Genomic DNA, 57,671 nt, shown 5'->3' with positions numbered 1-57,671 from the left:
GCCACAGCAAATACGGCATATCGCCTGGCTTATTACCCGTAAGCTTTACCGCCAAACTCGGCGAAGACCAAACCAATCGGTACCAAAGCCGCCGATACCCTGGCTCTTACCCACTTGCGGCATTTACGATTGTTGTTTGGCATAAATCTGGCTTGGCATTTTGATTGAAAAATCACCACATCGGGCAAATCCCACAACATGAACTTGGACATAAGCGCGCTTTATCGCCTGCACTGCAAGGAGCTGTTGCATCACCTGCTGCGCATAGTCAAATGCCAGGAAACTTCTGAAGATCTGGTGCAAGAAAGTTATCTGATCTTGGCCCGCACCGCCAATGCCACGGCAATCGAAAACCCGCGCAGCTTTTTATATCGCACCGCTAGTAATTTGGCTCTTGATCATCTGCGCCACAATAAAATCGTCGAACGCCATCAGGAAGCCGCTCTGCTCGTGGAGGAACTGCAACAGTCCGGCGCGGAAAGCGAAATTGCCAGCCAGCAATGCCGGACATTGTTGTACCAAGCCATCGCCGAACTGCCGCCGCGTTGCCGGGATGCGTTTATCCTGCATAAAATTCGCGGCCTAAGTTACCGGGAAGTGGCGGGCGTGCTGGATATTTCCGAAAGTGCGGTGGAAAAACACATTGTCAAAGGCTTGGTGCATTGTCGAAAGCAGCGGGCGCAACTGGCAATCGCGTTTCTGCCAACCCCGAACCACCGGCAAACGGACTACTACAGAGCAGCCAGCTAAAGGCTGACAAGCCTTACGCCGGGCGCGTTTACAAATCAGGTCCGCCCAAGTTAAAAAGATGGTAACTATTCAGCGACCCTACACCTTTGTGGCCTGCTTAATTGGATGAAAAGCTATCAGCACTGAATAGTTACAAAAGATGATTTATTTCCTGCTATCCATGGTCGCCAAATGCACACTATCAAGGACTTTTTCACCATAGTCGGCGGACTGCTGTTGCTTTTTCTAAACGCACACACCGCATTTGCCAAACCGCCGCATGCGCTGCCGATGATCGAACTGCAAGTCCCGGCCATTGGTGTCAGCCAGCAGCACCATCTGGCGCAGACCGCCGCCGGCGAGTTAATCCTCAGCTGGGTGGAAACCGATGGAGGGAGCAGCACCGCTAAATTTGCCGTACTGGAAAAACAGGGCTGGAGCATGCCCTTAACGGTGGCCAAGGTCGAGGGTAAATTGGCCGACCCGCCGGTGATAATTGGACTAAGCGACGGCAGCCTGGCCGCGGCCTGGATGCCGTATGTCAAGGACTCCCCGGACCGCTACGCGGCAGACATCTACCTGGCCAGATCGATAGACGGCGGTTTAAGCTGGAGCACACCGCTAAAACCTTACGGCGATGATGCGCGTATCTACGACGCACAAATGTCTTTGGCCGCGCTACCCGATGCACGGCTGGCGCTGGTCTGGACCGACATGCGCAACGCCAGCCACGATCCGGCGGCCGATAAGAGAACCAACCGCTATCAATTGATGGCGAGCGTAATCGATAAAAACTGGCGCGCCGGCCCGGAGCTGGTACTGGATGACGATGTCTGCTCCTGCTGCCGCAGCTATACCGACGCGCAGGGCGAGCAATTGGTCACGGTCTACCGTGATCATGCCGCCGGCGAAATTCGCGACATCAGCGCGGTGCGCTGGCAAGCCGGCGGCAATCCGCAAATCACTAATGTACATGCGGATGGTTGGGTGATAGGCGGCTGCCCCAGTAACGGACCATCCATCGATCTAACGTCAACCGCTGGCGTGGCGGCCTGGTTCACGGCCGCCGATGGTAAAGGCCGGGTGAAGGTGGCATTTTCCGACGACAAAGGCGCACAGTTTAACCAACCCATCGAGCTGGATGCCGACGCCAGCGGCTATGCCAATGCCTTACTGCTGGACGACGGTTCGGCTTTGGTCAGCTGGCGCGGCCGCAATGGACCCGAAGATGAGTTACGGGTTACGAAAGTGACAACTGACGGCAGAGTCAGCCGGGAAACTACGGTATATCGCGGCAGCTTCCCGAAATGGCCCAGCAAATATCCGGCGATGGCCCGGGTCGGCAAGCAAGCTTTTGTCGCCTGGACCGATCCAACGCAAAAGAAAGTGCGGCTAGTTTCTTTAACTATCGACTAAGACGGAATATGCGGGTACGACCAAATCCCGTAACCAGCGAAAGGGAGGCGGCTCAAGACTGGGGCATATGCCGCAATGGCTGATTAAAATAGGTCATATCCCGCAGCTCATTTGTTTTTAAGCGCCGCCAAACCCATTGCTGCCGACGGCTTAGTCGCGCTAACGTGCGGTGTCTAATGACAACAGGTCTGGCTTGGCTTGGTTATTGCTGAAACGCATCGTTATTTGCCCCGGCCACGAACGTCTTCAATGTCCAAAGAATCACCAGGATTTCTGCACACGCTGTTTCTGCAACACGCACATGAAATGGGGGCTTTTGTACGCGGCCGTTGGCCACGAGAACCCGATGTAAACGATATTGTGCAGGAAGCTTTTCTGCGCCTATCGCAATATCCGGAGCCGCAAACCATTCAAAACCCCAGGGCGTTTTTATTTCAGACCGCCGCCAATCTAACGGTTGATCGCCATCGCCGCCGCGAAACTCGCGAACGTTTCGATGAACCCGACGCAGATATCGAGCAGGTTGCCGACCAGCGCCTGTCGCCGGAGCATTATTGGCAAACCCATCAACAATTGGAGAAATTCTCCGCCTGGCTGGACGAGTTGCCGGAATTGCGCCGCCATGCCTTTGTTTTGTATCGGATAGAAGGCTGTTCGCATGCCGAAATTGCTAAGCGCTTGGGCATTTCGGTACGTTGTTCCGAGCGGTATGTGATGCTGGCGATGCAGCATATCAGCAGCAAACTCAGCGCCGAACCCGGCCAGGATTGGCGGTAATTGCCATCTGCCCAGTCTATGACAAAGTCCGGTAAACTGTGCCTTTGATAAACACATTTCAGTCACTCAGCGTGTCCGACATCGAATCCATCAGCCAAACCATGCGCGACCAGGCAACCGCCTGGCTGCTGCGTTTGCGTGATACCCCCGCAAACGCGCAAATCCAACGTGCGTTCGCAGACTGGCTGGCAGCCGATCCCGCGCATCAAACGGCGTATCGGCAGGTGCAAGCCCAATGGGACTGGATGGAACCCTTTAAGCAGCAAAGCTTTCCGGCGCGCGACGCGGCATTGCGTTATCGGCCGACTGCTCGCCAGTCATCCGGGCGTAAATGGCTGATTTACGGCGCGGCAGCAACCGTGTTATTGGGCGTTGGTTTTGCGATATTCTCGCCGCAAGGCTGGTACGGCTTTCCCCATAGTTACAACACGGGTAAGGGTCAAAGGCAGGTCGTGGCCTTATCCGACGGTAGCGAGCTGGAATTGAATACCGATACGGAAGTGCGGGTGCATTTCAATCGTGCCCAACGCCATGTCGATCTGATTCGCGGCGAAGCGTTCTTTAAAGTGACTCACAATGCCGACAGGCCGTTTAGCGTGCGGGCCGGCAATCTCAGCGTGCGCGACATCGGCACAGCTTTTGATGTTTACAAGCAAGCCGACCGGATTAGTGTGGCGGTGCAAGAAGGCATGGTGGAAATAGCCGGCCAGGGCGAAAGCCGCGAGCTAAAAGCCGGGCAGCAATTGGCGTATAGCGACGATGAACGTTTTGTGCCGGCCACGGTAAACGATATTGCCGCAGCAACGGCCTGGCGCCAAGGGCAGTTGATTTTTAACGGCCGGCGGCTGGTCGAGGTTTTGGCGGAAATCGGCCGCTATCACGACGTACAAATCCGCCTGCCCGATCCGAAACTGGCCGAGCTACACGTCAACGGCAGTTTCCGCACCGAGCAACTGGACGGGATGTTGAATGGGGTTACCGCTTTATTGCCGGTCAACGTCAAGCGTATCGGCGAGCGGGAAATCGTCTTGGAAGCGGCGAGCACGCGCTAGCGTAAGTGCGAATTTATTCGCACGGTCAAATTCGTACCTACTTTGCCTTGCGCCGGGATTTCCGCGATTGCCGCCAGAAAAAAATTCAATGGCTGGCGGCTTTTTCAAAGCTCTGCGTCTATGCCCATGAACCCTACAATAATGGAGACATGGAGCATGACACTGACCATCAAACCCCTCGCCGCTGCCATCGCGCTGGTCTCGGTGCAAGCCTACGCCGAGGACGGCAAGCACCATTTCGATATTCCAGCCCAATCCTTGGCGGCAGCCCTGCAACAGTTATCCGCGCAATCGGGCACCGCGATGTTATATGCGGAACAATCTACTAACGGCAAGACCAGTCCGGCGCTGGTTGGTGAATACACGATAGAAGAAGCCGTTCGTAAGCTGTTAAACGGTAGCGGCCTAACGCATAGCATCAACGCAGATGGCACGATGACGCTAAAACCAGCCGGCAACGACAGTAGTGCAACCATGCTCGGCGCTGTCACGGTAATCGGTAAGACTGCTTATGATGCTACAGACCCTTATAACTTGGATTACAACCGCCCCAACGCCACGACCGCCACCAAGACCGATACGCCGCTCATGGAGACGCCGATTTCTGTTCAGGTCGTGCCTAAAGCGGTGCTGGCGGATAAACAGTCGATGACCCTGCCCGATGCAGTGAACGGCCATGTCAGCGGAGTATTGGGCCGCACCGGCGGCGGTTATCTGTACGACAATTTTGTCATTCGCGGTCTGGCCGGTTCCGGGTTCGGCGATGCCTACCGCAACGGCTTGTTCAATCGCCAGGATATTTACGATATTGCCAATATCGAACAAATCGAAATCCTCAAGGGGCCGGCGGCGGTACTGTATGGCCGCATCGAGCCCGGCGGCTTGGTGAACTACGTGACCAAGAAACCGCGCGATACACCCTATTATTCGCTGCAACAGCAGTTCGGCTCCTACGACCAATACCGCACCTTGATCGACGCCACTGGGCCGCTTGATGACAACAAGACGCTACTTTACCGAGTAAACGGCTCTTACACCGATAATCAATCGTTCCGGGAATTTGTCGGCAACGAGCGGTTTTTCGTGGCGCCTATTGTCACTTGGCGGCCCAACGAAAAATTCGAGACCAATCTCGAGCTGGAATATAAACACGATCGCTTGAACGCCGATTACGGGATTCCCGCCGTTAACGGACGCCCGGCGCCGATCCCGATCACCCGCACGTTGAAGGACGGCCCGCAGCGGCAATTGATGGAAAGCACCCTGATCGGTTACGACTGGACTTACCGTTTCAACGACGACTGGAAAATCACCCAACGCTATCAGTTTAAGGATTGGTCGCTGAGCGGTCCGACGCTCTACAATTATTTAGGCTTGCAGGACGACCAGCGCAGCCTGAATCGTATCGCCACCACCGGCGTGCAAGATGTGATGACCCATTCCGGCAACATCGATTTGAACGGGAAATTCGAACTCCTGGGCAGCAAGCACAATCTGTTGATTGGTGTAGATGGCTTCCACGCCACAACTGAATCGCATGACGCGGATAGTCCGGCACCTGCCATCGATATCTATAACCCTATTTACGGACAAGTCGATTTTGCGGCGTTGACGAACGAAAATGCGTTTTTCTATCGCAAGGAATCCTGGGTAGGCGCCTATGTCCAAGACCAGATCACGTTGTTCGACAAACTGCATATCTTACTGGGCGGCCGCTACGATAACGTAACGACAGGGTCTAATTTCACGCCGGCGTCCTTGGCCGCGGCCAAAGCGGGACGCGTGGAGCAAAAAGACGATGCGTTTAGTCCCCGAGCCGGCGTGCTTTACCAAGTACAAGATTGGCTGTCGGTTTACGGCAGTTACACCGAGTCTTTTAGTTCTAACAACGGCGTCAGCGCCAGCGGAGCAAGCTTCGACCCGCAGGAGGGCCAGCAACACGAAGTCGGCATCAAAACGCAATCGCAAGACAAGCGGTTTTCTTCGACCTTGGCATTTTTCCATTTAACCAAAAGCAATCTGCTTACCGACGACCCGAACCAAGCTGACCCGAATTTCCAGATTCTGGCCGGAAAGATCAGGAGCAAAGGCATAGAACTGGACTTGGCGGGGCAAGTCACCGATCAGCTCCATCTGCTGGCGACTTATGCGTATACCCAGGTCAATTATGTCGAGGAATTCAGCGGTCTGCGAGGCAATCGCCTGGAGAATGTGCCCAGGCATCAAGGTAGTTTGTGGGGTACTTGGCAATTTAATGAAGCGTTTAAGGCGGGTTTGGGGGTGGTGGCTATCGGCAAGCGGCCGGGCGACTCAAACAATACCTTCATCCTGCCCGGTTATGCGCGATTGGATGCGATGGCGGCGTATACGCACCGCATAGGGCAGCACAAACTGACCGCCCAGTTGAACATCAATAATCTGTTAGACAAAGAGTATTATGCGAATACCGACGGCGGCAGCCTTGGCGCCATCCCCGGCTATCCGATCAATGTACTGGGTTCGTTGAAATACGAGTTCTAAAACGCGAGTCGCTTAGGTTTGGGTTAGGCACTAGCGTAACCTATACGTTGGCTTCGATTTGTCGGGTTATGCTCTAGCGCGCTAACCCGGCTTGCGGTTCATCATTCCCACGCCGACGATAGATTCAAAAGTCACCGCATCGCCCCAAAAAAACATCATGGCCCGCCGTTTTCCTGCAATCCAGGATACTCGGGATAAATATAATCCTTGCCCATCCGCGCATTGACGTCGACCATCAGGGCATACTTTTTTTGGGCAATGTGGCACTGACATTCAAAAAACCAAGCGCATCGGCACCATCTCCGACACCCGAAAGCCCTGTCGCCGGTAAAAGTGCTGAGCATGCAGGTTATCAGGATCGGTTAACAAGCTAAGTCGACGGCAACCATTTTGCCGGGCAAACTCCACCGCGTGCTCCAGCAACAGGCTACCCACGCCTTGGCCGCGGACGTCACTTAACACAACCATGTCCTCCAGCCAGGCCACCCGCTCGCCCAGCGCGGTGGAGACTGTGTAAAGCAGATTAACCATACCCACAATTTGGCTGTCATGTCGCGCGACAAAGATATGACCGATGTTCGGGTCGGTAATGATGCTCGTCAATCCCCGATTCTGCGCCTCATAATCCGGACGAAACTCCGCTTCTTGACTGAATAGTTCGCTTAGCAGATGGCAAAGCGGCGGGATATCGGCAACGCTGGCCAGGCTTATTTCCATTTTTGTCTCTCGTGTCCTATCTAGGGGGTTAAAGCAATGCGGCCATCTCCGTGACAAATCTCACAGCTTGGTTGCGTCACAATAGTAGCTTCGGCGCCATGACCACGAGTTTTAGCTCATCGCTAACACCACTTAATCCTTGACAGCTTCGACCTGAATAAGCACCTTGACCTCATCGCCCACCGCCGGCACATATTTGTCGATGCCAAACTCCGAGCGTTTTATCGTGCCAACCGCATCGGCGCCGCAGGTGTACTTTAATCTGATGACATTCATTCCACAGTAAAAGCGTTCGACATTCAAGTGTACGGGCTTGCTGATGCCATGCAAGGTCAAGATGCCGTCAGCACCGACCAGTTTCTCACCTTGAAAACTGAGTTTGTCGGATTTGAAGGTCATCGCCGGATATTGCGCACTATCGAAAAAATCCTTGCCGCGCAAATGTTCTTCTAACTCTGCCAAACCGGTACTGATCGACGCTGTGTTGACGCTGATGTCTATGCTGCCTTTACCCGCTACGGCATCCAATATCACTTTGCCGCTGGTTTCGTTAAAACGGCCGCGTTGCGTGGAAAAACCCAAATGGCTGATTTCGAAGCTGGGAAAGGTGTGATGGCTATCGATGGTATAACTATCGGCGGCCAGCACGCTAAAACTCAACAGACTGACGGCGCTTGCGGTACTCAGTTTTCTAATCATGATCATCTCCTTTGGGTTAAAAAGCGAGCGGCACTGCATTATTGCAGAGACTTTGTGATAATAGATCAGCTTTAACTCTATCACTCTGGCCAACTGCCGCTCTCATGCAACGAATCTATTACTATTACGCGGCCTTGATCGGCTTTTTCGGCCTGTTTTTGTTAATGATGGCTTGGCATACGCTATTGTCGCCATCAAACAAGCTGCCAACCGCATTGCTGTTGCTAATCTCAGTCGGACCGCTATTGCTGCCGTTTAAAGGTTTACTGAACCGCGACCTAAAAAGCTGTACCTGGATGAGTTATTTGAGCCTGCCGTATTTTGCGCATGGCGTCGCCGAAGCCTATGTTAATCAAATAGAACGGCCTTATGCGCTGTTGGAAGTGCTGTTCAGTCTGCTGCTGTGCTTCGGTGCCGGTCTGTATGTCTACAAAGCGGAAAAAGCCTGAGCATAATCGGCATGCAAGTCCCCTTACAATTCGAGTTTCAGAACGATCAGACCTTTGCCAGTTTTTTTCCAGGCAATAACGCCGAAATCGTCGCTCAGTTGCAGGCCTTAGCTACAAACGGCCAGGAGCAGCAGATTTTTATCTGGGGCGATGCCGGTAGCGGTAAGAGCCATTTATTGCAGGCCTGTTGTCAGCAAGCCAAGCTGGTGGGTAAAGATCCGTTTTATCTGGCTTTTGACGCCGACAACTTGCCGGCGCCGACCTTGTTGGAAGGCCTGGAAGACCTGGAGCTGGTCTGTTTCGACAATATTCAAACGCTTGCCGACCATATCGACTGGGAACACGCGCTGTTCGCTTTTTATAATACCCATCGGCAGAACAATCATAAATTGCTGCTGGCCGCCGATTGCCCGCCGAAGTTTTTAGGTTTCGATTTACCCGACCTGAAAACCCGGATGGCGTGGGGACTGACCTTAAAAATTCAGCCCTTGCGCGATGATCAGTTAATCGAGGCACTGACTTATAAAGCCCATTTTTTAGGCTTTGATATTCCGCCGGCAGTAGGGCGGTTTCTGTTGAATCATTATGTTCACGATTTAGCAGCGCTATGGCTGCTCCTAGACAAAATCGACCGCGCCACCCTGGCCGCGCAACGCAAATTAACCATTCCGTTTTTAAAGCAGATTCTGGCTGACGAAACATGAACAACAAGGTATTGATCGTGGGTGCCGGCGCCATCGGCGGGTTTTATGGCGGCCTGCTGGCCAAGGCCGACGCCGATGTCTCAGTGGTATGCCGCTCCGATTATGATGTCGTCCAACAGCAGGGTTACCGAATAGAAAGCCATGCCTTGGGTAGTTGGCAATTTACGCCCAGCCAGGTATTGCGCGATGCCGCCGACTACAATGATCAAGCTGATTACCTAATTTTATGCAGCAAGGTAACCCCGGACATTGATCGGGTTGCGCTAATTCGCGATGCGGTAGCACCGCACACGGCGATTGTGCTGATTCAAAATGGCGTCGAGATAGAACAAGAGCTGCAACAAGCTTTTCCTGACAATCTGTTGATCAGCGGCTTGGCGTTTATCTGCTGCAACCGGAACGCGCCCGCTGAGATTAGCCACCTGGCTTACGGCAAGTTGATCCTGGGTAATCTGTCAGATAGCCACGACCCTAAAACACTGTATTTGCGCGATTTGTTCCTGCGAGCCGGCATCGAATGCGAGATCAGTGATGACATAATTGCCAGCCGCTGGCAAAAGTGCGTCTGGAATGCGCCGTTCAATCCGCTATCGGTGCTGTCTGGTGGGCTGGCAACTCAGGCGATATTGCAGAATCAGGAAAATTTTGTTCGCCGGGTCATGCAGGAAGTCTGTAGTATTGCCGACGCTTGCAGTCATCCGCTACCGGCCGATATTGTCGAGAATCATATTGCTCTGACCCGTGATATGCCACCCTACAAAACCAGCATGCTGCTGGATTTCGAACGTGGACACACAATGGAAACCGAGGCCATTCTCGGCAACGCAGTGCGCGCCGCCAAGCGGCAAGGTGTAGACTGTCCTTGCCTGCAATCACTTTACGTACTGATGCAACTCCGGGAATTGCAAATCCGTTCCAATAGCCTACTTAACTAATTCACACAATTGACATTCTGCTTTTTGTTATTTTTCGGTTAGAATGTGAAGATTTTCATTGACCTTGTCTTTGAAGAAGCCGTGTGAATTTCGCCTCAGACCCTTGCAAAGCGAAGACCGGCCGCATATTTCGCTAGACTAGCAGCTATGTGATCCACAACCAACCGTGGCAATGGTGCTGGGGTTTAAAAGTTTTTATGTCCATTTTTAGAGTATAACCATGACTGATCTATCGCTTTACAGAAACATCGGCATCTTCGCTCACGTCGATGCCGGTAAAACCACTACCACCGAGCGGATTTTGAAGCTGACCGGAAAAATCCACAAAATCGGCGAAGTGCACGATGGCGCGGCGACTACAGACTTCATGGTGCAGGAGCAAGAACGCGGCATCACCATTCAATCGGCCGCGACCACCTGTTTTTGGCCGGGCAGTACCAACCAATTTCAACCGCACCGTTTCAATATCATCGACACCCCTGGGCACGTTGACTTTACTATCGAAGTTTATCGTTCCTTGAAAGTGCTGGACGGTGGCGTGGGTGTATTCTGCGGTTCCGGCGGTGTTGAGCCACAATCCGAAACCAACTGGCGTTATGCGAACGACTCCAAAGTCTCTCGAGTCATCTACGTCAACAAACTGGACAGAATGGGTGCCGACTTCTACCGCGTCGTAAAGCAGGTCGAACAAGTATTGGGCGCAAAACCGGTTGTGATGACCTTACCTATCGGCGAAGAAGAAAATTTTGTCGGCGTGGTCGATTTGCTGACTCGCAAAGCCTGGGTGTGGGATAACTCCGGCGACCCATTGAAATACGAAATTAAAGACGTCCCTGCGGATATGGCAGAGCAAGTCGAAGAATGGCGCGCGAAATTGATCGACCAAGTGGCTGATCAAGACGACGACATCATGGAAAAATATCTGGAAGGTGAAGAGCCTACCATCGAAGAAATCAAACATTGCATCCGCAAAGGCACCATCGCGATGGATTTCTTCCCGACGTTCTGCGGCTCGTCGTTCAAAAACAAAGGTGTGCAGTTGGTACTAGACGGCGTGATCGAGTATTTGCCGAACCCAACCGAAGTTAATCCACAACCTGAAACCGACCTGGAAGGCGTGCCTACTGGCGAACACGCGATTGTTGACGCGGACCGCCCATTGCGCGCACTGGTTTTCAAAATCATGGACGACCGTTTCGGCGCCTTGAACTTCGTGCGTATCTACTCTGGCCGTATCAAAAAAGGCGACACTTTGTTGAACACCTTTACCGGCAAAACCGAGCGTATCGGTCGGATGGTTGAAATGCACGCCGATGACCGCAACGAGATCGAAACCGCACAGGCTGGCGACATCGTGGCATTGATTGGCCTGAAAAACGTGCAAACAGGCCACACCTTGTGCGACCCAGACCAACCGGCTACTCTGGAACCGATGGTATTCCCAGATCCAGTTATCTCGATTGCGATTTCGCCTAAAGACAAAGGTAGCAACGAAAAAATGGGTATCGCGATCGGCAAGATGGTTCAAGAAGATCCGTCATTCCGCGTCGAAACCGACCAAGAAAGCGGCGAAACCATCATCAAAGGCATGGGCGAGTTGCACCTTGATATCAAAGTCGACATTTTGCGCCGTACCCACGGTGTAGACGTCAACGTGGGTAAACCACAGGTTGCGTATCGCGAAACCATTACCCAACGTATCGAAGACAGCTACACCCACAAAAAGCAATCGGGCGGTTCCGGTCAATACGCGAAAATCGATTATGTGATCGAGCCGGGCGAGCCAGGCAGCGGTTTTGTTTTCGAATCACAAGTAACCGGCGGTAACGTACCTCGCGAATACTGGCCTGCTGTTGAAAAAGGCTTTAAAGCCAGTATCGACAAAGGTGTATTGGCAGGCTTCCCTTGCTTGGACTTCAAAGTGATCTTGACCGACGGTGGCTTCCACGCCGTTGACTCCTCGTCCATCGCTTTCGAAATCGCTGCACGCGCCGCGTATCGCCAATCTATTCCGAAAGGTAATCCGCAATTGCTGGAACCGATCATGAAAGTCGACGTGTTCACCCCGGATGCACACGTCGGTGACGTGATCGGCGACTTGAACCGTCGCCGCGGCATGATCAAATCGCAAGATGCCGGCATTACCGGTGTACGTATCAAAGCCGATGTACCGCTGAGCGATATGTTCGGTTACATTGGCGATTTGCGTACCATGACCTCAGGTCGCGGCCAGTTCTCCATGGAGTTCTCGCACTACACCGCTTGCCCTCGCAACGTCGCGGAAGAAGTGATCAAAGAAGTTAAAGAACGTAACAAAGACAAATAAGCATCATATGGGCCGACCTTGTTCGGCCCTTACTCTGCTTAATATTGCCGATCAGTCACCTGCCGCGTTAAGCGGCAGGTGCATTTTTAACCATACAGTTTCCGCCATGTACGGAAACTTGTTCATTTACCTAACCTTGGAAGAACAATATGGCTTTTGTAATCACCGAAAACTGCATCAAATGCAAATTTACCGACTGTGTTGACGTATGCCCCGTCGATTGCTTTCATGAAGGTCCCAATTTTCTGGTTATAGACCCTGACGAATGTATCGATTGCACACTGTGCGAACCCGAATGCCCAGCCAACGCCATCCACGCGGAAGACGAGCTACCCGAAGGTCAAGAGCACTTCGCGGCACTGAACGCGGAACTGGCCAAACAATGGCCTATCATTACGGAAGTGAAAGACTCTCTGCCGGACGCCGACGAATGGAACGGCAAACCCGGTAAACTTGCGTTATTGGAAAAGTAAGAACTGTCATTTACCGAACCAATACTCTTCCTAACCTGAAGGGTATTGGTTCAAGCCATCGTTAAAGCACCCGCTTAATAGCTAAATTTCACCCTTCTCCACCACCGGCATGATCCAGTAATGGATACCGGATCCGGCAAATTCGGACTTCAATTTTTCCAGCAAGGCGGAAATAGCCATTTTCTCGGCATAAATCTGAAAACGCGCGGTTTGCTGATCGGCATCGTCGGCTTCGGTGAGAAATTTGGTGATTTTGTGCTCGCCTGTATCGCTATTAAGCAGCTCTTCCTCAAAACTGATCAGGCACTCCATCATCGGCCCCTCCATGACGGGCGGTACGATAAATGAAATGGAGAATTGTTGATGATGGACAGTTCTGAAAAAATCGTCTTCGCTGTTAAAACGATCAGACGCATTTTTGATCACTTGCAGATATTTACCGCGCCTGCGGTCGCCCTTACGCTTTTCGATAATATCGGCAGACACCGGGGTCTGATTTTGGCGCGGATCGTTGTACCAACTACGATGGTAATAAGGCCTAACCACCACCATTCTGCCGTTAAAGCGCCGATTTTTTAAACCTTTAATGACTCTTTGCACGGATAGTTCGGAATCCAGCGTTACCACCCCGTGGTATTCGATAGTGCCTATGCGGGTATCCTGTAAGGCCAGAATCTCCACATCGACTATACGGCCGGATTTTCTGAACAAGCCACTTTTCAAAGCAGGGGCCACAAATTCGGAAATTTCAGTATGCCTGGTATTAGCAGGAATTCGTCGCAAAAAAATGTTCATAGGGCTATGTGTGGCAAGAAAAATAGCTCATTCAAAAATGTTTAACCGCTGTTTTCCTGAACTGTAGCATCCCCAGTACATTTCTGCATACTTTATGCTTAGATGATGCCTTGTTCGATAGCCGGTACCAGCCAATAATGAAGTCCGGAACCGGTAAAATCCGCCTTTAGCTTAGTCAATAATGCGGAAATGTTTTGTCTTTCGACATACAGTTGAAAACGAATTTTGCGTTGATGCCCGGCGACCTGCTCTGCCAGCGACAAACCCTGCTGATTGTGATCGTGAACATTGGCCGGAAAACTGGTGAAGCCCTGCCACCATTCCAATGACAGTAAACAATCGACCAGCGCCTCTTCCAGGCTGGGCGGCACATTCACTGTCAGTAAAAATGCTTCGTGACTCATTTGCAATGCTCCGGATGGCGGCCGAATAGTTGATAAAGTATCGGCAACAAGATTAGGGTTAACAAAGTCGAAGACAGCAAACCACCGGTGACCACGATAGCCAGCGGCCGCTGAATTTCCGAGCCCGGTCCCGACGCGAACAGCAGCGGAATCAAACCAAACGCGGCGATGCTAGCCGTCATCAGTACCGGCCGCAACCGCCGCCCGGAGCCGATAATCACAACCCGCGACAATTCCATACCGGTCGCGCACAACTGATTAAAATAGCTGACCATCACCACCCCGTTTAATACCGCGATGCCGAGCAGGGCGATGAATCCCACCGAAGCCGGCACCGACAAATATTCACCGGACAACCAAAGAGCGAACACGCCGCCTATCATTGCCAACGGGATATTGGACAGCACCAACACCGCCTGCCGCACCGAGCCGAACGTGGAAAACAGCAACAAAAATATCAAACCTAACGATAATGGAATCACCAGAGAAAGACGCGCGGAAGCGCGTTGCTGATTTTCAAACTGCCCGCCAAATTCAACGTGAAAACCACTGGGTAATTTGACGCGTTCAGCAACCGCCTTCCGCGCCTCCTCGACAAACCCGACCAAATCGCGACCTTCTACATTGCTGCGAATCACCACGAAACGCTGGCCTTTTTCCCGGTCTATCGAGACGACACCCTCCACCGCTTGAATCTTGGCCACGGCGGTAATCGGCACATGGTCACCGTTCGGCAAGCTGATTTGTAAATTATCGAAGTTGGCGGTGTTGCTATCCCCGCGCAGCAGCAAAGGTGTGCGCTTGTTGCCTTCCTGCACAATACCCAGTTGCACGCCTTCAATCTGCGCACGCAACATATCTTCAATGCTATTACTATCTAGCCCGAAACGGCCGGCAGCTTCTCGATCAATACTAAGCTGGAGAAACTGCATGCCCTCATTTTTACGAGTAAACACGTCGCTGGCGCCGGGAATGGTCTTCAGCACCGTTTCAATTTGCTCCGCTTTATGATTCAAAGTATCCAGATCGGCGCCGAACAATTTGATCGCCACATCACCGCGAGTGCCGGTCAACATTTCCGAAACCCGCATTTCGATAGGCTGTGTAAAACCGAATGCAATCCCCGGCGTGTGATCCATAATTTTCCGGATTTCCTCGATCAGCTCTTCCTTGGTTTCCATCCGCCAATCCGATTTGGGCTTCAGGATCAGAAAAGTGTCGGTATCGTTCAAGCTCATCGGGTCCAAACCCAGCTCGTCGGTGCCGACCCTGGAAACCACAGTCTGTACTTCCGGGATATGCTCAAGGATGTTTTTCTGTACCCGACTGTCCAAGGCCACCGAATCCAGCAAAGTGATTGACGGCAATTTTTCCAACTGCACGATAATGTCACCCTCGTCCATCGTCGGCATGAAGGTACTGCCGATTTGGGTGAATACCAATACGCTTGCCACCAACATGGCGCCGGCGCCGATAAAGACTTTTTTGCTGTTAGCCAAACACCAGGCCAGAACGGGCTGATACCACTGCAACAGTTTGCGCGGCAACCAGGGCTCCTCATGCGACACCTGTTTCAGCAACAACGAAGCCAGCACCGGAATCACGGTTAATGACAAAATCAGCGAACCGCTTAACGCAAATACGATAGTCATCGCCACCGGCCCGAACAGCTTGCCTTCCAGGCCCTGCAAGGTCAGCAGCGGCAAGAACACGATGATGATGATCAATATGCCCGAAGTAACCGGCACCGCCACTTCGCGGGTGGCGCGATAAATCAGGTGCAATCGCGGTAACCTTTCGGCCTTTTGATGATCGGCCAGTTGAGTAATCACGTTTTCCACGACCACCACCGCGCCGTCCACCAACATCCCGATAGCTATGGCCAACCCCCCCAGGCTCATCAGGTTCGCCGACATACCAAACGCGTGCATTAGGATGAAGGTCACCAACGCCGCCAATGGCAAGGCCAATGCCACCGTCAACGCCGCGCGCAAATCGCCTAAAAACAAAATCAGCAACACCACTACCAAAACGATGGCTTCCAGCAAAGCCTTGGATACGGTATTTACCGCTTTACCCACCAACACGCCACGGTTGTAAAATACATTCAGGCGCACACCTTCCGGCAAACTCGGCTGCAACTCCGCCAACTTGCTTTCCAGTTGCTCGATGGTCTTCCGGGCATTGGCACCGCGTAAACTAAGTACGACGGCTGTCACGGCTTCGCCGTTGCCGTCCTTACTAACCGCGCCATATCGGGTCAACGCACCGATTCTTACCTCGGCAATATCTTCCACTCGAGTCGGCAAGCCCTCGTGTTGCGCCACCACAATGGCCTTCACATCCTGCTCGTTCTTGATACGGCCTTCGGCGCGCACAATCAGCGCCTCCTCGCCTTCGGTGAGCCGACCGGCGCCGTCGTTGCGATTATTATTTTGCAAAGCCGCTTTCAATTGCTGGGTATCGATATTTCGAGACGCCATGCGAATATTGTCAGGCACCACTTCAAAGCTGCGCACCAGCCCGCCCAGCGCATTCACATCCGCCACTCCGCTTACGGTACGCAGAGCAGGGCGGATGGTCCAATCCAGTAATTCTCGCCGTTGCATCAGCGTTAAATCGCCACCCTCAATAGCGAACATGAACATCTCTCCCAGCGGCGTGGTCATCGGCGCGATGCCGCCTTGCACACCTTCCGGTAAGTTACCCCACAAGGCGTTCAGCCGCTCCGCGACTTGTTGTCTGGCCCAGTAAATGTCGGTGCCTTCTTCAAAGTCCAGCGTAATATCGGTAATGGCATATTTAGCCAGCGAGCGCAGCATGGTTTGATGCGGAATGCCCAACAATTCAACTTCAATCGGCGCGGTAATTCTTGCTTCCACTTCTTCCGGCGTCATGCCGTTGGCTTTGACGATGATCTTGACCTGCGTCGGCGACACCTCGGGAAAGGCATCGATGGGAATATGTTTAACCGCATAATAGCCGCCGCCCATAAGCAGCAGTACGCCCAGTAGAATCAACAACCGTTGGGTCAACGCAAAGCGAATTAACCCGGCCATTATTCGCCGCCTCCCAAACCTAACCAATTGGCTTTCAAGGCCACCGCGCCTTTTACTGCGATTTGCTCGTTGCCGGACAACGGTCCGCTGATCAAGGAATTGGCATCCTGTTTACCGGTGACAGTCACTTCGGTCACCACGAAACCGTCTTGATTGCGTACGAACACATAGGCGTGCCCTTCGTTCTGCGCTATTGCGGTATTGGGTACAGTGAAACCGGTCTCTGCGCTGTTTTGCATGATCTGCGCATTGACGTTCTGTCCCACGCGTAAACCCTCGGCTTTGCCGTCTATCACCGCCCTGGCCAATACCGTCTGATTGTCGTGGTCGACGCTTTGGCCTAGCAGACTAATTTTGGCAGTGATCTCGCTGCCTTTCAGTCGCACCGAATCGCCGAGCCGAATACCGCTCAAGCGCTCCTGCGGAATATTGATTTCCAGCCACAGTTCAGACAAATCAGCAATCCGATACAGCGGCGCCTGCACATCCAGGCGCGCGCCCAAATTGGTCAGACGTTCCAGCACCACCCCGTCAATCGGCGCACGAATAGTCAAACGATTGTCCAGCTTATGGCTTTGACCCAAACCTTTAATCTCGGCGGCCGACATGCCGGCCAACAACAATAATTGCCGGGCTTCGTCGGCCTTGGCCGATTTGCTGCTGTGCACCATTTGGGTTTCCTGCCAGCGCCGCTGCGCAATCACGCCTTCTTGCAATAATTTTTGATCGCGGCTGCGCTCCTGGCCCGATAAATTCAATTCGCTAGCGGCAGTTAAAAATGCTTGTTGCAAGCCGACGAGTTCCGGGCTGTGCAACTGTGCCAAAAGCTGGCCTTTGTGTACCTTGTCGCCGATATTGACCGGCAATTGAGTGACCAGACCGGGCTGACTACTACTGATCAACACCTCCCGGTCAGCCGGCACCACCACTTTGCCGGGAGCGTAAAACAAGGGAATCAGCCTGCTAGCGGTAAGCTGCGCGACTTTGATGTCCAAATTGTCGATCTGTTGCTGAGTAATCTTGATCTGTGCGTCTTGAGCAAACACACTTGACGCCTGCGCCAATAACAGGCCGAAGATTAGCCACCTCATGGCTGTATGCCTACCGCTTGATTGTAGAACGCTATGTTGCGCTGTAATTTAACCTCTTGCAATTTGGCGTTGCGAATCGCTTCCAGACTGCGGGCCTGAATTTTTAAGAGATCCAACAGGTTGATTTCGCCGGCGGAAAAGCTGATTTCGGTCATTTTCAGATGGGTTTCGGCGATTTGTTTCAATTCATTGGCGATCACCAGCTCCGCCCGCGTCACTTCCAGAGCATGTTCGGCTTCGTGCAGATTTTTCTCCAATTGCCGGTAAAGATGCTCGCGTTGCGCCTTGGCATTGTTCAGCTCCAGATTCACCTTCGCGATTTCCGGCGCGTTATATGCCTCGCCGCCGAACAGCATCACCACGCCGACGCCGACACTCTCGATGTCTTGCCCACTGCGGCCATCCCGCTGGCTTTTCGCGCCTACACTGAGCTTGGGTTGATTGATAGGATCAGTGGTTTTGGTCCATTCGATTTCCGCCTGTTTGCGGTCGATGATGGCATTTATAGCTTCCAGCATCGGATGGTTACTGGTCACCGAGCTAATATCGCTTAATTTTTCCTGATAATTGCCCGGCACCCGCGACAAAGTAGTCAAGCTGGCATAGGCTTTACGGCTATGCATCACCTCCGCCTCGGCTTGGGTTACCAACGCCCGATTTTGCAGATATTCGCCCTTGGCCAGCAGTAAATCGGCGCGCGGCAAATCGCCCAGCTCGACCCGGCGCTCGACTTTTTTCATTAATTGCTCGGAGATCGACAAGGCATTTTGCGCCTGTTGTAAACCGATATTGGCAATTTCCATATTCCACAAGGCGTCCCTGATCAAGCGCGTAACTTCCAGTTTGACCGCGGCCGATTGCTTTTGCGCGGAAACGTCAGCCCGTTCCGCCACGGCCTGACCGGCATCGCGCTGCCCCCATTTCCAGGTAGTGATTTCGACTTGAGCGGATGCCTCGCGCGAACCCAGGTCGTCGGCAATTCGGTCATCCATATAATTTAAACCCACAGCCGTGGAGCCGGCCACCCAAGCATCACTGCGTTCGGCCAAGGCGTTGGCTTCCTGGGCCAAGGCTTCGCCAACCAGGCGATCCGGGTATTTTTCCAGGGTTATTTCGATTAATTGCGACAAGCTCAACGATTGATCGGTCTCTATGGGATCCATGTGCTCGACAATCAAATTTTCCGAAAACTTTTCGCCGCGAGTCGCCGCTAAGCTCTCTCCGACAGGATTTATTTCGGCAAGGCAAGGCGCCGTAACCAGCAGTAAAACAGGTAAACCGCATTTTAGATAACGGTATCCATTCATGGAGCACTCCAAAGCAATAATTGAATAGGGCTGAGCAGCCAAAGGCCTGAAGGGACTTTTGGCCAATTTTCGGGACGAGGGGCTGCTACGTGTTAACTAAGCCTGCTGAGACAGCAGAGCCTACCCCTTTCAGAGCGGCGGCGCGCGGGATGGATTGTGACTGAGTAAGGGGTCGGGCGCGAACAGCGGAATATGCGGAGAAAAATTTACGCCATCGATTTGGCGCATAATTGCCAAATCGGGAACTAAGCTAAGCATCAGATAGAAAACCGGCGTCAGCCTGTCCAGCCATTGCTGCTGTTTGATCGCGGAGCCCAAATTGACAATACTATTTTGAATTTGCAGATCGTGATCGACAGCCATAAATCCGGGGTCGTCATCATAATGGATATGCAGCGCCTCGAATTCGTGCAAATGCAGACCTCCCTGCATGGCATCTCTACCGACATGGGCATGCACCAACGGCGCCGCCACTTGCAAAAGCAGCAAAAACATAACTAGAAATTGACGCAAATATGCAACCATTTATGTTTTCAGAATGTCTGTGAGGTGTCGTTAATCAGTAGACGGCGGTTGTATAGGGCAATGCGAAAGGCTATTCTACTTGAATTACACGATTTTACCCCGATTATCGGCATACATTTATTCACTTTAGGCAAACATTCCTATGAACAGAAAGATCGGTACCTTGGCAACATTATTCATTGCGCTGGCCTTACTGCTAGGCAGTGTCCAGGAAGCTCAGGCCAAACGCATGGGCGGCGGAAAGTCTTTCGGTAGCAAACCGAGCTATAGCACGCCTTTTCAACGCTCCACCTCACCAGGCGGAGCCAGCAGCCAGCCGACCCGTTCGGCTAGCCAACAGCAAGCGGCCGCACAAAATCAAACAGCCAGACAAAACTGGGCAGGTCGCGGCGGCCTGATGGGCATGCTGGGCGGCTTGGCTTTAGGCGGTCTATTGGGCTCCTTGTTCTTCGGCGGTGCATTCGAAAACATCAATCTGATGGACATGTTGCTGTTTGCCGGCGTCGCCTATCTGCTGTATCGCTTGTTTGCGGCCAGATCACGTCAGCAACCCGCCGCGCCGACCGGTTACGGACCCGCTCACTCGCAACCAGCGGAATCGCAAAATTATTATCGCGAGAACCAGCAGCCGGCAGCCGCCCGCTCGGGTTTCGATACCGATGTACTGTTCAAAAAAGGCAGGACAGCAGGATCAAGCAACAATGACTATCAACAGCCCGCTAGTTTCGATGCCAACAACCTGCCGGCAGGATTCGATCAGCGCGCCTTTTTAAGCGGTGCGGAAAGTGCGTACCGTCACTTGCAAGCAGCTTGGGACAATCGCGACTTGGCGGAAATCCGCGGCTTAACCACCGACAAGGTATTTGTGGAAATTCAAGAGCAATTGCAAGCATCCAGTGACAGCAACAAAACCGACGTGCTGAAACTCAACGCCGAATTACTTGATGTCCGCGAAGCCGGCACGGAACTGGAAGCGGTGGTCATGTTCGACGCACTGATCATCGAAGACGGTGGTAAAGCCGAGCCCATCAAAGAAGTATGGCATTTCGTCAAACCCATAAACAGCAAACAAACCCGCTGGTTCCTGGACGGCATTCAGCAATTTGCGGAATAAGCCGGCATGACGGCGGACAGCACTAAAGTCAGGCAGCGCTACGACAGGCTGGCGCCTTATTTCGATGGCCTGGAAGGCTTTCTGGAAGGCTTGCTGTTTCGCCGTTTACGTAAAAAACTCTGGTCGCAAGTTAGCGGTGCCCACGTTTTGGAAGTAGGGGTGGGGACGGGGAAAAACTTCCCGTTCTACCCTGAAGACGCCCGAATCACCGGTATCGACTTCAGCCCGAAAATGCTGGAAATGGCTCGCCGTAAACAACAGCGCAAACAAATTGCCGTTGATCTGGCTTTGATGGATGTACAGGCTCTGGATTATGCCGATAACAGTTTCGACACGGTCATCGCCAGCTTTGTATTCTGTTCTGTACCGAAACCCAGAAAAGGCTTGAAGGAGCTCTATCGCGTTTGCAAACCCGGCGGCCAAGTGCTGCTGCTGGAACACGTATTAAGCGCCAATAAAGTCCTGGCTATGCTGATGAATTTGTTCAACCCGCTGGTTGTGAACACCTTGGGCGCCAATATCAATCGGCAAACTTTAAAAAGCGTGCAAGCTTGCCCGTTCCAAAAAATATTCGTCGATCCCGCCAGCAGCGACATGATCAAACTGATCCGCGCCATCAAATAAATCTTCACGGTAAACCCGCCGAATAGGGCGGTTTTTACTATTTAATCGCCGCCGTCTACAATGCACACGTGCTTAATCGGGCGTAAATGACGGAAGTTATGGCAAATAAGTTAAAATCGGTAAACAAAATTCAGCGCTTAGCGCTTTTCTGTATTGCCCTGCGGACCGCCGCCCCAGCCGGGGCGGACGATACCCTATCTCATCTAAAAGCCTTATCTCTCCAGGAGTTGAGTGCGACTACCGTTTCCATCGCCTCAAAAAACCAACAACCGATCAGCGAAACCCCATCGGCGGTATTCGTCATCAGCCATGAAGAAATCAGGCGTTCCGGGATGCAATCGATACCGGAACTGCTGCGTAAGGTGCCCGGCCTGGAAGTCGCAAGAGTGGATGCCAATCAGTGGGCGATCAGTAGTCGTGGCTTTAACGGCATCAATGCCAACAAGCTATTGGTGATGATGGATGGGCGCACCGTTTACGATCCGCTGAACTCAGGCGTTTACTGGAACGAGCAGGACTACCCGCTGGAAGACATAGACCGTATCGAGGTAATTCGAGGTCCCGGCGCAACGCTGTGGGGCTCCAACGCCGTCAACGGTGTCATCAATATCGTTACGCGTTCCGCTCAGGAATCGCAAGGCGTATTGCTGTCAGGCGGCACCAGCAAGGAAGAACCCGGATTAGGAACATTTCGTTATGGCGGTCACCTCAGTCCGGATTTTAATTATCGAGTCTACGGTAAATACAACCATCGCGAGGACTTTCATTTCGGCAACGGCGAAAAAGCCAACGACAGCCTGGATATGGGCCGTGCCGGTTTTCGCAGCGACTGGACCCCGGACGCCCGCAAAAACTTGATCGTGCAGGGCGATTACTTCAATGGCGAGATGCAGCAATCGCTGAATAGCCTTGATCCGGTTTCGCCAATTAGCCCCGACAGCACAAAAAAATATGGCGGCAACTTGTTGTTGCGCTGGCAACAAACCCTGGAAAACGACAGCCGCCTGCAAATCCGCAGTTATTTCGACCATGCCGTCCGCAACCAAAGTCGACTGGATTATCGGCGCAGCACCTTCGACCTGGATCTACAGCATGATTTTAGTTGGCGCGCCCACAACGTGACATGGGGTGCCGGTTATCGATTCAATAGCGATCAACTGACACAAAAACAGGCCTTGCTGCGTTTCGACCCAACCCAACGCGATGTACATTTGTTCAACGTCTTTGCTCAAGACGAATGGCGATTTCTTGCAGACGAGCTGCGCTTGATATACGGCAGTAAAGTTGAACACAACGATTTCACCGGTTTTGAGATCCAGCCTTCCGCCCGGTTATTGTGGCTGCCCAATCGGCAGCACAGCGTGTGGGGTGCTGTGTCTCGAGCGGTGAGGGTACCGGCACGGGTCGATCACGATGTGAATGTGTTGTTCAATGTGGGGCCCGGCACCACTGCCAACGTGATGGGAGACGATAATTTCGACTCGGAAAGCGCGATTAGTTACGAGCTGGGTTACCGATTTTTCCCCAGCGACGCGTTTAACCTGGATACCACGCTGTTTTATAGCGATTACGGCCGGCTCAGCACCACCGAACCGCAAACACCGCTTGTAAACGGGGATAACATCACTATCCCGTTTCTGATCGCCAACAAGGCGAACGGCGAAGCCTACGGTTGGGAAACAGCACTGAATTGGCGGGTTTCCGAACGCTGGCGATTACAAGGTAGTTACAGCCTGTTTGCGATTGCCTTGCACCAACGCGATGGCAGCCTGGACAGTGCCGCAACAGTCGCTGAAGGCAATAGCGCCCGCAACCGTTTCAATCTCAGCTCCTACTTTAATCTGCCGTATCAATTGGAATTCGATGCGCATTGGTATTACACCGACCACTTGATCAATCAGGTGCCGGCCTATCATCGTCTGGATTTGCGCTTGGGCTGGCAGCCGAATCTGCATTTCGAACTGGCTGTCGGTGCACAGAATTTGCTGGACAACCGACACCTGGAGTTCAGCCCCTATATAGACAACGCCGTGATCAGTAGCGAATTCGAACGCAATTACTATCTTAAAGCCACGGTGCGCTACTAGATGCGGTATCCGAGCCTACACACGGTCTTGGCAAACACCCGCGCAGTTGCGCGGCGGTGTCTATTGCTACTATTGTTGGGCTGTTTACCGCCGCTGCAATCGGCCAGAGCAGACGAGCCGCGCTTTAACGAGACGGAACTCAAAGCAGCCTATCTGTATAACTTTGCTTACTTCATTACCTGGCCGACGTCCAATAAGGCCTTTCTGTTTTGCAGTTACGCCAACTCGCCGGTCACCGGCGTACTGGCAAAGCTGATCGAAGGTGAGCGGGTAAACGATTTACCGATTCGGCTGATTATCGACCCAATCCCCGATCAATTACACGAATGCCAAGTGATTTATATCCCGGCGCAACAGGAAAGAATTCTCGCGGCGACCATGGAATTTGTCAGACCTTTTCCGGTGTTGACGGTCAGCGACATTGCCGATTTCGAACACCGTGGCGGCATGATCCGCCTGGCTAACGACGGCCTTCGTGTTCAACCGGTTATACAACTAAAAAATGTAACGCGAACAGGGCTGGCGATTAGTTCCAAACTTTTGCGCAGTTCGCGGCTGATTGATTGACGCTGTCACTAACCGCCATCCCGCAGCCGCGCAAGCCAATGTCATCAACTAACGCACCGAATTAACAGTACGTTCCAGTTCTTCCCGGCTGAGATGGCGTACATCCTTGCCTTTCACCATGTATATCACTTGCTCGCAGACATTGCAGGAGTGATCGCCGATCCGTTCCAGGGCGCGAGCGGCCCACAACATATCCAGGGCTCTGGTGATGTTACGCGGGTTTTCCATCATCTGTGTGATCAACTGCCGGGTGATGCTGGTGTATTCCCGGTCAACCTTGGCATCCTGTTCGGTAATGGCAATCACTTCCTCGACATCGTTTCGGGCATAGGCATCCAAGGCGCCGTTCAGCATGTCCTTGACCAAATTCAGCAGATGTTCGATTTCATAGTACTTGTCTTGGTAATAATCGGCACCCTCCAGACGCATGGTCATTTTGGCGATACGTGCCGCTTCGTCGCCGATGCGTTCCAGGTCGGTGATGATTTTGATGGTAGCAATCAACATGCGTAAGTCAAAAGCTGCCGGCTGGCGCTTGGCCATGATTTCGGTGCACTCGTGGTCGATGTCTTTTTCCATCTCGTTGACATACTGATCCTGCTGCACCACTTTCTCGGCATTTTCCATGTCGTTACCCATGAAAGCCTTGGTCGCCAGATCAACTTGCTGCTCCACCAGACCGCCCATGGTCAGCACTTTGTTGCGAATATCTTCCATCTCCTCGTTGAATTGACGGGAAATGTGCTGTTTGATTTTGCTGTTATCCATTGTCTACCTCCTAGCCGTACCTGCCGGTAATGTAATCTTCTGTTTGTTTTTTCGCCGGATTGGTAAACAACTCGCTGGTTTCACCAAATTCGATTAATTCGCCCATGTACATGAAGGCGGTGAAGTCGGATACCCGCGCCGCCTGCTGCATGTTGTGGGTGACGATCACTATCGTATATTTTTCCTTCAATTCGTTAATCAATTCTTCGATTTTCAAGGTCGAGATTGGATCCAGTGCTGAGGCCGGCTCGTCCAATAGGATCACTTCCGGCTCGATGGCAATCGCCCGAGCAATCACCAACCTTTGCTGCTGACCGCCGGACATACCCAAGGCATTGTCGTTCAAGCGATCTTTCATCTCATCCCATAGCGCGGCGCCACGCAAGGACTTTTCGACCACTTCGTCGAGAATGCGCCGGTCATTGATGCCTTGAATCCTTAGGCCGTAGGCGACGTTTTCGTAGATGGTTTTCGGAAACGGATTGGGTTTTTGAAACACCATCCCCACTCGCCGGCGCAAAGCAGCGACATTCACCGATTTATCGTAAATATCATCGCCATCCAGCAGAATCTTGCCTTTGATAGTCACGCCGTCGACCAGATCGTTCATGCGGTTGATACAGCGCAACAGCGTCGATTTACCGCAACCGCTGGGACCGATATAGGCGGTCACCTTCTTGTGCGGCATTTCCATATTCACGCTGTGCAAGGCCTGCTTCTGGCCGTAGAACAAATCCAGATTTTCGACTTTGATGCAGGTTTCCAACTGCTCAACACTTTTTCTGTCTTCCCTTTTCAACGCGCTAATGTCAATGGCGTGGGTATTCTTTTGGGCTGTTGTCATGGTATAGGGTCCAGTCTTCCGGATGGATATGCGAATTTAATTTTCCAGGGCGCGGTATTTTTCCCGCAAATTGTTACGTATCGAGATAGCGAACATATTCAGACCAATAATCACCATCACCAGTAGCAGGGACGTCGCGTAAACCAGGGGTCTGGCTGCTTCGACATTAGGGCTCTGAAAGCCGACGTCGTAAATATGAAACCCTAAATGCATAAACTTTCTATCCAGATGCAGATAGGGGAAATTGCCGTCCAAAGGCAAGGTCGGCGCCAGTTTTACTACACCGACCAGCATCAAAGGCGCTACTTCTCCGGCGGCGCGCGCCACCGCTAAAATCAGGCCGGTCATGATCGCCGGACTGGCCATCGGCAATACCGTGCGCCACAGGGTTTCGGCTTTGGTGGCGCCCAGCGCCAAACTGCCTTCCCGAATTGATTTAGGAATCCGCGACAAACCTTCTTCTGTGGCAACGATCACCACAGGCAAAGTCATCAACGCCAGCGTCAACGAGGCCCACAACAAACCGGGCGTACCGAAAACCGGTGCGGGCGCCGCTTCCGGGAAAAACAAGCGGTCGATATTGCCGCCGATGATATACACGAAAAAACCCAAACCAAACACACCGTAAACGATGGACGGTACGCCAGCCAGATTGTTAACGGCAATTCGGATCACGCGGGTAATAAAACCCTGCTTGGCATATTCGCGCAGATAAACCGCCGCGATTACCCCGAACGGCGTGACGACGACCGCCATCAGCATCACCATCAACACGGTACCGAAAATGGCCGGAAAAATACCACCCTCGGTGTTGGCTTCGCGCGGTTCGTCGCTGACAAACGTGGCGAAATTACCGACGTATTCGATACATTTGTCCAGCACGCTCATCGTATTAGGCCGTGTCAGTTTGACGACTCGGTTCAAGGGCAAAGTAATTTCTTTGTTTCCGGCTTCGGCAACCACCAGGCTGTAGCGTTTGCTTTCCTTGCTCAACTTGCCGATTTGCTGCTGGATGACTTGGTATTGTTTTTCGTAAGTCTGCTTTTGCGCGGCAAATTCTTGCTTGGCCGCCTCGTTCCAGGCGTTTTTCAGTTCCAGCCCACGCTGCTTCAAGCGCAGACGCTCCAGTTCATAGTTGATCGCACCGACTTCGTGATCCTGCAAACTATCGATTTCGTCGTGCTGATTCAGCACTGTCGCCAGTTTCTGTTGCGCCACCTGCCAGGCCTGCTCGCCTTGGGCGATTACCGCGCCGTCTTCCTTAACCGCCAGCAATCGGCCATAGAAATTACCCCACTCGCGGCGTTCGACCATGATCAAATCGTCCGGTGTGGATTGGCCGTGGATATATTGCTGCTGAATCCAGCGAAAATCGCTACCGAGAATATCGCGATTACCGGTTTTTACCAGATGCTGCACCAGGTATTCGCCGTTATCCAGCAACTCATGCCCAGCGGCCCTGGCTTGCGCGGCGGGCAATAGCGACGTGGCCACTGCTTCGCCGATAATGGCGCTCTCCGGGCCATCGCGATCTTGGTAGCGATATTCGATGATGTCGGCCGGCCAGAAATGTCCCAAGCCCCTCACCGCAATCAACAGCAGCAAGCCCACCACCAATATCAGATTCAAACTGACCGCGCCGGCGGTCATCCATATCCAGGGCGAACCGCTCTTAAACCATGCTTTCATCATAATGAGCTGTATTTTTGTCTTAGATTCTGCCGAATAACTTCAGCCAGCGTGTTGACTACAAAAGTGAACATGAACAGCACCAGGGCCGCCAGGAACAACACGCGATAGTGAGTGCTATTCACTTCCGATTCGGGCATTTCCACCGCGATATTAGCCGACAGTGTGCGCAGACCCTGGAAGATGCTCAAATCCATCACCGCAGTGTTGCCGGTGGCCATCAGCACGATCATCGTCTCGCCGACCGCGCGGCCGAAACCGATCATGATCGCCGAGAAAATACCGGGGCTGGCAGTCAGCAACACCACCTTGGTCATGGTTTGCCAGGGCGTAGCGCCCAGCGCCAAAGAACCGGTGGTCAAATGCTTCGGTACGCTGAAAATCGCGTCTTCGGCAATGGAAAAAATCATAGGGATCACCGCAAAACCCATAGCCAAACCGACTACCAGCGTGTTGCGCTGATCGTAGCCGATGCCAAATTCCTCGCGCATCCAGGTCCGTAAATCGCCGTTAAAGCACAAGGCTTCGATGGACGGGCTTAGCTGAAAAGACAGCCAGGCGCCGAATATCACCACCGGGATCAGTACTACCGCATCCCAACCGTCGGGAATTTTGTGGCGAGCTTGTTCCGGTAAGAATTGCCAAAAATAGGCAAAAACCATCACGGACAGCGGCACGATCATCAATAACGCAAAAATCCCGGTGAGATTGGCTTCCACGAAAGGCGCCAGCCACAAACCGGCCAAAAAGCCCAAAATCACGGTCGGCAATGCGCCCATGATTTCCACCCCCGGCTTTACATACTGACGCACGCTCGGCGCCATGAAATAACCGGTATAAATCGCGCCGAACAAGGCCAGCGGCACACCCATCAACATCGCGTAGAACGAGGCTTTTAAGGTCCCGAACACCAGCGGCGTCAAACTCATTTTCGGTTCGAAATCGTTGCTGGCTGCGGATGATTGCCAGATGTAATCGGGCTTGGGATAACTTTCGTACCAAACCTTGTTCCATAACGAACTCCAGGATACTTCCGGGTGTTCGTTTTCAATAGTCCAATGATTGATTTTGCCGTCTTCGGTTTGCAGTAACATGGCATTGGCGCGTGGCGACAAGGTGACGGACACAGGTTTTCCGCCGGCGATTTTTTCCTTGATCAATTCCCGTTCGGCGGTGGAACTATATATACCGATCTCGCCGTTGGCGTCTGCCGCCAGCATACCCTTGCGGCGCTGTTCCGGATTGATGGTAATAATCGGTGCATCGGATACTTTAAAGGCACGCAGTTTTTCAATACTGAAATGGTTTTGCTGATCGCGGACCATGGACCATTGTGCCATCACGCCGCTCGTATCGCCTATCAGCAGAGAAATATCGCCGTTCAAAAACTCCATGCTGCTGATTTGCACGCCTTGGTTCAGCACGTTCAGTTTGTGTTTGATCTCGGGTTTGCTCTTGTCGAGAATATCGACCACGGTTAAATCGCCGCTACGGCTGGCCAGATACAGATTGCGCAGCTCTTTATCCAAAAGGATGAAATCTACATCCTCAGCCGCCATCTCGATCACCGAATCGGTGGCTTCCCAAGAGCCTTCGTCGTCGAACAGCGATTCTTTTTTACTTAGACTACTCAACACCATACGGTTATCAGCGGTTTTTGCCAGCAAAGTGCTGTTTTTATCGCCTAACTTCACCGCCAGCTTGGTTAACGCCTGGCCTTGTTTATCCACCACCAAGGGTTCGGCGCCGAGCGGATATTGAATAGCGGGAGTAATTGCCCGCTTGCCGTTTGGATAAGACAATTTGTAATCATGTTTGACGACCACGGCGCGGCCGTCCGACAAACCAAAGGCGATCACGCCTTTATCGACACCACCATGAGCGTAACTGGTAATTTGCGCGTTTTCTGGAATAGGCAACGCGTCCACGCGAATGGGCTGACCGGTGGTAACGCTAAAAAATATCGCTTTGCCGGTGTCGGTAAAACGTACCGCCACTTCGTTTTGCTCTTCCATCGACAAGAAGACGGTATTGCCCAAAGCCTGCTCGGGCACGTCGTAACGGCCGACCGCTTCCGCGTGGGATGGCAGCAATATCGGAAAAACCACATACAATAGGTAAAAAAAGATCAACACCACGGCGAGGATAATGCTCAAACCGCCGGCTACCACGCCGCGCGCGACCATCTTGTCTTTTACCAGCCGCCAGCGCTGATAACGGTCGCTAGTCGCTGTCTGGAACAGCGTGGCTTTCGCTTGAGTAGGATGAGCTTCAGTCATAACAAGGTATCGTTGGTTAACAAAGCTGCGCCGAACAATCGCAACGCATTCAGAGACAAAAAAGCCGATAAATCTTAGGAATTATCGGCTTGATATTATACAAGATCATCCGCCACTACTTTGGCGAGAGGAGGTAATGACATTGTTTCTATTAGCCAATCCCTTGCTGCGTCCATGCAGAATTGTCCCTTGATCAGACATCCTTGGCTGATGTAATTACTGAATCAGCGTCAAGGCTTTTTCTACGGCCTTGGCGGGCAGCGGAATATAGCCGTCCTTGATAACGACTTGTTGGCCGGTCTTAGACAACACCATTTTGATGAACTCTTTTTCCATAGGGGCCAGAGGCTCGTTAGGTTTTTTGTTGACGTAAACGTACAAGAAACGAGACAGCGGGTACGCACCTGATGTAGCGTTCTCAGGAGAAGCTTCAACAAACGGCTGACCGTCTTTCAAGGCCAAAGGTACGGCTTTTACACCCGAGGTGGAATAACCGATACCGGAATAGCCGATGCCGTTTGCAGATGTAGTGACCGATTGCACGACCGAAGCGGAACCAGGCTGTTCGTTGACGTTGCTTTTGAAATCGCCTTTGCACAGCGCTTCGTCTTTGAAGAAACCGTAAGTACCGGACACCGAGTTACGGCCATACAGCTGAATAGGTTTGCTTGCCCAACCGCCAGTCAGGCCGGCTTGGCCCCAAGTGGTGATGTCGGTGGCATAACCGCATTTACGGGTTGAGGACAAAATCGCATCGACTTGCGGAATGCTTAAACCTTTAACCGGGTTGTCCTTGTTAACAAAAACCGCCAGCGCGTCGATAGCAACCGGAACTGCGGTAGGTTTGTAACCGTATTTGCTTTCGAAATCGTCGATTTCATTGTCTTTCATTTTCCGACTCATCGGACCCAGATTAGAGGTGCCTTCGGTCAAAGCCGGCGGCGCGGTCGAAGAACCGGCTGCTTGAATCTGAATGTTGACGTTGGGGTAAATCTTGCCGAATTCTTCGGCCCACAAGGTCATCAAATTAGCTAAAGTATCCGAGCCAACGCTGGAGATGTTGCCGGACACGCCACTGGCTGCCGCATATTCGGGCAAAGCCGGATCCAATGTCGCGGGAGCCGCCACTGCTTCACCGCCGACCAAAGCAGCCGATGCAAAACCAAATCCTAAAACCAGCGATTTCAGCTTGAATGTATTTTTCATATATTTTCTCGAAATGTTTAAAACTTAAGATTCATATTGCCAACCTAGCGTGACAATAGTATGAAGCAAATATGACAGTTTTATGACAAAAACACCCAATTCTGACCGGCCGCCAAAATCTAGTACCCGCTAGAACCAACCCGGATGTTTTCCAGCTTTAAAAAACTATAGGTAAAATCAACGGTTTGATCGTTTTTAACATCGTCCCTGGCAACTTCCCGCCATTGACTGACATCGATCTCCGGGAAAAAGGTGTCGCCCACGAAAGTTTTGTGGATTTCGGTCAGGTACAAATAATCGGCATACGACAGCATTGCTTCATACAAGGTGGCGCCGCCAATCACGAATAATTCCGGGCTATCGGTATAGTTTTGCAACACGCTATCGATGCCGGTAAACACCCGGCAACCAGGCTGTTGATAATTCGGGTCGCGGCTAATAATGATGTTCTCCCGTCCCGGCAAAGGCCGACCGATGGCCTCAAACGTTTTACGGCCCATCAAGATCGGCGTACCCATGGTGATTTGTTTGAAGCGTTTCAAGTCGGCCGAGAGATGCCAGGGCATTTGGCCGTTCAGGCCAATGGCGCGATTACTGGCCATCGCCACGATCAGTGATATTTTCATGCAGAGTGTTTAAGATGGGCTTTGTAAGCAAAACATCATACTAGAAACCATCGTTTATGAAGAAAAACATCCTGCTGGTGTTTACCGGCGGCACCATAGGTTCGCAGCTTAGCGGCGACACCATGAATACCGACGGCAATGCCGGTTTTAAGTTATTACAACGCTTTACCGAACAAGACCCCAAGCCGGATTCGGTAAACTTCAAAACCTTACAGCCCTTGCAGATTCTCAGCGAAAACCTGCATCCCAGCCACTGGCCGCAAATCATCGCTGCGATTGAAGGCGAGGATCTAGGCCAATTCGACGGCATCATCGTCACTCACGGTACGGACAGCCTAGCATTTAGCGCAGCGGCGCTAAGTCTATATTTCAATGGTCTGTCGATTCCACTGCTGCTGGTTTCCAGCGACCTGCCGCTGGATAACCCGCAAGCCAACGGCGTGGCGAACTTTCTGTGTGCGGTAGAATTTATCCGCCAACTCGATCTGGCCGGCGTGTTTGTGCCGTATCGAAATCCGGGGCAAGTCATGCAGATTCATCTCGGTGCCCGCCTGTCGTCCTGCCTGCCCTTAAGTAGCGATTTCATCAGCGTGCAGTCGCAGGCCTGGATGCGCTTGGAAAACGGGCAATTTCAATCCCTGCAAAATTTGGCGCCAAGCGAGCTATCATCAATTGCGCTTAAACCCGACTTTTCCAAACGAATTTTGTTAATCAGACCTTATCCCGGCCTTGACTACTCAACATACAATCTCGACGCCGTCGATGCTGTGCTACACGACCTTTACCATTCCGGCACGGCCTGCGCGTCTAGCGCGGCTGGAGAGCAATACAGCCTGGTCGAGTTCGTCAAACGCTGCGCAGGGCGGGGCATCAAAATTTATCTAGCGCCGGCGCTGTATTCGGAAAGCGCCTATGCCTCTACTCGGGAACTGTTGGATTGTGGCGCGGAAATGATCTGGAATACTTCGCTGGAAGCCGCTTACGCTAAATTGCTATTGGCTTACGGCAATTTCGACACGCCGCAGGCAATCTACGCATTATTAGTACGAAACTTGGCTCACGAACAACTGTAATACGGCTGGATTTTTACAAAAGGCCGATGCTCTGCAATCGCAGAATCCAAGGAAGTCTGACGACCAGGGTGTCAGCGTGGAGCGGATTGCCGAATGGCAATCCGCTTAAGGTTTGAATGCTATGGCTTGGCAGGTGTGGGGGGTTGCGGTTTTTTAACCAAAACCTTGGCATCCGGCCCCATCGACACAGAATAGTCGGTGGAGGAAATTACGTTCTGGCTGGCGATGTCTACAACCCTTAGCGAAACGTAGACGTTATTGTAGCCTGGCGCAAACGAACCAATAACGACGGCTTTAGCGCCGACATTATTTAAAGCTTCCTTGGTTTTATCAGGAAGTTGCAGGATGCCCGAATCGTTTTTAGCAAAAATTTCGGTAGGCAGCTCCATACCCATCACCCGGTAACCTGAGCGGTGAAAGGCCGAGGAGATTTGATCGGAGACAATTCGGCCAAACGCCAAAGTTTGTTCTAGTTCGCCGACATTAACCAGCGAATTGATAACGACCAAGCTGCCCTTGGGTAAGGGTTCGCGTAAATCGAGAATCAGTTGGTCCACCGCCTCGTAGCTTACCTCGATCAAATCGTCGTCTTTGGTGTCACTAGCGCGAAACACCCGGCTGCAACCGCTCAACATGATCAGCGCCAACAGCATCAGCACCATCGTCTTTTTGTTAACCATAAGGCCTCTCCTCTCGTAATTATTTAAGTTATCAGAGCTTAAAACGGCAAGCGAGTCAATCTAATTTACTACCGTACCGCACACAGCATTGCGCTGGGGAATTGCTTGAGCGACACCAGACAAAACCCTGGACTTGTTGAACGCTTATTGACCGCTTTCGGTAACAATCACACCTATGCCGTTTTTCTGCAGCAATTCCTTAATCGTGGAAACGCTGGCGGGATTATCGTAGGGACCGACCTTAACGCGATGCCAGATAACATTGCCGACTTTAGCTTTCTCGACCCTGGACTCTATGCCGAGCGATGCCAGCTTAGCCTTGTGGCGCTCGGCTTCCGGGGCTTCCCGGAACGAGCCGGCCTGCATAATGTATTTGGCCGCCTTGGTTTTACCGACCAGCTGCTCACGCACCCGGGTTTTGATTTCGTAGTCGGGCACCACCACTTCCGCCTGTGGCAGTATGGTATAAAAATCGTAACGCGGCTCTTCCGGTTCCGTAGGCTGTGACGGCTCCGCCGGTTTTTCTGGTTCAGCGGCCGCTTGAGTTTGCGGCTTGACCGGTAATTCCTGTTTTAACTTTTCCACTACTTGCGGAATCTCCGCTTCCGGTTTGCCTGCCACCAGCTCCGGCACCATTTTGCGGATCATGTTCAAAAACACCCCAAAAGCTACAATCAGCGCGATGACCAGCAACCAACGCCAAAGTGCTACCGAAGACTTTTTCGGCTTTCTGCGACTGTTGTTGGTGTAACTGGGGCTTTGAACGCGGTGCTTATAGTCTCTGGCCATTACATCGCTTCGGGTGCATTGATTTTCAATAGGGATAGGGCGTTGACCAATACCTGCTTCACGGCGCAAATCAAATTGATGCGGGCATTACAAAGTTCGTCGTCGTCTACCAGGAACTGGTGTGCGTTGTAGTAACTGTGGAACTGATTGGCCAGTTCACGCAAATAATGAATCAATTGATGAGGTTCGTAATTCACAGCAGCACGTTCCAAAGCTTCCGGGTACTTGGAAAGTGTAGTCAGTAACGCGGTTTCCTGCTCTTCGGTCAACAGATTCAGATGTTCCATACCCAAATGCGGATTGCGTTGCCGGCCTTTTTCGTCGAGCTGGCGCAACACGCTGCACACCCTGGCATGCGCATACTGCACGTAATACACCGGATTTTCGTTGCTTCTGGAGGTGGCCAGCTTCAAATCGAAATCCATATGTTGCTCGGATTTGCGCATCACATAAAAGAAACGGCAAGCATCTCTACCGACTTCGTTACGCAGCTGTCTTAAGGTTACAAACTCCCCGGAGCGAGTCGACATTTGTACTTTTTCGTCGCCGCGATACAGGATCGCAAATTGCACCAACAATACCTTCAACTTGGATTCGTCGGCGCCTAAGGCCTGCATCGCCGCTTTTACGCGCGGAATATAGCCGTGGTGGTCGGCACCCCAGATATTGACGATCTGATCGAAACCGCGATCCAGTTTGTGCATGTGGTAGGCGATATCGGACGCAAAATAGGTGGTCTGACCGTTATCACGCACCACGACTCGGTCTTTTTCGTCGCCCAGGCGGCTGGAGGCAAACCAGGTAGCCCCTTCCTGCTGGTAAAGATAGCCGGCCGCATCCAAACGCTGCAAAGCTTGCTCAACGGAATGATCATCCATCAGCGAACGCTCGGAAAACCACTGTTGATAGCTGACGCCGAATTCCGCCAAATCATCTTTAATATCATCCAGAATTTCGTCCAGACCGGCTTGAAATACCTCTTTGTAGGCCGCACCGAGCAGGGTTTTCGCTCTGTCGATCAACGCGTCGATATGTTTTTCCTTGTCGCCGCCCTGCGGCTCATCGGCAGGTAAATCCGCCATCACTTGCGCGGCGGCCCGGCGGTATGTATCGCCGGCTTTTTTATGCAGATTCGCGGAAATGTCTCGGACATATTCGCCGCGATAACCGTTGCTTGGAAACGGTAGAACCTCGTCGCAGGCTTCCAGATAACGCAACCAGACGCTGGTAGCGAGAATGTCCATCTGCCGGCCGGCATCGTTGACGTAGTATTCGCGCTCGACCTGAAAGCCGGCGGCAGCCAGCAAATCCGCTACCGCCGAACCATAAGCAGCGCCGCGACCGTGGCCGACATGTAAAGGCCCTGTAGGATTGGCGGAAACGAATTCGACTTGCACCCGCTTTCCTGCACCGATCTGACTTAAACCGAACTCAGCTCCGGCATCGAGTACCTGTTTGACAATCTGAAACTGGCTGTCGGGATTGATGAAGAAATTGATAAATCCGGGGCCGGCGATATCAACCTTGCTGATCAGCGCATCGCTGAGCAGAGCAGCGACGATTTTTTCGGCCAGTTGTCTAGGATTAAGTTTGGCCGGCTTAGCCAGCAACATTGCCAGATTGGTGGCGAAATCGCCATGCTGCGCATCGCGCGTGCGCTCTAAATTGATTTGCGCAATAAAATCGTTTTCGAGAATACCTTGAGTTTTAAGGGCTGTAACGGCTTGTTGTAAAAGGGCTTCCAGCTTTTGTTTCATCGCGTTGAAAAATGGGGATTTATCGGAAAATAGCCGCCATTATCCATTAAAAACAAATTATTGGCTAGGACGCTCGCCGAACAGCGCAGTGCCTATCCGCACCAGCGTTGAGCCTTCGGCGACCGCCGCTTGCAAATCACCGCTCATCCCAAACGAAAAGGTATCAAGATCGTTACGCTCAAGTTGCCGTACCGCTTGATAAAGTCGCCGATAAGGCAAGCATTGCGCCTGATAATCCTGCTGCGGCTCCGGAATCGCCATCACGCCGCGCAAACACAAATTCGGCAATTTGCTAACTTGCTCGATCAGCGCCGGCAAATCAGCCAACTCAATGCCGGACTTGCTGGCTTCGTCGCTAATGTTGACTTGCAAACAAACATTCAGAGGCGGCAAATAGTCGGGGCGTTGCTCGCTGAGGCGCTCGGCAATTTTCAAGCGATCAACACTGTGTACCCAGGCAAATTGCTGAGCGATAGGCTTGGTTTTATTGGACTGAATCGGTCCGATGAAATGCCAGCTGATATTGAACGCCGCTAATTCCTGCTGTTTTTTTAGCGCTTCCTGCAAATAGTTTTCGCCGAAATGGCGCTGACCTAAACGGTAGGCTTCGGCAATATCGGCAGCAGGCTTGGTCTTACTGACGGCCAGTAGTCGCACACTGCCCAGCGGCCGTTGCGAATCGATTTCGGCCTGGCGGAGTTGCTTGCGTACCTTGGCGAAACGCTGGGCGATACTATTCACGATCCTCAGCCGCCGATTCTTTTTTGACAAATAAGCGCGAAAACAGCAATCCGGATTCAAACAACAACCACATCGGCACTGCCAACAGCGTTTGCGACAAGGCGTCGGGCGGCGTCAAAAACATCGCGATGACGAACACCCCGACGATGACATACGGCCTTTTTTCGGACAGTGTTTCCGGCGTAATAATCCCGGTCCAGACCAATACAATAGTGAAAATCGGAATTTCGAACGATAACCCGAAGGCAAAAAACATCGCCAACACAAAATCCAGATAAGTGGCTATATCGGTCATCACCGCCACGCCGGCAGGCGCCGCCGAAGTGAGATAGCCGAACACCAGCGGGAATACCAGAAAATAGGCGAAGGCTGCGCCACTGTAAAACAATAACGTGCTAGCCAATAGCAACGGCGCCACCATCAGCTTTTCATGACGGTATAAGCCAGGCGCCACAAAGCCCCAGAACTGGTAAAGAATGAAGGGAATGGAAACGAACACCGCTACTACGAATGCGAGTTTGAACGGGGTGAAAAACGGCGATGCGACATCGATGGCGATCATCGTGCTGTTTTTCGGCATATGCTGCAACAGCGGCTCCGCCAGATAGGCGTAAATCTCGTTCGCGTAGCTTGCGGTACCGACAAACACCAGTAACACGCATAGCACCACCTTTAACAGGCGGTCGCGCAGTTCGACTAAATGGCTAAAAAAAGACTGCTCGTTATCCAGCGGTGCTTGGCTTGTCATCGTCCTGATTGATCTCGGTCGCTGCCTGAGCATTGAAGTTAATATCGTCAAGGGCCGACTGAGTATCCTGCACCACTTTCTGCAATTCGCCGGCTATGGACTGTTGCTGGATTAACTGGCGCATTTCCTCAGCATGCAATTCCTGTTTAATTTCCGCCTTCGCGGTGGCCAGTACAGTACGGGCTTTTCCTACCCAAAATCCAGCTAAGCGGGCTGCTTTCGGCAATTTTTCCGGGCCAAGCACTAATAGCGCCACTAAGCCAACCATCAACAACTCTGAAAAGCCGACATCGAACATAGCGCAGACTAAGCCCGATCTTTTTCTTTATTAGCGACTTCGCCTTCCAAAGGCTCCTCTTCCTTACGTGCAATCGTTTTATCTTCGCTGCCTTCCTTAACAGCTGAGCGAAATCCTCTAATCGCCTCGCCGAGATCGGAGCCGATATTTTTCAGGCGCTTGGTGCCAAACACCAAGACCACGATAACTAACACTACTAATAGATGAGGGATACTTAAACCCATTTTTTACTCCTAAATTTAACCATCAGGAAATGTCGCGTTGCGCTTTTTCCTGCAAACCGGACAATCCGAAGCGCCTTTGCAACTCATTGATCACATGTTCCGGTCCGAGTTCCTGATGCGCCAACATAACCATGCAGTGAAACCAAAGATCGGCGGTTTCATAGACTATTTTATCCTTGTCGCCGTCTTTGGCGGCAATCACCGTTTCAGTGGCCTCTTCGCCGATTTTTTTCAAAATATGATCCAAGCCCTTGGCGTATAAACTGGCCACGTAGGACTGATCGGCGGTTTGCAGCTTACGCTGCTCGAGAACCAGGGCCAATTGCTGTAAAACTTCGCTCATTAGTTTTTGTGTGGATTGGGAACTGCAAAATCATAGCACGTTGCCGAAACAGCCCAAAAAAATCTATCGGCAAAAAAAAGCCTCCCTATGCTTGCGCAGAGGAAGGCAAAAAAACCAGCGGAGTGCTTAGAAGGAGGTTCCGCTCGTTATTACAACACCAGGAGGTAGTTACAAATTCTTGGATCAGCTATTCAGCTGCGCCTTGGTCGACATATTGCTAAACATGGACGTGGCAGCGAACAACACAGTGGAGATTACGAACAAACCTGAAATAAAGTTCCAAATACCGGCAATAAAGAGGGTGCCGATTAAGATGTCTTTTTTAAATTCGCTCATTGTGCTCAAATTCTCTGTTTTTAAATCTTGTGCTTGACAAGACTTCATGCGTTTGCTTTTCAGTTGCAGCGCACTATACAGGATAGAAAAAAGTTTACAATTAGGCTTTTACTAAATAAATTGTATACAATTTCGAAACAATAAAAATGTCAACGCTTTTTGGTGAATTTTTTACTTTCCAGGAGATACCATGGACAAACTAACCAGCATGAATGTCTTTGTCCGCGTCGCCAAAGCCGGCAGCTTTGCCGGAGCCGCCAAAGATCTCGATATTTCCAGGGCCATGGCTACCAAACACATCATGCAATTGGAAAGCGAACTGAACACACGCTTGTTCAATCGCACAACCCGCAGCTTAAGCCTAACCGAGGCTGGCGAAGCCTACCTGGAACGCTGTCAGCAAGTTCTACTAGACGTGGCGGAGATGGAATCGGCGATCACGCATCTGCAAACGGAGCCGCGCGGCACCCTGAAAATTCTGGCGCCGCCGGTCATCGGCGCCAGCCATATTTCGCCGGGCTTGACCGAATACTTAAAAAACTACCCGGATCTCTCAGTAGAGATGGTGTTGAAAGGCGGACAAGTCGATTTAATCGATGAAGGTGTCGACTTGGCTATTTATCTAGGCCAGTTGAACGATACCAGCTTGGTGGCCCGAAAGTTGGCCAGCTCATCACTGGTCGTGTGCGCCTCCCCGGAATATCTCAAGGCGCATGGCACTCCGCAAGACCCGGAAGACCTGGAAGATCACAGCTGCCTGATCAATTGGGCTATCCCACCGCGTAACAAATGGCGCTTCAAGGGCATACTCGGGGAACGCACCGTCACCGTCACGGGTAGAATGCAGGCCAATATGGCCGATCCGATCCGCAACGCCGCGGTGAACGGCTTGGGCCTGATCATGTTGCCGCGTTACATCGTCGGCCGTGACATCGAGCAAGGCCGGCTGCAAGTGGTCATGGAGCAGTACGGTATCTCGCCGCTGGAAATTTATGCGGTGTACCCACACCGCAAATATTTGTCGGCCAAAGTCCGGTCGTTTTTGGAGTTTATTCAAGCTTGGCTACCGCATCGGATCGGCATGAATCCATGAGCGATCTGCAAGACAAGTGGGATGCTGCGTATCGAAACACTTCCACTCCGGTATCGCCTGCCGAGGTGCTAAGTCAGCATCAATACCTGCTACCCAAGCACGGCAACGCGCTGGATTTGGCCTGCGGCCAGGGCGGCAATGCCATACTCTTGGCCGAGTCCGGGCTTGATGCGGATGCTTGGGATATTTCTTCGGTCGCTTTACAACTATTGCAACAAGAGGCTGCCGAAAAAGGCCTTTCCATCACCACTCGGCAATGCAATATCAGCGCCGAAACACTTACAACGCAGACTTACGATGTGATTGTCATCTGTCGTTTTCTTGACCGAACCCTGTGTAATGCGATAATGGCAGCCTTGAAACCGGGCGGCCTGCTGTTTTATCAAACATTTACCCGCAACAAACTTGACCAACAAGGCCCCAGCAATCCCGAGTATTTACTGGCAAACAACGAGTTATTGCGGCTATTCAGCCCCTTAAGCGTGATTTTTTACCAGGAATACGCAAAACTCGGCGATGTGCGATTCGGCAACAGAAACGAAGCCTGTTTTATCGGGCAAAAATGAAGCGGTAAATTAATGATAGAAAATCTCGACCCCAAACAATCCTGGGCTGTATTACAAGCCAATTCGGCAGCGGTACTGATCGATGTCAGGACAGCCATCGAACACAGCTTTGTCGGCCACCCGCCGCAAGCGATTCATGTGGCCTGGAAAGAATTTCCCGGCATGCAATTAAACACGGGTTTCATAGACCAAGTGCAACAGCATGCCCCGGATAAAACCGCGCCGATTCTGCTGTTGTGCCGCAGCGGACAACGTTCTGTAGACGCTGCCAAAGCCCTGGAAGCGGCGGGCTACGAACATCTGATCAACATTCTGGAAGGCTTCGAAGGCCCGCTGGATGAAAACAAGCACCGCGGCAATACTGGCGGCTGGCGTTTTCACGGCTTGCCTTGGCAACAAAGTTAATCCCTCAGCCAATCGGTCCGCGCCAGCGCGGAAACCAAAACTAAATCCCGCTGGGCGGCTTATCCGTTCGGCCTATCTGTTCCTTAAAAATCATCTAGTAAATTATTGTGATAGAAAAACTCAGAAACATCGCGATCATCGCCCACGTCGACCACGGCAAAACCACGTTAGTTGACCAACTTTTACAGCAATCCGGCACCTTCGACGCGCACACTAAAGTCGACGAACGGGTGATGGACTCCAACGCGCTGGAAAAAGAACGCGGCATTACCATCTTGGCAAAAAACACCGCGATTGACTGGAACGGCTATCACATCAACATCGTCGACACCCCAGGCCACGCGGACTTCGGTGGCGAAGTCGAACGGGTTTTATCGATGGTGGATTCGGTTTTACTGTTGGTCGACGCCGTCGACGGCCCAATGCCGCAAACCCGCTTCGTCACCAAAAAAGCGTTTGCCCTGGGTTTAAAACCCATCGTCGTGATTAACAAAGTGGATCGCCCAGGCGCCCGTCCGGATTGGGTGGTCGATCAAACCTTTGATTTGTTTGATAACTTAGGCGCAACCGATGAGCAGTTGGATTTTCCTATTGTGTATGCCTCGGCGTTAAATGGTTTTGCCGGTTTGGAAGCCGACGTATCGGGCGGCGATATGACACCGCTGTTTCAAACCATCGTTGATAAAGTAGCGCCGCCGCCGGTTGAGGTCGATGCACCTTTCCAAATGCAGGTCATCAGCCTGGATTACAACTCTTATGTCGGCGTTATCGGCATCGGTCGCATTCAACACGGCAAAGTGACGCGCAATATGCCGTTGACCATCGTGGACAACGAAGGGAAAAATCGTAGCGGTCGGATGTTGAAACTGTATGGTTTCCATGGCTTGGAACGCGTTGAAGTGGAAAGTGCGCAAGCGGGCGACATCATTGCTTTCTGCGGTATTGAAAACCTGAAAATCTCGGAAACCTTATGCGACCCTAACAATGTGGTTGCATTGCCGCCGCTATCTGTCGATGAGCCAACCGTGAGCATGACCTTTCAGGTTAATAACTCACCGTTTGCCGGCAGAGAAGGTAAGTTCATTACTACCCGCCAAATCTATGACCGCTTACAAAAAGAGTTACAACACAATGTCGCGCTGCGCGTTGAAACTACCGATGACCCTGACAAATTTAAAGTGTCCGGACGTGGCGAATTGCATTTATCGGTGTTGATCGAAAACATGCGCCGCGAAGGCTTTGAGTTAGGCGTATCGCGTCCACAAGTGATCATTCGCGAAATTGATGGCGTGAAATCAGAACCGTTTGAAAACGTCACGATTGAAGTGGAAGAGCAACACCAAGGCACCATCATGGAAAAATTGGGCGAACGGAAAGGCGACCTGAAAGACATGGTACCCGATGGCAAAGGCCGCATCCGCTTGGAATATGTGGTGCCTTCTAGGGGCTTATTGGGTTTCCAAACCGAGTTCTTGACCGCAACCTCCGGCTCCGGATTGTTCTATCACGTCTTCGACCATTACGGCCCCGTGAAAGAAGGCGCGGTTGGTAGTCGCGTGCGTGGCGTGTTGATTTCCATGGCTAAAGGTAAAGCGGTCGATTATTCGCTGTATCCGCTGCAAGCTCGCGGCGAGTTGTTAGTGGTTAACGGTGATGAAATCTACGAAGGCCAATTAGTCGGCATCCATTCTCGCAGCAGCGATTTAGTGGTTAATCCAACCAAACCAAAACCTTTAACCAATATTCGTGCCGCGGGTACCGACGACAGCTTGACCTGCGCCAAAATTCAAAAAATGACGCTGGAACAAGCTTTGGAGTTTATCAGCGATGATGAACTGGTCGAAGTGACGCCTAAATCAATTCGTCTGCGTAAAATCTTATTGACTGAAAACGAACGCAAACGCGCACCGAAATAGTCAAACTAAAAAACCGTTCTCGTCATTGCCGAGAACGGTTTCTTCAAGCCAAGCCGTTAAATACGGTTCTACTGCAATACAAACTTAACACCTATCACCAGCAGCAAGGTTGCCAACACCGGGCGCAGAAAATATTCCGGAATCTTGGCGCTCAAATGACTGCCGATCCAAATCCCCGGCACCGACCCCAGCAACAAGCTGATCAACAAATCCAGATCGAAATTACCCAGACTCAAATGCCCCAAACCGGCCACGGCGGTCAAAGGAATCGCATGCGCCAAATCGGTACCGACAATTTTCAATGTGGTCATTCTTGGATACAGAAATAACAAAGCCACAGTCCCTAAAGCCCCGGCACCCACCGAGGATAATGTGACTAACACTCCCAGCACCGCACCGGTAAACACCGTAGCAACTTTTTCCCAGCGCGGCGAAAAACGGCCACTGTTTTCCTGATTACTATGCTCGTCATCGATTGCCGCAGTCTTGGCCGCTTTGCGCAACAGAATACTGCGCACCAACAAGGCCAGAGCCGTCAGTAACAACGCCACGCCCAAGGTAAAGGTAATGGCGCCGGTCACTTCCTTGCCAACCTCCATCAGATTTTTCAGTACATACAAGGTTATACCGGCGAAAGGCAAACTACCCAGCGCCAACCAGCCGACAATTTTCCAATCCACCGAACCGTGCTTACCGTGATGAACAAACACCCCGGCGGTTTTCGTAATCGACGCATAGAGTAAATCGGTGCCTACTGCAACTGCGGGTTTAAAGCCAAACAAAAAGACCAGAAGCGGCGTCATCAACGAACCACCGCCGACACCGGTAACGCCCACCAGCATACCCACGACAAATCCGGAAGCCGTATACATTAAATTCATAGACAATCACCTCAAACTTCATAATATTCGATAAGTGATCTCATTATGCCAGCGCAATCGCCCAGCTTATTAATGATTAAATTGCATATGTATATTTAATTTTCAGATATTGGCACGCGTAGACGCCACAACACAAGCTGCACAAGTAAATCAGCCTATTGATCGATGGATGCATGGTTTGATTTAACTATCTTTCAACGTTGCTAGATATGCCAGACACAAAAAAGCCGCGATTTACGCGGCCTGCAACGGGTTGCTGGATTGTCTGGAGCAGCCAGAACATTATTCAATGTTCTGTATTTGCTCACGCATCTGCTCGATCAATACTTTCAGATCGATGGAAATTTGCGTCATTTCCCGGTCGGCGGACTTGGAGCCCAGGGTGTTGGCTTCGCGGTTCATTTCCTGCATTAAAAAGTCCAGACGACGTCCGGTGGGTTCCGGTTGTTTCAAGGTGCGTAACACTTCAGCGACGTGGGTTTCCAAGCGATCCAGTTCTTCGGCCACATCAAGTTTTTGCGCCAGCAACACCAACTCCTGCTCCAAACGATCAAAATTAGGTTCGGCGACCATCTCCAGCACCCGGCTGGTTAACTTACTACGCAAGTTATGCAACACATCCGGCATGCGTTTGTGGGCCGCTTCGACCAGCAAATTGATTTTATGACAGCGGTCTTCCAATAATTGCGCCAGTTGCGCTCCTTCACGGGCGCGGGTTTCCAGCATTTTATCCAGCGTTAAGTCCAGCAACTGGACAATTTTTTCGCGTAGCGCCTCCTTGTCGGTTTCGGTTTCTTGCTGCACCCCCGGAAACGCGAGCACCTCTAATGCGGAAAACGGCTGAGGATTGCTCATCAACGCTTCGATACCGGCAGTAGCCGTCAGCAATTTTTCGACTATTTCCCGATTGATATTGAAACTGTTATCGCTGGCTTGTTTTTTGTAACTCAAGGCACATTCGATTTTGCCTCGCTTCAGTTTGTCGGCAATCAGGCGTCGGGCGTCGGCTTCGACAAAGCGCAGCCGCTCAGGCAACTTGACACTAAGATCGCTGTAACGATGGTTAACCGAACGTAACTCGCAAAGGATGGTCAGATTGTCGGCGCTTATTTCGCCGTCCGCGAAAGCGGTCATGCTTCTTATCATTTTTCACCTATAATCGTTACGCTTAACCCGCCCAGCTTTGCACATGGCCGAATACTACGATCCAGAAACTTATCCCAAGGAATGGAATTACCTTCAATCGGGAACCATTATAGATCAGTACATGATCGAGCGGGAATTGGCGCACGGCGGCTTTAGTTCTGTATATCTGGCCAGACAGCTGGCCGATCAGATTCAGGTGGCGATTAAGGAATATCTACCCCGCAAGTTGGCGCACCGCACCTGGAATAATCTGGTGGTCCCCAACAACGAAGAGGCCAAGGTTTTGTTCATGCGCGGCCGCTCTCTATTTTTTGAAGAAGCCAAAGTGTTGGCGATGCTGAAGCACCATAACATCGTCGATGTCATCAATTTCTTCCAAGCCAACGACACAGTTTACATGGTGATGACTTACGACTACGGCATCACCCTGGACAAAATCCTGCACAAACGCAGCCTGCCGATTAACGAAGCCTTCCTGCTGACCGTATTCAAGCTGTTGTTGACCGGCGTTGAAGCGGTGCATCAAAAAGGCTTGGTGCATCTGGACATCAAGCCCGCCAATATTCTGATCCGCAGCGAAAACGACCCCTTGCTACTGGATTTCGGCGCCATCCGCAAAATCACCCTGGACCCGCAACGCAATCGCGCCAAAGTGCTGACCAACGGTTATTCGCCCATCGAGCAATACGACAGTAACGGCAATCTCGGTCCGTGGTCGGACATTTATGCGGTAGGTGCCAGCATGCGCGCCTGTCTGGATTATAAAATTCCGCCACCCTCGCCGGACCGCATCAAACAGGACGATTTGCCGCCCGCCGTAAAGGCGCACAAACGGCACTTTCCTGAGTATTTACTCAAAGCCATCGATTGGGCCATGGCGGTATTTCCGGAGAATAGACCGCAAAGTGTCGCGGAGTTGCAGCAAGCCCTAAGTGCCGGCAATAGTTAAAAATCCGCCCGGTAAAGCCAGTATAATGCCGGCAATTTATATACCAACGAGATGAATATGAGACCAAGCGGACGCAATCCCGATCAATTACGAGAGATACGCTTTACCTGTAATTACACCAAACACGCCGAAGGTTCGGTGTTAGTAGAGTTTGGGGACACCCGGGTTTTATGCACCGCCAGCGTCGATAACAGCGTCCCACGGTTTTTAAAAGGTAAAGGCGAAGGTTGGGTCACGGCCGAATACGGCATGCTGCCGCGTTCTACTCATAGCCGGATGGACCGTGAAGCCGGCCGGGGCAAACAAGGCGGCCGCACTCTGGAAATCCAACGCTTGATTGGTCGCTCTTTGCGTGCTGCCATCGATTTGAAAGCCTTGGGCGAAAACACCATCACCATCGATTGTGACGTGATTCAAGCTGACGGCGGCACCCGCACCGCGTCTATCACCGGCGGCTTTGTGGCACTGTCAATTGCCATCGAGCATTTGTTGAAAACCCACAAAATCAAGAAAAACCCGCTGCATGGTCAAGTCGCTTCGGTATCGGTGGGGATTTATAACGGCGTACCGGTACTGGATCTGGATTACGCCGAAGATCATCAAGCCGAAACCGACATGAACGTGGTGATGAATGAAGCCGGCCACTTCATAGAAGTGCAAGGCACAGCCGAAGGCCATGCGTTCAGAAAAGACGAATTGAACGCGATGCTGGAACTGGCCGAATTCGGCATCAATCAATTGTTGGAAAAACAACAGGCCGCGTTGCGAGACGCCAAAAAGCCGGCCCCGCTCAGAGTCGTACTGTAAGCTGGAATGAGCTCGATAGTTTTAGCCAGCGGCAATCCCGGCAAAATCCGCGAGATTCAAGCCATCCTGCAAAACGATAAAATCCTGCCGCAATCGCAATTTAATGTGGTTGAGCCGGAGGAAACTGGCGCGACTTTTATCGAAAACGCCATCATTAAGGCCCGCAACGCCGCCGCACATTGCAACTTGCCGGCCATTGCCGACGACTCCGGCTTGGCAGTCGATGCACTGGGCGGTGCGCCGGGCGTGATCTCGGCACGCTATGCCGGCGTCGGCGCTTCGGACCAAGCCAATCTGGACAAATTGCTGGCAGACATGCGCGAGGTGCCGGAGGAACAACGCTCGGCGCGCTTCATTTGCGTGATGGTCTATCTGCGCCACGCCTTGGACCCGACGCCCATCGTCGCCCAAGGCGTTTGGGAAGGCCGGATTCTAGGGCAAGCGGTCGGCGAGAACGGCTTTGGTTACGATCCGGTATTTTGGGTGGAACAATATCAATGCTCTTCAGCGCAACTGGCGCCGGAGCTAAAAAATGCCCTCAGCCACAGAGGTCAAGCCTTGCGAGCGCTTAGCCAGCAACTCGCCGGCTTGTGAACAAGCTGCACGGGATCGCCGGACAGTTTGCCGGCGGGCATGACGTTGGCAACATCAGCCAGCTCGGCAACGGCTTAATCAACGACACTTTCCTGGTGAATGCCGGAGACGCCCAATTTGTGTTGCAAGGCATTAATAGCCAGGTGTTTCCACAGCCGGAACAGGTTGTCGCCAATTTGCAGCAGCTGAACCGCCATATCGCGCAGCAAGACCCGGCTAACATACAGCTTCGGATTCCGGCGCTACTGCCAGCCAACGATGGAGAAGCGTTTTACCGTGATGACGACGGCCAAATTTGGCGGGCTTTAGAGCTGATCAGTCCGGCCGAGAGCCGCGAGCAACTCAGCAATCAGGCGGAAGCCAGCCAAGTCGGCTTTGCGCTGGCGCATTTTCACCGCCTCTGCGGCACGCTAGCGCCGGAATTGCTGCATGACACGCTACCCGGCTTCCACATCGCCCCCGCTTATTATCAAAATTATTTGGCTATTCTGGACCGACCACTGCCGGTCGCGATGGATGCCGAGTTTCGGCAATGCCAAGAGTTTATCGAGGGCTTTCGAGACCGAATCGCAGTGCTGGAACGAGCCAAACAGCGCAGCGAATTACGGGAGCGCGTGATACACGGCGATCCGAAATTGAACAACTTTTTATTCGAGCCGGGCAGCGACCGGATTGTCAGCCTAATCGATCTGGATACCGTCAAACCGGGCTTGGTGCATTACGACATCGGCGACTGCCTGCGCTCCTGTTGTCATATTCGGCCCAGCAATCAATTCGACATCGCCCGCTGCAAAACCATTTTGACCAGCTATTTGGCCGAGGCCGGGCAGTTTTTCGAACAGGCCGATTACGACTATCTGTATGCGGCCATCGAGCTGATTCCGTTCGAGCTCGGGTTGCGCTTTTTTAGCGATTATCTGCAAAGCAACCGCTACTTTAAAGTCAAGCAGCCGCGAGAAAATCTACAACGCGCTATCGAGCAATTTGCCTTATGCGAGAGCATCGCGCAGCAAGAAACCGAATTGATGTACGTCATCGCCAACATCGCTTAAAACCTCAGCAATATTATTTAAGAAAACTTAAATCAAATGCGTATCGGCTGATGCAGGAAAAGCCTCCGCCGCGGCCTCGGCGCTGGGTAACTCCAGCCAAAATTGACTACCGACACCCGGCTCGCTGTTAAAGCCAATGCTGCCGTCCATGGCTTCCAGCAAATATCGGCAAATCACCAGACCGATACCGGTGCCTTCGATATGAGTAGTTTCCGCACCCAAACGCTGGAACGGTTGAAACAGCTCGGATTGCAAATTTTCTTGGATACCCAAGCCCGTGTCCTCGACGCATATCCGCACTTTGCCGTCTGTTTTTTGGCATAAAATCGTCACTCGGCCGTTTTCACGATTGTACTTAACGGCATTGGACACCAAGTTTTGGATGATTTGTCGCAGCCGGCACGCGTCGGCCCTTACCGAGAGCTGGGCACCATCCACAATCAGCAACTCGATATGCCGCTGCGCGGCCAACCCTTTAAAATATGTCATGACATCGTCCAGGACACCTTGTAAGCGCACTGGCTCGATGAACAGCTCCAAGTTACCCGACTCGATACGCGCCAAATCCAGCACATCGTCCACCAGCGTCAATAATTGCCGACCGGCCTTCAAGATATACGCCACCGGCTCTTGCTGTAGCGCCAGCAAAGGTTCTGGTTCGCCAATATTTAGCCGCTCCGCAAAGCCGATGATCACATTCAACGGGGTACGCAATTCGTGACTCATACTGTTCAGAAACATCGATTTCGCCGAATTGGCGCTTTCGGCGGCCATTTTGGCTTCCAGTAATGCGTTCTCCATCCGCTTGCGTTCGCTGATGTCATGCAATACACAGTGACATTGCACGAACTGGCCATCGACGTCCAACTGAATACCCCATTCCAACAAGGCGATGAGCGTGCCGCCGTCGTGATGCCGCAAGTGTAACTCCTGCCCCGTGGGTAATGATCCCATCTGTTGTAAATCGATAAAATGATCGATAAAGTCGATAGGATAATTCGGGTCGCTGAGTTCGTTAAAATGCCTATCCAATAAATCCTCGTAGCGGTAGCCGAGCATTTGGCAGAGCTTATCGTTGGTATCCAGAATATAACCGCTAATATCCAAAGCCAAATAAGCGACCGGCGAATTTTCCACCAATTGCCGGAAGCGACTTTCGCTGGCCTGTAGCGTTTGTTCGGCTTCCTTACGTTCGGTAACATCGAAAAAAGTGGCTAAAAATCCGTCGTCAAGGGTGATGCCGGAAACGACCATCGTGCGAATTTTGCCGCGCTTGTCAGTTATCCGATATTCCAAGCCCTGAATGTCGCTGCCATTTTCCTGGGCATCGCGTAAGGCATCCTCCCAAATAGCCATAGCCTGTTGCCGATACAGCGGTTCCGGAAAAGCCAATGGCCACCAATCGTCGAGGGTAACCACTTCCGCATTGGTGTAACCAAAAGTTTGGATGAAACGGCTATTGAGCTCGACGATACGCCCATGCCGATTCACCACACCCAACGGCATGGGTAGCCGTTCGAACAAACGCTGGAACAAAGCCTTGTTTTCTTCCAGCTCGGCTTCGTTGGCTTTTTGCCGGGAAATGTCGGTAAAAAAACCGTGCCAGAGGGTCGCGCCGTTTTCAACGCGTTCCGGTGTGGCGTGGCAGCTTATCCACCGACTACCGTGTTCGGGATGCAGCACGCGAAACTCAGCCCTGAACACCTCGCATTGGCGCGCCGATTTGGCAATCAGATGTTTGATGGCCGGCAAATCGTCACTATGCGTAATGGCAAATAACGGCTCGGCATCGTCCACCACCTGATCCGGCGCCACCCCCAGCAAATCGAGGAGTTTACTGCTGGCATAAGGCAAACAAGAACTACCGTCGGCGCGCAGCAAATATTGGTATATCACTCCAGGTACATTGGCGGTAATCTTTTGCAGATAATCGGCGTTAGCGCGGGCCTGTTCTTCGTTGTTTCGCAACCTCTCAAGCATTCGCCAGCTCAAAAAAGCAATAATGCTATTGAAGGCGAAAAGATTCCAAATAACGTTCAGCCAGGGCAGCGGATGATAGGCATACACTTGGTAATCGACATCGAATTTGACCCAATGCTGAGTAGCCACAAAACCGAGCAAAGCCATACTCAGAATATTGATAACCATCAGCCAGCCGGCAAGCGGAAAATCGAATAGAAACACGCACAATAAAGTGTACAGCGGCGCGAATAGTTTACTGCCGGCAATCAGACCGAATTGCAACAGTCCACCGTAGGTAACCACCCAGAATATAACCATCAACGAAATTGCCCGGGCGATGTAGGAAATCCGTTTGCGGCCTAACCATAGCAACCAAAGCGCTATCAAAATCAAGATCTGGACGGTCATGACCGGTTGCCAGCCCATGAACATTGCTCGCGATAAGGATATTCCCAAACTTGGAATACCTAATGTTGCAGCGACCAACAGGATTGCATTCAGCAAATGGTTACGTAAGCCGACTATATCCTCATACTTGGTTTTCATAAACGGTATTCTATTACCCGGCTATCCTCCTCACGAGAAGCGATAAAATCTTGTTTGCCAATGAGTTCGCGCATATTCACCACCTCAATCATCTTCGTCATTTTAAGAAGTTTAGCAGTTACTAAAACCCAGCGACGCCAAAGCCAAGCAACAATTCGGCGCTTAGGTAATCGAAGATTCGGCGACTGAAAAAGGAGCTCCGCTGCTTTGCGAAGAGGAACGACAAGGGCAACAACAGGAAAAGATTAATCTGGGCTATCACCTTCCGGCAAAACCCTGGCTGTTGCGTTAAGAAATTATTGTTGCTATTGGACTTATCGAGAGGTCGCCGGCCGGCTAAATTCCGCCTACCAATCGCTGCGAAGCAGCAAAGGATTGAAATGCGATGAAAAGTGTTCCGCCAAGGAGCTTGTGGCAGACACTCAGGCTTCGCCTACCGAATAGTGTACTGTCTCATTCCTCCCCGGCTTGCTCCGTGTTCCAGAACAAGCCGAAGATGACCGCCAGGCAACGCTCGCTGCCTGGCCCGACAAAGAGACTTAATGTCCGGAAGAGGATGTCGGACAGGAAACGCTAAAGCCCTGAATTTCTACCGCGACATTACGATCCGCCGCAGCCTGCAAGAAATCGGCTATGGTTTCCATAATATCCAGATCGATAAATTGCGCTTTGGTACCGTCGATCAACAACTCGCTGTCATCGGGTACTTCATCCAGATATTTACGCAGCAAAGCCTTGTTCAAAAACGAAACGTCCTTATGCAAACGCAATAGATAATGCGGACCGTGCTGGGTCAAAGTGATTGCCGCATGGAAATTGGCTTTCAATACAAAGAAGAAACCGCAAGCCATCCCAATGGCAATACCCAGCAACAAGTCAGTGAATAAAATCGCCACAACGGTAATCGCAAACGGCGCGAACTGATTCCAGCCCTTGCGATAAAACTCCACGAACAATGCCGGCTTGGCTAGTTTGTAGCCGGTTTGCAGCAGAATCGCCGCCAAACAGGCCAATGGAATCATGTTCAAGTATTTCGCGAAAAACAGCACGCTGACCAACAGCAAGACACCGTGGAAGAACGACGCGATTCTGGTTTGGCCACCGGCATTGATATTGGCCGAACTACGCACGATCACGGCGGTAATCGGCAGGCCGCCCATCAATCCGCTGACCATATTGCCCAAGCCCTGAGCCTTTAATTCCCGATTGGTCGGTGCAACGCGTTTGTGCGGGTCCAGTTTATCGACCGCTTCTATACTCAGCAGCGTTTCCAGACTGGCGATAATCGCAATGGTCACCGCCACGCTGTAAATTTTCGGATTGCTGAAATAACTGAAATCCGGCAGACGCAATTGGTTGATAAAGTTGGCAGTACTGCCCAACTCGGGAAGCGATACCAAGTGCTTTTCGCCAATGATCATATCGGGCGCAAAATGCAGTGCCAGGGCGTTGAAACTGACACCCCAAATAACGGCCAGCAACGGACCGGGAATCAGCTTTAAAAGTTTGAATTGCTTGATAAATCCGGAGTCCCAGACGATCAAAATCAATAGTGCCACGGCGCTGACAATGGTAACGCCTGGGGTAAACGCTTCCAAGGCCTCCGACAATTCGAAGAAGCTCGATTCGGCGCTCTCTTGCATATAACTTTCATCGCCTTCGAAACTGGTATCGTAACCGGTGGCATGCGGCGTTTGCTTGATAATCAAAATCAAGCCAATCGCTGCCAGCATGCCTTTAATCACCGAAGCCGGAAAAAATGCGCCAATCACGCCGGCTTTCAAAAAGCCCAGCACTATTTGCAAGCCGCCGGCCAGCACTACGCTCAGCAAAAAACCGCCAAAACCACCCAAGGTTTCGATGGCCTCAAAGACAATAACCGTCAATCCGGCAGCCGGTCCCGAAACGCTTAATTGCGAGCCGCTGGCCCAGGAAACCAGAATACCGCCAACCAAGCCGGCAATAATTCCAGAAAACAACGGCGCGCCGGACGCTAACGCAACCCCTAGGCATAACGGTAAAGCCACCAGAAAGACCACGATGCCGGCCGGTAAGTCCTGGTGCAGATGTTTCATGTAAGAATTCAATTGAGATGTCATTGGTTTACCCAGTCGTTACGAAAATCCGGATGCTAGTCGGCATAGCGGTAAATCGGATTGATTTGCGTGTTGTGGTCGAGTTTGATCAATTCGCTAATCAAGCCGTCGTTCAGACCGTATACCCAGCCATGAAGGGTGGGTTTGTGCCCATGTTTCCAGGCGGACTGAATGATCGAGGTATGAGCTAATCGGTAAACTTGCTCGACGATATTCAGCTCGATCAGACGATCGGTTTTTTTCTCCGGAGGAATAGACTCAAGCTCTTCCTGATGAAAACGGTATACATCTTTAATGTGCAGCAACCATTTATTGGTGATAACCAGATCGGACTTTTGCGGCTGCAAGGCCGCTTTCACGCCGCCGCAGCCGTAATGGCCGCAAACGATAACGTGCTTAACTTTTAAGACCGAGATGGCATATTGCACGACGCTCAGGCAATTGAAATCGGTGGTGATAACCTGATTGGCAATATTGCGATGTACAAAAATTTCGCCCGGCTTGGCATTGACGACTGTCTCCGCCGGCACCCGGCTATCCGAGCAGCCTATCCATAAAAAATCGGGCTTTTGCTCTTTGGCCAGCTGGATAAAAAACTCCGGGTCTTTTCTACTGATCTCTTCCGACCAAGCTTTGTTTTCGAGCAGTAATTTCGCGGGTGTAATCATAATGGGTGTCCTTATTTTTCATAACTATGCGTTCCAGAGCGTGTCCGGAACTGATTGTTCAAAAGAGTATGTCTTTACCGGCAATACTATATCGAATCGAAACTATATAGCAATTGCTTTGCGATCTAAATCTAGGCTAAAGCGAAAGTTATATCGAACCATCGCTCGGCACACCTAAAATTGCGGTTCTCTGCGTATGTTTCGATTCCGTTGTCATCTGCGGAACCGCCATGCTTAATCGCTGCGACCAGAACTGCAAACTGGTTTCTTGCCAGGACAACAGCCATTGCGGATAAAGGCCTATCATCAATACCAGCAGCACCGGCACGACCAACAAAACCAGCTCGCGGGGGCGCAGATCCTGGGCTCTGGCGACACTGTCGTGCACAACCGGACCGAAGAATGCCCGTCTGACAAAACCCAACAGATACGCCGCACCCAATACCGCGCCGAACAATGCCACCATCGCCAGTGCCGGATAAGCCTGCAAAGCGCCGAGAATCATCAGTAATTCCGCCGGGAAGCCATTGGTGCCGGGTACGCCGATGCTGGACAGCGCAAATACAAAAAATAAGACGGTCAGGCGCGGCATAGGTTTGGCCAAGCCGCCGAGATGAACCAGATCGGTACTACCCAAGCGTTGCTGGATCATACCGGCGAGCAGCATCAAGCTACCGGCGACGATGCCGAAATTCAGCAATTGCATCACCGCGCCTTGCAAACCTTGCAGATTAAAAGCGGCGATGCCGACAATGACCAGACCGACATGGCTGATGCTGGAATACGCCAGCAAGCGGCGCAGATTGGTTTGCTGCAACGCGATCAAGGCACCGTAAATCAGTGTCACCGCACCCAGTATGGCCAACAGCCAGCGATGCTCCAAGGCCGCTTGCGGCGCCAGCGGTATCGCAAAACGGATAATACCGTAAACACCCAGCTTCAAACCAACCAGCAAGGCGCTCAGGAACGCCGGCGCCTCAATGGCCGTAGTCGGCAGCCAGGTGTGAAACGGCAGCAACGGCGCTTTTACGGCAAACCCCAAAAAGAGTAACAGAAAGATCAGGCCCTGCGCTGACTCGGGTATCGGCGTATTGAGTAAAACCGGCAAACTGAAAGCCAAGTCCTGCGGAATTGCCCCCCCGGTATAGTGCGCGTGATTAATCGCCAGCAAAATGATCCCGAACAATATGGGCACACCGCCGAACAACATATACAAGGTATATTTCATCGCCGCGTACCGCCGTTCGGCACCGATGCCCCATAAGCCGATCAAAAAGAAAATCGGCGGCAAGGTCAGCTCCCAAAACAGGAAGAACAAGGCCAAATCCAACGCGGTAAACACGCCGATAGTCACGCTTTCCAGGGCCAGCATCAGCGCCAACTGAAAGCGGTTTAAATGCCGCACGCTATTCCAGCTTGCCAGCAGGGCCATCAGGGTCAGTAGGGCTGTCATTGGTAAAAACAATATCGAGATTCCGTCTACGCCGAGTTGATAATGGATATTAAGTCCGGGTATCCAGGGATAGTCTTCCAGTAACTGAAAATCGCCGCGTTCGGCATCGAAAACCCAAGCCGCGGCAATGGTAAACAGCAATTCCACCACAGCAACCAGCAATGCGCCGCGCTTGGCTAATTCTCTATCCTGGATAAACGCCAGCAACAGCGCTCCCAACAGCGGCCAGGCCAGACATAGGGACAGCAATGGAAAACTATCAGTCATGGTGCGGGCCGTTCATGTGGTGGCTGTGATGTTCCGGATAATGTTCGCCAATTTCCTTGGCTTCCTGATCGATAAATTTCAACCAGGGCGTGGTGTAAAAACCGGTGCCGATCAGCAGGCCGCAGATGGTCACGGCGATAATGCGCTCCTTAAACACCGGATGGTGAATGCTGCCGTAAGGCTCGACGAAGCGCTTGGGGTGGGCGATGAATAGCCGCTGAAACGCCCAAAGCAGAAACGCAGCACCCAGCACATTGCCCAGCAAAATCGCGATTGCAATATACCAGCCGTGTTCCTCGATGGTGCCTTCGATCAGCAAATGCGCCGCGTCGAAACCCGGCGTGCCGGGCATGACCATGGTGCTGAGCGCGGAAATCAAAAACAGCAAGGCAATTGTCGAATTGGTTTCGAACAAGCCGCCCAGGCGCGGCAGGAAGGAGGTTCGAGTGCGTTCGTAAATCAAACCGATACTGAACAACATACCGGCCGTCGCCAGACCATACGCTATCGACAATAGAATGCTGCCTTCCAACGCAAAATCGTTGAAGGAGAACACCCCAATCGCCAACATGCCGGTATGACTGATCACCGCAAACGCCAGCAATCGGCGCATATTGATCTGCATCAGCGCCAGCAAGGCACCGTAAAAAATGCCGATCAAGCCCAAATCGACGACAAAATGCACCCATTGCTCGGCAGCGCCCGGCACCAAAGGCAAGATGAAACGAATCAGGGCGTAAATGCCCAGTTTCAAGCCGGTCAAAAAAATCGCCGCGCTGGCGGCGGTGCCGTGTTCCGCCAGCAAAGGCAGCCAGGCATGGAACGGAAACAGCGGCATGCGGATGGCAAAGCCGAAAAACAGCAGGATAAATATCAGGGTTTCGTTGGGAATTGCCAGGTTGTGGTGCTTCAAGGTCAACCAATCGAAGCTTAAATCCATGCCGTTTTGCGCCAGTCCAAAGCTCAGCAAGATAAAACCGGCCAAGCTCATCGCCAAGCCGGACAGCCAGTATTGCAACACCGATTTAACTACATGATTGCGCTGTTTACCGGTGCCGGCAAATACCGTCAATAACACCACCGGCACCAGCTCCAGCAAACACCAGAACCAGAATTGCAGGGTATTTAGCGCGGCAAACGCGCCGATTAATATGCCTTGATAGGCCAGCAGGCAGGCAATGAACAAACGGTCTTGGCGATGCCGAGTGATCATGGTGTAGACCAGCGCCAGCAAACCTAAAATTGCCGTCAGAGGAATAAACAGAATATTGGTGCCGTCCACGCCTACCCGATAGTTCATCCCCAGCAATTGAAAATGTTCGGCAAGATGGATGCCGGGCGTTTCCGAATCGAATATCAGCAACAAATAAATGCCGAGCACCACGTTCAGCAGCGCGCCGCCGAAGGCCAGCCGCACACTGTAAATGGGCTTAGCGAACACCACCAACAACATGGTCAGCAGCGGTACCAGGGTCAACACCGTCAATAGCGGCACCGCCGCCACGACGTGCCAGAAAACAATAGGGGTATTCATCGGTATCCCAGCGCTACCATCAAGGTGATCAACACAAACAACGCCAGATAGCGCGGCTGTAACAATAGTTGCTCGAAACGGTTGGCAGCCTGACCCAAGCGCCGTCCGAATCGAATCGAATCACGGCCGATGCCGCGCAGAATAAAATGATATTCAAACCAGTTCAGCAGGGCTGCCGTCCACTGCGCCAGCTTACCGGCCAGACCGCTGCCTTGCGCGAAACTATCTTCCTGGCTATCCAGGTTGGCGCCCATTTTTTGTTCTTCCCATTGCGCCAAGGACGACACCGCCCTGATCGCCGGTGCCGGCGCGCCTAAGGCCTTATCGACTATGTGTTCGTCGATATAGCGCACGTCCTTGGCCAGCCGCAAAACCGGTTTGACCAACAGCCAATCCATGGCCGGCTCCAGCCAGCCGCGCTGCAAGGACGCGATAAACGCCCAACGGCAATTCGCCAGCGCCGGTGCCACCGGTTGGATCGGTTGACCGTGAGTGTTATGCAAGATGGAGGGTGCGGTTAGCAGCAAATAGCAACGCACCACCGCATGCGCGCACAGATGCCAGGCCGCCAAACTCCAAAAGCCCAGCCCGCATTCGACGAACATCAAGCCCAGTTGCGCGGAAGTGGCAAAAATCTGCGAACTTTTAATATCAGTCTGACTCAAGCCCACCCAATGGCTGTAAATCGCCGTCAATGCGCCAATCACGGTCAATAGCAGCATGGCCAACGGCGCCTGCACAAACAAAGGCTGCAATTGAATGATTAAAAACACGCCGGCATGGATCATGGCGCCGCCGTAAAAAATAGCGCTGGACGGCGTCGGTCCTTCCATCGCCCGCGCCAGCCAGGGTGTGAACGGGATCTGCGCGGATTTGGCAAATGCCGCCACGGCAAAACTCAAGGCCAACAAAGTGGCGTCGCCCGGTTCCAGGTCGGCCGCGCTGTTGTTGATCGTTTGCCAGTC

General features: G+C 52.1%; 55 protein-coding genes (1 of these 55 only partly in view). 23 read left to right on the top strand and 32 right to left on the bottom strand.

Translation table 11 applies throughout. The annotated features are described in order from the left end of the window. Positions 1–32 precede the first annotated feature (32 nt). Positions 33–212: a hypothetical protein gene (locus tag NP589_RS01225; RefSeq protein WP_256605307.1), complete on the bottom strand. Its 180-nt coding sequence runs from the start codon at positions 210–212 to the stop codon at positions 33–35. Between NP589_RS01225 and NP589_RS01220 the strand changes: the two genes are divergently transcribed. From NP589_RS01220 to NP589_RS01200, 5 genes are all read left to right on the top strand, one after another. Beyond that, the gene (locus NP589_RS01220; protein ID WP_256605306.1) at positions 199–750 is read left to right on the top strand and encodes an RNA polymerase sigma factor; all 552 of its coding nucleotides are present in this window, start codon (positions 199–201) and stop codon (positions 748–750) included. The genes NP589_RS01225 and NP589_RS01220 overlap by 14 nt on opposite strands. 171 nt (positions 751–921) lie before the next feature. After that, positions 922–2,145, top strand: a complete 1,224-nt coding sequence (locus NP589_RS01215; protein WP_256605305.1) for a sialidase family protein — start codon at positions 922–924, stop codon at positions 2,143–2,145. Positions 2,146–2,394: 249 nt separating this feature from the next. Continuing rightward, positions 2,395–2,922, top strand: a complete 528-nt coding sequence (locus tag NP589_RS01210) for an RNA polymerase sigma factor (RefSeq protein ID WP_256605304.1) — start codon at positions 2,395–2,397, stop codon at positions 2,920–2,922. Positions 2,923–2,993: 71 nt separating this feature from the next. Continuing rightward, positions 2,994–3,974 carry a FecR family protein gene (locus NP589_RS01205; protein ID WP_256605303.1) on the top strand — a complete coding sequence of 327 codons (981 nt, stop codon included), beginning with the start codon at positions 2,994–2,996 and terminating at the stop codon, positions 3,972–3,974. Between the two features lie 156 nt (positions 3,975–4,130). Next, positions 4,131–6,494 (top strand): TonB-dependent siderophore receptor, encoded by a 2,364-nt coding sequence (locus NP589_RS01200; RefSeq protein ID WP_256605302.1) that lies wholly within the window; start codon positions 4,131–4,133, stop codon positions 6,492–6,494. A 273-nt stretch (positions 6,495–6,767) separates the two neighbouring features. Here NP589_RS01200 and NP589_RS01195 read toward each other — a convergent pair whose 3' ends face one another. Together NP589_RS01195 and NP589_RS01190 are read right to left on the bottom strand one after the other, a co-directional pair. Continuing rightward, entirely contained in the window at positions 6,768–7,211 is a 444-nt protein-coding gene (locus NP589_RS01195; protein WP_371929637.1) for a GNAT family N-acetyltransferase, read from the bottom strand. A gap of 132 nt (positions 7,212–7,343) precedes the next feature. Then, positions 7,344–7,910, bottom strand: a complete 567-nt coding sequence (locus tag NP589_RS01190) for a YceI family protein (RefSeq protein WP_256605300.1) — start codon at positions 7,908–7,910, stop codon at positions 7,344–7,346. Between the two features lie 104 nt (positions 7,911–8,014). On the opposite strand from NP589_RS01190, the gene NP589_RS01185 reads away from it, so the two are divergent. The 5 genes from NP589_RS01185 (at position 8,015) to fdxA (ending at position 12,797) form a co-directional block, all read left to right on the top strand. Beyond that, positions 8,015–8,359 (top strand): DUF2069 domain-containing protein, encoded by a 345-nt coding sequence (locus tag NP589_RS01185; protein ID WP_064035784.1) that lies wholly within the window; start codon positions 8,015–8,017, stop codon positions 8,357–8,359. Positions 8,360–8,370: 11 nt separating this feature from the next. Then, on the top strand, positions 8,371–9,063 hold the full coding sequence (hda, locus tag NP589_RS01180) for a DnaA regulatory inactivator Hda (RefSeq protein WP_256605299.1): 693 nt from the start codon (positions 8,371–8,373) through the stop codon (positions 9,061–9,063). Further along, positions 9,060–9,998 carry a ketopantoate reductase family protein gene (locus tag NP589_RS01175; RefSeq protein ID WP_256605298.1) on the top strand — a complete coding sequence of 313 codons (939 nt, stop codon included), beginning with the start codon at positions 9,060–9,062 and terminating at the stop codon, positions 9,996–9,998. Before hda ends, NP589_RS01175 begins: the two co-directional genes overlap by 4 nt. Before the next feature lie 220 nt (positions 9,999–10,218). Further along, entirely contained in the window at positions 10,219–12,324 is a 2,106-nt protein-coding gene (gene fusA / locus NP589_RS01170) for an elongation factor G (protein WP_064035787.1), read from the top strand. Positions 12,325–12,473: 149 nt separating this feature from the next. Next, positions 12,474–12,797: a ferredoxin FdxA gene (gene fdxA / locus NP589_RS01165; RefSeq protein WP_020484239.1), complete on the top strand. Its 324-nt coding sequence runs from the start codon at positions 12,474–12,476 to the stop codon at positions 12,795–12,797. An 81-nt stretch (positions 12,798–12,878) separates the two neighbouring features. Here the strand turns inward: fdxA and NP589_RS01160 are convergent, their stop codons facing one another. The 6 genes from NP589_RS01160 to NP589_RS01135 form a co-directional block, all read right to left on the bottom strand. Next, positions 12,879–13,592: a DUF3240 family protein gene (locus tag NP589_RS01160; protein WP_064009217.1), complete on the bottom strand. Its 714-nt coding sequence runs from the start codon at positions 13,590–13,592 to the stop codon at positions 12,879–12,881. 98 nt (positions 13,593–13,690) lie between these two features. Next, on the bottom strand, positions 13,691–13,996 hold the full coding sequence (locus tag NP589_RS01155; RefSeq protein WP_256605297.1) for a DUF3240 family protein: 306 nt from the start codon (positions 13,994–13,996) through the stop codon (positions 13,691–13,693). Beyond that, positions 13,993–17,055, bottom strand: a complete 3,063-nt coding sequence (locus NP589_RS01150; protein WP_256605296.1) for an efflux RND transporter permease subunit — start codon at positions 17,053–17,055, stop codon at positions 13,993–13,995. The genes NP589_RS01155 and NP589_RS01150 overlap by 4 nt, the downstream gene beginning before the upstream one ends. Then, entirely contained in the window at positions 17,055–18,146 is a 1,092-nt protein-coding gene (locus tag NP589_RS01145) for an efflux RND transporter periplasmic adaptor subunit (RefSeq protein WP_256605295.1), read from the bottom strand. Before NP589_RS01145 ends, NP589_RS01150 begins: the two co-directional genes overlap by 1 nt. Beyond that, positions 18,143–19,453 (bottom strand): TolC family protein, encoded by a 1,311-nt coding sequence (locus tag NP589_RS01140; protein ID WP_256605294.1) that lies wholly within the window; start codon positions 19,451–19,453, stop codon positions 18,143–18,145. Before NP589_RS01140 ends, NP589_RS01145 begins: the two co-directional genes overlap by 4 nt. 129 nt (positions 19,454–19,582) lie before the next feature. After that, the gene (locus NP589_RS01135) at positions 19,583–19,948 is read right to left on the bottom strand and encodes a hypothetical protein (protein WP_256605293.1); all 366 of its coding nucleotides are present in this window, start codon (positions 19,946–19,948) and stop codon (positions 19,583–19,585) included. A 172-nt stretch (positions 19,949–20,120) separates the two neighbouring features. On the opposite strand from NP589_RS01135, the gene NP589_RS01130 reads away from it, so the two are divergent. From NP589_RS01130 to NP589_RS01115, 4 genes are all read left to right on the top strand, one after another. Then, a complete protein-coding gene (locus tag NP589_RS01130; RefSeq protein WP_256605292.1) occupies positions 20,121–21,092 on the top strand; it encodes a Tim44 domain-containing protein in 972 nt (323 codons plus the stop codon). Positions 21,093–21,098: 6 nt separating this feature from the next. After that, positions 21,099–21,716, top strand: a complete 618-nt coding sequence (locus NP589_RS01125) for a class I SAM-dependent methyltransferase (RefSeq protein ID WP_256605291.1) — start codon at positions 21,099–21,101, stop codon at positions 21,714–21,716. A gap of 98 nt (positions 21,717–21,814) precedes the next feature. Then, on the top strand, positions 21,815–23,803 hold the full coding sequence (locus NP589_RS01120) for a TOL_0244 family TonB-dependent receptor (protein WP_256605290.1): 1,989 nt from the start codon (positions 21,815–21,817) through the stop codon (positions 23,801–23,803). Positions 23,804–23,866: 63 nt separating this feature from the next. Further along, the gene (locus NP589_RS01115; protein ID WP_256605289.1) at positions 23,867–24,370 is read left to right on the top strand and encodes a YfiR family protein; all 504 of its coding nucleotides are present in this window, start codon (positions 23,867–23,869) and stop codon (positions 24,368–24,370) included. A 48-nt stretch (positions 24,371–24,418) separates the two neighbouring features. Here the strand turns inward: NP589_RS01115 and phoU are convergent, their stop codons facing one another. The 6 genes from phoU to NP589_RS01085 all read right to left on the bottom strand — a co-directional run bounded on the left by phoU (position 24,419) and on the right by NP589_RS01085 (position 31,782). Then, on the bottom strand, positions 24,419–25,138 hold the full coding sequence (gene phoU, locus NP589_RS01110) for a phosphate signaling complex protein PhoU (RefSeq protein WP_036272619.1): 720 nt from the start codon (positions 25,136–25,138) through the stop codon (positions 24,419–24,421). A gap of 10 nt (positions 25,139–25,148) precedes the next feature. Beyond that, the gene (pstB, locus tag NP589_RS01105) at positions 25,149–25,982 is read right to left on the bottom strand and encodes a phosphate ABC transporter ATP-binding protein PstB (protein ID WP_064009226.1); all 834 of its coding nucleotides are present in this window, start codon (positions 25,980–25,982) and stop codon (positions 25,149–25,151) included. Between the two features lie 36 nt (positions 25,983–26,018). Continuing rightward, positions 26,019–27,674, bottom strand: coding sequence for a phosphate ABC transporter permease PstA (pstA, locus tag NP589_RS01100; RefSeq protein ID WP_256605288.1), 1,656 nt, complete (start codon positions 27,672–27,674; stop codon positions 26,019–26,021). Next, entirely contained in the window at positions 27,671–29,950 is a 2,280-nt protein-coding gene (locus NP589_RS01095) for an ABC transporter permease subunit (protein WP_256605287.1), read from the bottom strand. Before NP589_RS01095 ends, pstA begins: the two co-directional genes overlap by 4 nt. A gap of 216 nt (positions 29,951–30,166) precedes the next feature. Next, the gene (locus NP589_RS01090) at positions 30,167–31,156 is read right to left on the bottom strand and encodes a PstS family phosphate ABC transporter substrate-binding protein (RefSeq protein ID WP_256605286.1); all 990 of its coding nucleotides are present in this window, start codon (positions 31,154–31,156) and stop codon (positions 30,167–30,169) included. 119 nt (positions 31,157–31,275) lie between these two features. Then, complete coding sequence (locus NP589_RS01085; protein ID WP_256605285.1) at positions 31,276–31,782, bottom strand: dihydrofolate reductase; 507 nt, start codon at positions 31,780–31,782, stop codon at positions 31,276–31,278. 56 nt (positions 31,783–31,838) lie between these two features. Between NP589_RS01085 and NP589_RS01080 the strand changes: the two genes are divergently transcribed. Further along, positions 31,839–32,855, top strand: coding sequence for an asparaginase (locus NP589_RS01080; protein WP_256605284.1), 1,017 nt, complete (start codon positions 31,839–31,841; stop codon positions 32,853–32,855). Positions 32,856–32,974: 119 nt separating this feature from the next. Here NP589_RS01080 and NP589_RS01075 read toward each other — a convergent pair whose 3' ends face one another. The 9 genes from NP589_RS01075 to NP589_RS01035 form a co-directional block, all read right to left on the bottom strand. Then, positions 32,975–33,535, bottom strand: a complete 561-nt coding sequence (locus NP589_RS01075; RefSeq protein ID WP_064009232.1) for a FlgO family outer membrane protein — start codon at positions 33,533–33,535, stop codon at positions 32,975–32,977. 144 nt (positions 33,536–33,679) lie between these two features. Further along, positions 33,680–34,324, bottom strand: coding sequence for an SPOR domain-containing protein (locus NP589_RS01070; RefSeq protein ID WP_256605283.1), 645 nt, complete (start codon positions 34,322–34,324; stop codon positions 33,680–33,682). Next, a complete protein-coding gene (argS, locus tag NP589_RS01065) occupies positions 34,324–36,081 on the bottom strand; it encodes an arginine--tRNA ligase (protein WP_256605282.1) in 1,758 nt (585 codons plus the stop codon). The genes NP589_RS01070 and argS overlap by 1 nt, the downstream gene beginning before the upstream one ends. A 57-nt stretch (positions 36,082–36,138) precedes the next feature. Next, positions 36,139–36,822 carry a YggS family pyridoxal phosphate-dependent enzyme gene (locus tag NP589_RS01060; RefSeq protein ID WP_256605281.1) on the bottom strand — a complete coding sequence of 228 codons (684 nt, stop codon included), beginning with the start codon at positions 36,820–36,822 and terminating at the stop codon, positions 36,139–36,141. Beyond that, positions 36,815–37,570, bottom strand: a complete 756-nt coding sequence (gene tatC / locus NP589_RS01055) for a twin-arginine translocase subunit TatC (RefSeq protein WP_064035806.1) — start codon at positions 37,568–37,570, stop codon at positions 36,815–36,817. Before tatC ends, NP589_RS01060 begins: the two co-directional genes overlap by 8 nt. Further along, positions 37,545–37,868: a Sec-independent protein translocase protein TatB gene (gene tatB / locus NP589_RS01050; protein WP_020484215.1), complete on the bottom strand. Its 324-nt coding sequence runs from the start codon at positions 37,866–37,868 to the stop codon at positions 37,545–37,547. Before tatB ends, tatC begins: the two co-directional genes overlap by 26 nt. 8 nt (positions 37,869–37,876) lie before the next feature. Beyond that, positions 37,877–38,092: a Sec-independent protein translocase subunit TatA gene (tatA, locus tag NP589_RS01045; RefSeq protein ID WP_256605280.1), complete on the bottom strand. Its 216-nt coding sequence runs from the start codon at positions 38,090–38,092 to the stop codon at positions 37,877–37,879. A 22-nt stretch (positions 38,093–38,114) separates the two neighbouring features. Next, complete coding sequence (locus tag NP589_RS01040) at positions 38,115–38,435, bottom strand: phosphoribosyl-ATP diphosphatase (protein WP_256605279.1); 321 nt, start codon at positions 38,433–38,435, stop codon at positions 38,115–38,117. A 183-nt stretch (positions 38,436–38,618) separates the two neighbouring features. Next, the gene (locus NP589_RS01035) at positions 38,619–38,771 is read right to left on the bottom strand and encodes a hypothetical protein (protein ID WP_256605278.1); all 153 of its coding nucleotides are present in this window, start codon (positions 38,769–38,771) and stop codon (positions 38,619–38,621) included. A 190-nt stretch (positions 38,772–38,961) separates the two neighbouring features. Between NP589_RS01035 and NP589_RS01030 the strand changes: the two genes are divergently transcribed. The 4 genes from NP589_RS01030 (at position 38,962) to typA (ending at position 42,751) form a co-directional block, all read left to right on the top strand. Then, positions 38,962–39,864 (top strand): LysR family transcriptional regulator, encoded by a 903-nt coding sequence (locus NP589_RS01030; protein WP_036272630.1) that lies wholly within the window; start codon positions 38,962–38,964, stop codon positions 39,862–39,864. Further along, complete coding sequence (locus NP589_RS01025; RefSeq protein WP_256605277.1) at positions 39,861–40,430, top strand: class I SAM-dependent methyltransferase; 570 nt, start codon at positions 39,861–39,863, stop codon at positions 40,428–40,430. The genes NP589_RS01030 and NP589_RS01025 overlap by 4 nt, the downstream gene beginning before the upstream one ends. 12 nt (positions 40,431–40,442) lie before the next feature. Beyond that, the gene (locus NP589_RS01020; protein WP_256605276.1) at positions 40,443–40,835 is read left to right on the top strand and encodes a rhodanese-like domain-containing protein; all 393 of its coding nucleotides are present in this window, start codon (positions 40,443–40,445) and stop codon (positions 40,833–40,835) included. Between the two features lie 107 nt (positions 40,836–40,942). Then, on the top strand, positions 40,943–42,751 hold the full coding sequence (gene typA, locus NP589_RS01015; protein ID WP_020484208.1) for a translational GTPase TypA: 1,809 nt from the start codon (positions 40,943–40,945) through the stop codon (positions 42,749–42,751). Between the two features lie 68 nt (positions 42,752–42,819). Here the strand turns inward: typA and NP589_RS01010 are convergent, their stop codons facing one another. Beyond that, on the bottom strand, positions 42,820–43,632 hold the full coding sequence (locus NP589_RS01010; protein WP_256605275.1) for a sulfite exporter TauE/SafE family protein: 813 nt from the start codon (positions 43,630–43,632) through the stop codon (positions 42,820–42,822). 282 nt (positions 43,633–43,914) lie between these two features. Beyond that, on the bottom strand, positions 43,915–44,766 hold the full coding sequence (locus NP589_RS01005; protein WP_256605274.1) for a YicC/YloC family endoribonuclease: 852 nt from the start codon (positions 44,764–44,766) through the stop codon (positions 43,915–43,917). Between the two features lie 55 nt (positions 44,767–44,821). On the opposite strand from NP589_RS01005, the gene NP589_RS01000 reads away from it, so the two are divergent. From NP589_RS01000 to NP589_RS00985, 4 genes are read left to right on the top strand one after another with little or no spacing between them, the layout of a single operon-like run. After that, positions 44,822–45,727 (top strand): serine/threonine protein kinase, encoded by a 906-nt coding sequence (locus tag NP589_RS01000; protein ID WP_256605273.1) that lies wholly within the window; start codon positions 44,822–44,824, stop codon positions 45,725–45,727. Positions 45,728–45,784: 57 nt separating this feature from the next. Beyond that, the gene (rph, locus tag NP589_RS00995; RefSeq protein WP_256605272.1) at positions 45,785–46,534 is read left to right on the top strand and encodes a ribonuclease PH; all 750 of its coding nucleotides are present in this window, start codon (positions 45,785–45,787) and stop codon (positions 46,532–46,534) included. 6 nt (positions 46,535–46,540) lie between these two features. Further along, on the top strand, positions 46,541–47,128 hold the full coding sequence (gene rdgB / locus NP589_RS00990; protein ID WP_256605271.1) for an RdgB/HAM1 family non-canonical purine NTP pyrophosphatase: 588 nt from the start codon (positions 46,541–46,543) through the stop codon (positions 47,126–47,128). Next, positions 47,125–48,180, top strand: coding sequence for a phosphotransferase enzyme family protein (locus NP589_RS00985; RefSeq protein WP_256605270.1), 1,056 nt, complete (start codon positions 47,125–47,127; stop codon positions 48,178–48,180). Before rdgB ends, NP589_RS00985 begins: the two co-directional genes overlap by 4 nt. Before the next feature lie 27 nt (positions 48,181–48,207). Here the strand turns inward: NP589_RS00985 and NP589_RS00980 are convergent, their stop codons facing one another. From NP589_RS00980 to NP589_RS00955, 6 genes are all read right to left on the bottom strand, one after another. Next, on the bottom strand, positions 48,208–50,688 hold the full coding sequence (locus NP589_RS00980) for a PAS domain-containing sensor histidine kinase (RefSeq protein ID WP_256605269.1): 2,481 nt from the start codon (positions 50,686–50,688) through the stop codon (positions 48,208–48,210). A gap of 539 nt (positions 50,689–51,227) precedes the next feature. Continuing rightward, positions 51,228–52,787: a SulP family inorganic anion transporter gene (locus tag NP589_RS00975; protein ID WP_256605268.1), complete on the bottom strand. Its 1,560-nt coding sequence runs from the start codon at positions 52,785–52,787 to the stop codon at positions 51,228–51,230. Between the two features lie 32 nt (positions 52,788–52,819). Continuing rightward, a complete protein-coding gene (gene can, locus NP589_RS00970) occupies positions 52,820–53,452 on the bottom strand; it encodes a carbonate dehydratase (protein WP_256605267.1) in 633 nt (210 codons plus the stop codon). Between the two features lie 148 nt (positions 53,453–53,600). Continuing rightward, entirely contained in the window at positions 53,601–55,172 is a 1,572-nt protein-coding gene (locus tag NP589_RS00965) for a complex I subunit 4 family protein (protein WP_256605266.1), read from the bottom strand. Beyond that, the gene (locus NP589_RS00960) at positions 55,165–56,706 is read right to left on the bottom strand and encodes a complex I subunit 4 family protein (RefSeq protein WP_256605265.1); all 1,542 of its coding nucleotides are present in this window, start codon (positions 56,704–56,706) and stop codon (positions 55,165–55,167) included. The genes NP589_RS00965 and NP589_RS00960 overlap by 8 nt, the downstream gene beginning before the upstream one ends. Beyond that, positions 56,703–57,671 carry the 3' portion of a proton-conducting transporter transmembrane domain-containing protein gene (locus NP589_RS00955; protein ID WP_256605328.1) on the bottom strand. Its footprint extends 603 nt past the window's final position, so 969 of the gene's 1,572 nt are visible here — the last part of the coding sequence; the start codon falls outside the window, past its right edge; it ends in the stop codon at positions 56,703–56,705. Before NP589_RS00955 ends, NP589_RS00960 begins: the two co-directional genes overlap by 4 nt.

This window comes from Methylomonas rosea, assembly GCF_024505055.1.
Lineage (GTDB): Bacteria > Pseudomonadota > Gammaproteobacteria > Methylococcales > Methylomonadaceae > Methylomonas > Methylomonas rosea.
Note: the sequence above shows the minus strand (reverse complement) of the source record. Positions and strands in the feature narration are given on the sequence as shown.

Excerpts from the sequence above, each read along its gene's own strand:
- NP589_RS01185 (WP_064035784.1), top strand. The coding sequence starts at position 8,015 with ATGCAACGAATCTATTACTATTACGCGGCCTTGATCGGCTTTTTCGGC.
- NP589_RS01155 (WP_256605297.1), bottom strand. The coding sequence starts at position 13,996 with ATGAGTCACGAAGCATTTTTACTGACAGTGAATGTGCCGCCCAGCCTG.
- tatC (WP_064035806.1), bottom strand. The coding sequence starts at position 37,570 with ATGACAAGCCAAGCACCGCTGGATAACGAGCAGTCTTTTTTTAGCCAT.
- NP589_RS01140 (WP_256605294.1), bottom strand. The coding sequence starts at position 19,453 with ATGAATGGATACCGTTATCTAAAATGCGGTTTACCTGTTTTACTGCTG.
- NP589_RS01090 (WP_256605286.1), bottom strand. The coding sequence starts at position 31,156 with ATGAAAAATACATTCAAGCTGAAATCGCTGGTTTTAGGATTTGGTTTT.
- NP589_RS01210 (WP_256605304.1), top strand. The coding sequence starts at position 2,395 with ATGTCCAAAGAATCACCAGGATTTCTGCACACGCTGTTTCTGCAACAC.
- NP589_RS01030 (WP_036272630.1), top strand. The coding sequence starts at position 38,962 with ATGGACAAACTAACCAGCATGAATGTCTTTGTCCGCGTCGCCAAAGCC.
- NP589_RS01225 (WP_256605307.1), bottom strand. The coding sequence starts at position 212 with ATGTCCAAGTTCATGTTGTGGGATTTGCCCGATGTGGTGATTTTTCAA.
- NP589_RS01200 (WP_256605302.1), top strand. The coding sequence starts at position 4,131 with ATGACACTGACCATCAAACCCCTCGCCGCTGCCATCGCGCTGGTCTCG.
- NP589_RS01160 (WP_064009217.1), bottom strand. The coding sequence starts at position 13,592 with ATGAACATTTTTTTGCGACGAATTCCTGCTAATACCAGGCATACTGAA.
- NP589_RS00980 (WP_256605269.1), bottom strand. The coding sequence starts at position 50,688 with ATGAAAACCAAGTATGAGGATATAGTCGGCTTACGTAACCATTTGCTG.
- fusA (WP_064035787.1), top strand. The coding sequence starts at position 10,219 with ATGACTGATCTATCGCTTTACAGAAACATCGGCATCTTCGCTCACGTC.
- NP589_RS01120 (WP_256605290.1), top strand. The coding sequence starts at position 21,815 with ATGGCAAATAAGTTAAAATCGGTAAACAAAATTCAGCGCTTAGCGCTT.
- rph (WP_256605272.1), top strand. The coding sequence starts at position 45,785 with ATGAGACCAAGCGGACGCAATCCCGATCAATTACGAGAGATACGCTTT.
- NP589_RS01195 (WP_371929637.1), bottom strand. The coding sequence starts at position 7,211 with ATGGAAATAAGCCTGGCCAGCGTTGCCGATATCCCGCCGCTTTGCCAT.
- NP589_RS01135 (WP_256605293.1), bottom strand. The coding sequence starts at position 19,948 with ATGTTTTTGCTGCTTTTGCAAGTGGCGGCGCCGTTGGTGCATGCCCAT.
- NP589_RS01005 (WP_256605274.1), bottom strand. The coding sequence starts at position 44,766 with ATGACCGCTTTCGCGGACGGCGAAATAAGCGCCGACAATCTGACCATC.
- hda (WP_256605299.1), top strand. The coding sequence starts at position 8,371 with ATGCAAGTCCCCTTACAATTCGAGTTTCAGAACGATCAGACCTTTGCC.
- NP589_RS01075 (WP_064009232.1), bottom strand. The coding sequence starts at position 33,535 with ATGGTTAACAAAAAGACGATGGTGCTGATGCTGTTGGCGCTGATCATG.
- pstB (WP_064009226.1), bottom strand. The coding sequence starts at position 25,982 with ATGACAACAGCCCAAAAGAATACCCACGCCATTGACATTAGCGCGTTG.
- NP589_RS01095 (WP_256605287.1), bottom strand. The coding sequence starts at position 29,950 with ATGACTGAAGCTCATCCTACTCAAGCGAAAGCCACGCTGTTCCAGACA.
- pstA (WP_256605288.1), bottom strand. The coding sequence starts at position 27,674 with ATGATGAAAGCATGGTTTAAGAGCGGTTCGCCCTGGATATGGATGACC.
- NP589_RS01130 (WP_256605292.1), top strand. The coding sequence starts at position 20,121 with ATGAACAGAAAGATCGGTACCTTGGCAACATTATTCATTGCGCTGGCC.
- fdxA (WP_020484239.1), top strand. The coding sequence starts at position 12,474 with ATGGCTTTTGTAATCACCGAAAACTGCATCAAATGCAAATTTACCGAC.
- can (WP_256605267.1), bottom strand. The coding sequence starts at position 53,452 with ATGATTACACCCGCGAAATTACTGCTCGAAAACAAAGCTTGGTCGGAA.
- NP589_RS01040 (WP_256605279.1), bottom strand. The coding sequence starts at position 38,435 with ATGAGCGAAGTTTTACAGCAATTGGCCCTGGTTCTCGAGCAGCGTAAG.
- NP589_RS01080 (WP_256605284.1), top strand. The coding sequence starts at position 31,839 with ATGAAGAAAAACATCCTGCTGGTGTTTACCGGCGGCACCATAGGTTCG.
- NP589_RS01010 (WP_256605275.1), bottom strand. The coding sequence starts at position 43,632 with ATGAATTTAATGTATACGGCTTCCGGATTTGTCGTGGGTATGCTGGTG.
- NP589_RS00965 (WP_256605266.1), bottom strand. The coding sequence starts at position 55,172 with ATGACTGATAGTTTTCCATTGCTGTCCCTATGTCTGGCCTGGCCGCTG.
- NP589_RS01220 (WP_256605306.1), top strand. The coding sequence starts at position 199 with ATGAACTTGGACATAAGCGCGCTTTATCGCCTGCACTGCAAGGAGCTG.
- NP589_RS01025 (WP_256605277.1), top strand. The coding sequence starts at position 39,861 with ATGAGCGATCTGCAAGACAAGTGGGATGCTGCGTATCGAAACACTTCC.
- rdgB (WP_256605271.1), top strand. The coding sequence starts at position 46,541 with ATGAGCTCGATAGTTTTAGCCAGCGGCAATCCCGGCAAAATCCGCGAG.
- NP589_RS01020 (WP_256605276.1), top strand. The coding sequence starts at position 40,443 with ATGATAGAAAATCTCGACCCCAAACAATCCTGGGCTGTATTACAAGCC.
- NP589_RS01190 (WP_256605300.1), bottom strand. The coding sequence starts at position 7,910 with ATGATTAGAAAACTGAGTACCGCAAGCGCCGTCAGTCTGTTGAGTTTT.
- tatA (WP_256605280.1), bottom strand. The coding sequence starts at position 38,092 with ATGGGTTTAAGTATCCCTCATCTATTAGTAGTGTTAGTTATCGTGGTC.
- NP589_RS01145 (WP_256605295.1), bottom strand. The coding sequence starts at position 18,146 with ATGAGGTGGCTAATCTTCGGCCTGTTATTGGCGCAGGCGTCAAGTGTG.
- NP589_RS01125 (WP_256605291.1), top strand. The coding sequence starts at position 21,099 with ATGACGGCGGACAGCACTAAAGTCAGGCAGCGCTACGACAGGCTGGCG.
- NP589_RS00975 (WP_256605268.1), bottom strand. The coding sequence starts at position 52,787 with ATGACATCTCAATTGAATTCTTACATGAAACATCTGCACCAGGACTTA.
- NP589_RS01150 (WP_256605296.1), bottom strand. The coding sequence starts at position 17,055 with ATGGCCGGGTTAATTCGCTTTGCGTTGACCCAACGGTTGTTGATTCTA.
- NP589_RS01085 (WP_256605285.1), bottom strand. The coding sequence starts at position 31,782 with ATGAAAATATCACTGATCGTGGCGATGGCCAGTAATCGCGCCATTGGC.
- NP589_RS01035 (WP_256605278.1), bottom strand. The coding sequence starts at position 38,771 with ATGAGCGAATTTAAAAAAGACATCTTAATCGGCACCCTCTTTATTGCC.
- NP589_RS00960 (WP_256605265.1), bottom strand. The coding sequence starts at position 56,706 with ATGAATACCCCTATTGTTTTCTGGCACGTCGTGGCGGCGGTGCCGCTA.
- tatB (WP_020484215.1), bottom strand. The coding sequence starts at position 37,868 with ATGTTCGATGTCGGCTTTTCAGAGTTGTTGATGGTTGGCTTAGTGGCG.
- NP589_RS01070 (WP_256605283.1), bottom strand. The coding sequence starts at position 34,324 with ATGGCCAGAGACTATAAGCACCGCGTTCAAAGCCCCAGTTACACCAAC.
- NP589_RS01000 (WP_256605273.1), top strand. The coding sequence starts at position 44,822 with ATGGCCGAATACTACGATCCAGAAACTTATCCCAAGGAATGGAATTAC.
- argS (WP_256605282.1), bottom strand. The coding sequence starts at position 36,081 with ATGAAACAAAAGCTGGAAGCCCTTTTACAACAAGCCGTTACAGCCCTT.
- phoU (WP_036272619.1), bottom strand. The coding sequence starts at position 25,138 with ATGGATAACAGCAAAATCAAACAGCACATTTCCCGTCAATTCAACGAG.
- NP589_RS01215 (WP_256605305.1), top strand. The coding sequence starts at position 922 with ATGCACACTATCAAGGACTTTTTCACCATAGTCGGCGGACTGCTGTTG.
- NP589_RS01175 (WP_256605298.1), top strand. The coding sequence starts at position 9,060 with ATGAACAACAAGGTATTGATCGTGGGTGCCGGCGCCATCGGCGGGTTT.